Genomic DNA, 57671 nt, shown 5'->3' on the forward strand with positions numbered 1-57671 from the left:
AGTATTGTCTTCCAAACTATCTTGTTGCAAACGTTCTTGATCGTTTTGCAATTGATTCATTTCCGTCATTATTTTACCCTTGTCATTTATTTTTATCATAGCATATTAACTATAGATGATAATTATTATTAGTTATTGTCTCAATGTTATTTGAATTTATAATAAAATGCTTTAAGTTAAGCCGCTTCATCCAAGCGGTGTTTTGATTTTAGATAGTCTTCGGACTGCATTTCAAGCAATCGCGATCGGGTTCGTTCAATTTCAAATGCCAATTTTTCGCCTTGATACAATTCCAAAATAGACTGCTCAGCGCGAATTAATAGCTTAACCCTGCGATCATAAAACTCATCAATCATATAAATAAAACGCCGTGTGGGATCGCGCAAATCGTCATTAAGCGCAGGAACCGCATTGACCAAAACGGTGCTAAAGCGGTTGGCAATTTCAATGAAATCGGCAGCGGATCGCGGCTGCATGCACAAATGGCGAAAATCGCAAAATAAAATCGTCTCAGTTCGCGCGTTGATAATAATCTCGCGACCATTAATCACAATAGGATCACGGCTGATTCTGATATTATTGGACAAGCTGGCAAAACGGTTGGCAAGCCAGTTATGATTGGCGCGGGTCATTGGGGATTTATAAAGTTCAGCTTGCTGGAGCACGCGCAGGCGATAATCAATCCCAGAATCAATATTCATCACGGTGGTGTGGCGCTCAACTTCAGCAATAGCAGGCAAAAAGCGGTCACGATGCAGCCCATCTTTATAAAGACCATTTGGCGCAATGTTTGAGGTGGCGACAAGGGTCACGCCGCGGTCAAACAGCATGGTAAACAAGTCGCCTAAAATCATGGCATCTGACACATTGGACACAAAAAACTCATCAAAGCAAATCACGATTGCTTCGCTATAGATGATATCAGCAACCTTTTCAAGTGGGTTGGTTTCGCCTTGGATTTTATTCAGCTCACAATGAACGCGCTGCATAAAGTGGTGAAAATGTTGGCGCATTTTACGGTCGATGGTTAATGAATCAAAAAACATATCCATCATCCACGTCTTACCGCGACCCACGCCGCCCCACATATAAAGTCCTTTTGGCGCGGCAGGTTTGGCTTTAAAAAAGCTAAACAAGCCCTTTTTTGGCGGTACAAAATCATTGAGCTCATGACAAAGCGCATCAAGATAGCTCATCGCTGCAAGCTGCTGATCATCTTGGGTATAGTCATCGGTTGCGATGGCTTTTTCGTAGCGCTGCAAAGGTGATAAGGTCATAAGACGACTCGTCATTTGGCAATCAATAAATAAAGTGAAAAGCACTTTGCTGCGTTAAAAAGTGATCTGATTAAAACGCATTGCAGGCAAAGTCCTTCCCATCTTGCACTATTTTTTAGGATAATCGCGCGGAAACTACGCCGAATTCCTAAATTATCTACTGTCCCATGATTTCATACTTTAAAAATATAATCACCCGATTTATAGTCAGTATTTCTATAAAAAATACTATCTAAAACATTGCTAAATGTTATTAAAATCAAAACTGTTTAAAATTTAGCAAATTAGCGATTGGCATAATACTGCTCAAGCAATTTTTTAAGCTCGCCCAATTTGCCATGAAAAAAGTGCCCTGCCCCATCAATAATGCTGACATCAAGCCCCATTTTTTCGGCAAAATCTTGCATCGAGGCAGGCGCAATCACCTCATCTTGATTGCCATAAATCTCAAAGGTTTTATCCGTTGGCAAGGTCAAATCACTGGTATCATTTTTTTCAACCGACGGCGCGATTAACGCCACTTGACGGATCGTAATGTCCTCAAGACCCCAAACTTGTGGCGCGGTTAATAATTGCTCAGCAACACGTGCCGTCACATAACCGCCAAAAGAAAAGCCCCCAAGCCAAATCTTACGAGCATTTGACTGCGCTGTTGCCCACTGAATCACCGTAAGCGCATCCTCAACTTCGCCGACCGCATAATCATGATCACCGGTCGATTGACCAACCCCGCGAAAATTAAAGCGCACCACATGCATGCCAGCATCGCGGGCAAAGCGGTACATGGTGGTCACCACTTTATTATTCATCGTGCCTTCAAATAGAGGATTGGGATGGCAAAGTACAGCCATGGTGTCGGTTGCCGCATCGTTCGGATTGTCATTTTGCCAAAGTGTTTCTACTTCAAGAACGCCAGCAGGAGCTTTAATTAAGGGCATAACAGTCATCAATGAGTTAAAAATGGGCTTTAATTATCCTAGAATGAGTTAATAATTCAAGTCATTTATGTCAAAATGTTTCAAATAATAACGATCTAGGTGAGATAAATCCAAAGCTATCAATTAAATAAATTATAATATAACAATATAATCAATTCTGCCAGTGTTATACCACTTGCAAAGGCTTTGCTTACTAAGCAACACAGCGGCAACATCACTCACAATTTTTGTCTAGACGTTTGTGGCAAAACTGAGTTAAATGAAGGCTTAATTTCGCCTCTGTTTTTATATATTTGTTTTATATATTTTGGTTGAATGCCCTAAATTTGAGGATTGATGTTTTAAGGATATTATGATGAAAAAATTTGCCCCAATCGCTGCAATCATCGCTAGCGCCTTAACGCTTGCCGCTTGTCAAAGTACCCCTGCAAGCCCTGTGATTCAGCGCGCCAACTCAACCTTTGAAACCACTGGTATTGGTAACACCAAAGTTAAAGCGCAAGAAAACGCGCTCGCCAGCGCGCAAAAAACCTGCCGTGGTCAGCAAGTGATCATCGTGGACGACAATGTCAAATACAACGGACTTTTAGATGAGCGCACCGGTCGCGTGGTCGGTCAAGTTGGAACGGTTCTTGGCACAGTGCTTGGAACCGGATCGCCAAACTTATCGCGCCAAGACGATTACGAATATCAAATCAGCTTTCGCTGTCAGTAATTAGGGTTTAGCGCTTATCTAATTGGGTCATCACTTTTTGAGTCATCACTTTGATTTTAAGCGCTACCAAAAGCCAATAGTCGCCGGATTATTGGCTTTTTTTTATGCTATGCTTAATCTTATAAACAAAACGGCAACCTCGATTTTAAGCCTTATTAAAACAATAAATAAAAGTTGTGATTATGAAAAAACCCAATTTATCCCGTGAGCATTTAGAGCGCTTGCTTGAAGACCCAAGCAAATCGGCAGCATTTTCCGAAAATGACTTGCCAAAGCTTGAGGCGGAGCTTGCTGAACATGACGACCCACTATCCGATACGGTATTGCGCTTAAGTGATTATTTAGCCGCGGTTGAGATGGTGATTAATGAGACGTTTAACCATCACGTTTGGGTGAAAGCAGAGATTCGCAATTTATCGACTAAGGGTGGTCATTATTATTTTGAATTGGCTGAAAAAGACGACAGTGGTAAAGTGGTTGCCAGTTGCCGTGGCAATCTTTGGCGCTTTAAAGCGGCGCGCGTTTTGGGTAAATTTGAGCGCGAAACGGGAATGAGCCTTGATCGTGATGTGACGGTGCTTTTAAAGGTATCGGCGACGTTTCATCCGCAATATGGCTTTTCGCTGGCTATTGAGGACATTGACCCAAGCTATACCTTAGGCGATTTGGCGCGGCAATATGCGTTGATGGTCGAGCGCTTAAGCAGTGAAGGTTTATTGCATTTAAACCAAAGCTTGCCTACGCCGTTTGATATTGAACACGTTATTGTGATCGCCCCTGAAAACGCGGCAGGGCTTGGCGATTTTCAAGCAGACGCCGATAAGCTTTCACAAACGGGCGCTTGCCAGTTTCACTATCATCACGCCACCTTTCAGGGCAATCATGCGCCAAGCGAGATCCGAGCGGCAATCAGCAAGGCGCAAAAGCAATTTACCGCCGATTATGATCGATTGCCGGATTTGTTGGTCATCATTCGTGGTGGTGGCGCGGTGGGCGACTTGGCGTATCTTAACGATTATGAGCTTGCTGCCCTCGTCGCTGAGCAGCCCATTCCGGTTTGGGTGGGTATCGGTCACGAGCGCGACCATGTGATTTTAGATGAGGTGGCGCAATCAAGCTTTGATACGCCGTCTAAGGTGATTGCGGGGATCAGCGCACATTTAGCAAGGCTTGTGATCCAAACTCGCCATTACGAGCAGCAAATTCAGCAATCAGCAACCCGAACGATTAATCTTGCCCGCAGCCAATCCGAGCGGCAATTTAGCATCATTCAAGCTCAAGCAAAGCAGTCGTTAATCGTGCTGCAAAAAGATTGCAATTATGCTTGGCAAAGCATTGGTCAATCAGCAAAGCAGCAGCTTAGACAAAGCCGTTATTTAGCACGAACAGCCAATCAAAATATCCAAAGCCAAGCTTTTAAAAATATCCAAACGGCAAAACGTAACAGCCGATTTTTACGCGACAGCATTTTGCTTTATCAGCCAAGCCGCGTATTAAATCAAGGCTTTGCCCGAATCACAAATGAGGATGGCGCGATAACAATTAGCCAAATCAGCGCATTAACGTCCGGTCAAACCGTTCAAATTCAGCTCAAAGATGGCATAGCAACTGCGACAATTGATAAAATAAATGCCAATTATCAATAACAACATAAGGAAAAAACAATGACAACAGCCACAACGAAACGCAAAAAAGCGGCACCAAAAACCTTTCAAGATGCTTTTAATATTTTAAAAACCAATGCCGAAACGCTACAATCGCAAGATGAGCCGGACATTGACAATTTAATGAGCACCGTTGAGGAATCTATTGCCGCCTACCGCGTTTGCGAAGCGCGACTTGATGCCATCGAGCAGGCACTAAACAGCGCCTTTGCGATGGACGACAAGGTCAATGAGGAAGAATAACGGTTAACGCCCTACTCTTTGAGCAAGTCATTTTGAGCGTCAGAAGGGGCGATTCCCTCACTTTCTGGCGCTTCAATCTCAAACACTTGGCGCAAATATGCCAAATACGTGTCGTTATTAATCATCGTTTTACCGGGGCTGTCAGAAAGCTTGGCAACCGGTTGACCGTTACATTCGACCAGTTTGAGTACGATATTTAATTGCGTCAGTCCCATATCATTGGTTAAATTGGTGCCAATGCCGAAGCTGGTTTTGATGCGACCTTTAAAATATTGGTGCAATTCCCAAGCTTTTTGCAAATTAAGCCCATCGCTAAAGGTCAGCGCTTTGGTTTTTGGGTCAATTTTTAATTTTTTATAATGATTAATGGCTTTTTCGCCCCAAGCATACGGGTCACCGCTGTCATGACGCAAACCATCAAACAATTTGGCAAAGTACAAATCAAAATCACGCAAAAACGCATCCATGCCGACCACATCAGTCAAGGCAATGCCTAAGTCACCGCGATATTCATGAACCCAAGCTTCAAGCGCCGCTTTTTGTGAGTCACGAAGGCGAACATCAAGCGCTTGAAAGGCTTGTAAAAATTCATGCGCCATCGTGCCAATTGGGGTCATTTTTAGCTTCTTAGCCAGCAAAACGTTTGACGTTCCGCTGACGATATTCGGCTCAGCATCACGAAGCGTAGCAACCACGTGCTCTTGCCACTCTTTGCTAAAGCGGCGGCGCGTTCCAAAGTCGGCAACAATAAACGGCGGCATAAAGTCGGATTTGGGCTGATTGTCCGCTTTTTTCGCCAATTCATGAAGCAGCTCAACTTTAGCATCCAAGCGTTTTTGACCCTCTAAAATGACCTCAGGCGTTGACAGCGCTGAAAAATACAGCTGATTGACGATAGCCAGCACAAACACTTCAAAAAACATGGCTTGAATCATCGGACCTTCAATGTCGATACAAAGCCGACCTTTACTGTCCGCGCTCACCTTGATAAAGCGGCGCTTTAATTGAAACAGCTCTAAATAATCCACAAAGTCAGAGCGAATAAAGCGCAAACTGCGTAGGTATTCCAGCTCATCGGGCAAAAATCTCAGCTCACAAAGCCTGTCAAGCTGATACTCAAGCGCCTCTTGAACGTCGGCAAGCGGATAAGCTGTTTCGTCATTATTTCGGCAGCGAAAGCGATAAACGCCGTGAGTTTGCGGAAATTGGTGCAACATGGCTTGCAGCATGGTGAATTTGTACAAGTCATTGTCTAGCAAGGAAGTAATAATCGGGGCAGAATGGGGGATAGAAACGGCTGTCATGAAAGCGCCTTTATAAGATAAGTGCAGAATCAAAATTGTGCCATCTTAGCACAGTTTTTACAGCGGCAATCCAAAAGGCGGCTTTGGTTTACCTAATTACGTCATTTCTATTTTTACACCCCGCCATTAAAAACGCCTAACCGTCAATTTGACCATTAGGCGATAAGCATGATAAGTGATGATAAGTAGCAATCTTATAAAGCTAGCACTATTTTACCAAGTTGACCAGTGGCGCGTAGCCTGATTGTGGCATCAAATCCACCGGAATAAATTGCAGCGCCCCGCCGTTGATGCAATAGCGCAGTCCGCCTTTGTCTTTTGGACCATCGGGGAATACGTGACCTAAATGCGAGTCGGCAACGCGCGATCGCACCTCCGTTCTGACCATGTTAAAGCTCATGTCGCTTTTTTTGGTGATCACTTGCGGGTCAATCGGCTTGGTAAAGCTTGGCCAGCCGCAGCCAGAATCATATTTATCGGTTGATAAAAACAGCGGCTCACCACTTACCACATCAACATATAAGCCTTTAGCAAATAAATGATCGTACTCATGGCTAAAGGCGCGCTCCGTTCCCGCATTTTGAGTGATGTCATATTGCGCTTTGGTTAAGGTATTTTTGAGCGCATTTTTATCAAAGTTGGCGTAGCGTTTTGGGTTGAGCGTTTCGGCAACCGTATTGGCAGAGGCAAGCTTACTGCCACCGCGAACGCTTGGTTTGCCTTCGATTTTGTCGTCGGCAAGGCTTAAATCAATATGGCAATAGCCGTTAGGATTTTTCGCAAGATAATCTTGATGGTACATCTCGGCAACGTAGAAGTTATCGAGCGGCTTTTCTTCAACCACGACTTTTTGCTTATATTTGCCTTGAAGCTGCTTGAGCGCGGCATCAATCAGTGCTTTGTCATTGTTATTGGTGTAATAAATGCCCGTTCGATACTGAGCGCCACGGTCATTGCCTTGTTTGTTGAGGCTCGTTGGGTCAATCACGCGAAAGTAGTATTGCAAGAGCGTTGGCAAGTCGATTTTGTCGGCATCATAAACGACTTTGACCGTTTCGGCATGACCTGAACCGCGAATCACCTGCTCATAGCTTGGGTCTTTTATCGCAGGGTTGCCATTGGCATAGCCTGAAACCGCATCAACCACGCCGTTGATGCGCTCCATATACGCCTCAACGCCCCAAAAGCAGCCGCCCGCCAAATAAATGGTTTTGGTGTTAATGGCTTTGCCTTTATCGTTGTAATAAACGCCATCTTTTTGCTTGATGGTTTCAATTTTACTATTGCTATCAAGCGCGGTGGTCGCGGCAGGTTTAGCCGTTCCGGATTTAAGCTCGGCAAAGTCGTTTGAGGCATTTTCTGCCAAAGCAAACGCTTGCTGCTCGGTCAAATTACCTTTGACCAAATGCACCAAATTGCCCTTTTTATCCAAAATTGCCCAGCTTGGGTACACCTGAATGCCAAGTTTGCTAATCAGGCTTCCTGATTTATCCACCAGTACTGGAAGCTTTGGATAATCGCCTTGAACGCCTGCGTACCACGATTCAAAATCGCCTGCCGCCTTTTCATTTAAATGACCAGGACTTGCCACCGTCACCACATTTAAGCCCGCAAATTTAGGATTTTTGCGCCAGTTTTCGGTTTCCTCAAGCGATCCTAAGCACAGCGGACACCAGCTTGCCCAAAATTTAACGAGCGTAGGTTTGCTTGGGTCAATCACATTTTTACCGGTATTGCCAAGACCTTTGGTAATTTGCGGTAACCCTTGCAATTGATTGAGCATGTCCGAGGGCAACATATCGCGCGAGGATTTGACCCCCGTATTTTGCGATTGTGAGCTTTTTGCGCTTGAATTGTTTTCAGCATTGCTCATCTGACCGCAAGCTAAAAGCAGTCCGGCGCTTAAAGCGGCAGTGATGCCAAACGCGCTGATATTTTTGAGCGTTCGGGACGGTGGCTTGAGATTAGAACCGTGGTTTTGAGATTGGTTTGGCATGGAAATTCCTTGAGAAAATATTTTTTTGGTCTTTGAAAAATAATGGTGATAATCTGCCATTTTTTAAAGCAAAAAATGATAATAACTATCGATAATTCAGTAGCTTAAAAATAAATTTAAAAACGTTATAAAGGAAGATAAACTGGAATAAGATAAATATTAGGCGCAATATTTGTGTAAATCAATTAGATTTTATTAAAATTATTGATTTATTATTTAGATTATTTTAACTATAACTCTATAAAAAAAGATAATTTTTAACCATTAGGTAAGTTTATTGTAAGATAAAAAAATAACGCTTTATTAAAAAGCGTTAGTTGAAAAAAAACGGTAAATATAGGTTAAATGTTCACTTTAAAAAAATATTTACTTTAAAAAAAGCGCCATGCCTTTTTTAAACAGCTCACCATAGGGTGGCAATAGCAAGTTTAGACCGTTTAATTTGGACTGAACAAAAACCGGCTTCATATGACTTAAGCGCTCAAACCCCGCCTTGCCATGATACGCGCCGATTCCTGATTGCCCAATTCCGCCAAAGGGCAGCTCGTGCTGAGCCACGTGGACGATGACTTCATTGACGCAAACGCCGCCAGATACGGTCATCTCACGGATGCGCTCAATGTCGCCCTCATCACTGCTAAAAATGTACAGCGCCAAAGGTCGTGGTCGCGCGTTCACAAAATCAATAGCATCAAACACTTGGTCATAATGAATCAGCGGTAAGATCGGCGCAAAAATCTCATTTTGCATCACAAGGTTGTCAAGCGGCGGCTCACAAACGATGACCGGCGGCATAAATCGTGAGTTACGGTCGCTATGAGCTTCGGTTAGCGGATGAATATGGCGCTCATCAAGCTCATCAAGATAGCTTTGCGCGCGCTCAAACTGGCGCTCATTGATGAGGTGTGAGTAATCTTTATTGCTAGCAATGTTCGGATAATGTTTTGCCAGCCACTCGCGGGCAAGCTCGATAAAGCGCTTATGATAGGGTCTTGGAATTAACACGTAATCGGGCGCAATACAGGTCTGACCTGCGTTGAGCGTTTTTCCCATCATGATCCGGTTGACCGCATTTTCAAGGGCGGCGTCATCGGTGACAATCACCGGCGATTTACCACCAAGCTCAAGCGTGACTGGCGTTAGATTGGGCGCTGCCGCCGCCATGACCTTTTTGCCGACCGCCGTTGATCCGGTATAAAGCAGATGATCAAACGGTAATTTGCTAAAGGCTTCGGCAATGTCCGTCTCGCCAATCACAACGCTGACCATATCGGGTGAAAAATAATGAGCGCAAGCTTTAGCAAAAGCTTCGGCAAATTTGGGCGCCGATTCGCTCATTTTTATCATGACCCGATTGCCAGCCGTCAGCGCGTCAATTAAAGGTCCTACGGTCAAATACAGCGGATAATTCCAAGGTACCATAATCCCAACAACGCCTAACGGCTGCGGCTGAATCTCATTATGAGCGGGTAAATAAAGTGCTGAGATGCCAACTCGGCGGCACTTCATCCACGATTTGCCGTGTTTTTTGGCATGGCTGATGCCCGTAAAGCTTGGAAACAGTTCGGCAAATTGCGTTTCAGACTCGCTTCTGTGACCAAAATCGGCGCTGATCGCTTCTGCCAATTGGTGCTGATTATCGCTTAGTAGCGCCTCTAAATTATCAAGCTGAGTGGCGCGTGTTGACCAATCCAAAATCGGCTGACGGCGGCTTAATTTTTGCAAATGAGTAAATTGCTGATGGAGCTGATCTTGATTGGTGATGATGCTGATTGCTTCTTTGGTGTGGCTATTTGTTTTATTTTTACTTAGGCTATTTTTAGAATTTGACGTGCTGTCTTGATCTAAAGTCATAAGAAATCCTTTTTCATATGTTTTAATACGGAAATTTAACCTCTTTATTACGACTTAATGTAGCTGATTGCTTAAGGATTGAAAAGCGGCAATCGTTGGTGAAGTGTTCTGCCTTATTTTTGATAACGCTTGTGATCCACCAAGCTGCGGCTAAAGATTGAGTTCGACTTATAAAAGCTGTTACACTCAAAGCTTGGCGTCCTGCTACTTTCCCATTTTGCCACCAAAAGATGGTTTCCCATGTCAAATTTTGCCCCAATCGATGATTATCTGATTCAAAAAACACTGAGCGCCGCCGATTACAACCCAACCCATGACGCGATGTTGGCGCGAACGCTTGAGCGAATTGCCCTAAAAAAAGAACAAAACATCCGAACGCCTGATGAGCTTTGGGTCGTCGATCACAACGACGTTTACACCTTGGGTCAAGCAGGAAAAGAAGAGCATATTTTGCAAAAAACTGCGACGCCCATCATCAAAACCGATCGCGGCGGTCAAGTGACTTGGCATGGTCATGGTCAGTTGGTGGTGTATTGGCTGTTTGATTTGCATAGCCTTGGTTGGAGCGTTCGCAATTTGGTCTCGCACGCTGAGCAAGCCATCGAAGATGTGGTAAATGACTGCATTTGCCAAAATCCGGTTCATAGTGGTCAAACGATCATTGCCAAATCGCGCCGAGATGCCCCTGGCGTCTATCTTTATAGCCAACTTGATGGCGATGACAAAACAGAAATCATGATTGGTAAAATTGCCTCGCTTGGCTTTAAAATTAAGCAAGGCTTTAGCTATCATGGCATTGCATTAAATCTTGATTGCGATTTGAGCGCCTTTAACGCGATTAATCCTTGCGGTTACGCCGGAATGCAAATGCTTCGCTTAGCCGACTTTGCCAAGATGGATGACAAGCTAAGCTTTGATATCGTCACTCAAAAGCTGATTGATAATATTGCTCGCCGCCATCGCGGTGAAATTAGCTTGCGATCAATTGCCAATGCGTAGCTAAAAAAATGATTGAGTCGATTTTTGCATAATATCTTGCCCGCTTGGACTTAAGCGAAACGAGAAAACGGCGCGTTAATTTGCTATACTCGCAGCCGAAATTATTAAGGCGCTTTTTAAGCCTTAACATAAAGCCCATTTCAATATCATAAAAGGAGCCATTATGGCAGATTTTAATAAAATTTTGGACGCAGGCGACGTTGACGGCGGCATTATCAATGTGGTTGTCGAAATCCCAACCGGAAGCAGCCACAAAATCGAGTGGAACCGCGACTTAGCCGTATTTGAGCTTGACCGCATTGACCCACAAATCTTTGCTAAACCTTGCAACTATGGCTTTATTCCACAAACGTTGGACGAAGACGGCGACGAGCTTGACGCGCTGATCATCACCGATGCGCCATTAAGTACCGGCATTTTCTTAAAAGCCAAAGTGATCGGCGTGATGAAATTTGTTGATGATGGCGAAGTTGACGACAAAATCGTGGTCGTTCCTGCCGATGACCGCAATACCGGCAACGCTTATAACACTTTAGAGGACTTGCCTGAACAGCTTATCAAACAGCTTCACTTCCACTTTAGCCACTATAAAGACTTGAAAAAAGCCGGAACGACCGTGGTTGAATCTTGGGGCGACATTGATGAAGCCAAAGAAGTCATCAAAAGCTCAATTCAGCGCTGGAAAGACAAATAAGCGTTTGTCATATTAAGCGTTTTGTAAATTGCTGCTTGCTTTATTTACCGCAATCCTAAGGTTGCGGTATTTTTTTGCCGTTATAATGCTCAAAACCTTTCTTAACAATAGGGCTTGATTGAGGACGCCATGCCAGAATTTGACCAAAAAAAGAATGCCAAAGCCAATAAAAAACTGCCCAAAGCCGTCATCATGATGATTGAAAAAAACAATTTGGTAATGGCAATTAAAACCTTGGCGCAAGAAGAAAATATCAGTCTTGAGGACGCCAAAGCCCGCGTTGACGCTTATGAAGACGCCCTGCAAGAAAAGCAAGAGCTAAATTTGGCTAAAATTGCCAACCGTCAAGGCATCCCCGATGAGCTGATCGACCAATCAAACGACCCTGACGCTCAAGAAGAAAACGGCGTTTTGATAAAAAACTACGTCAAATCCGACCAGCCTACCGGATTTGCCGCATTACAATCGGGACTAAACCGTCAGCTTCATGACATGGAGTATAAAAAGCCCTTGCTGCCCTATTGGGCAAAGCGCGTTGCTATACTTGTTATTATTATGGTGGGGCTGTTTTGGATATTGTGGCGGGTGTTTGGGAAATAAAATATAAGCTTATCAAGGCTATAGCTCAAGAATTTAGGGCGTGTCATCAATTAGAACAGTTATTTCAGAATAAGCTATACTTAGATCGTATTTAGAAATTTGAGATCAGAGACCATGGCAAGACGACATGCGCTAAGAGATGACCAATGGGAGAGAATTAAAGACCTTCTGCCGGGGCAACCAAATGACGTTGGTGTTACCGCAAAAGATAACCGCTTATTCGTAGAAGCCGTTCTCTACCGCTACAAGACCGGCATACCATGGCGTGACCTACCTGAACGCTTCGGCGACTTCAGAGTGGTTCATACCCGTTTTAGTCGCTGGTCAAAAAAAAGCGTATGGGAGAAAATTTTCAAACAGTTGTCTGAAGAGTCTGATGATGAATACGCCATGCTAGATGCTACTATTGTCAAAGCCCATCAGCATAGTGCTGGAAAAAAAGGGATCAAGCCATTGGACGCAGTAAAGGTGGACTAACCACTAAAATACACACCCGAACAGATGCGCTAGGCAATCCTACTGGCTTTTATCTAACAGGTGGCGCAGCTCATGACCTTCGTGGCTCAGATGAACTGCTTGATGTCAGCATTAGCCAAACTTGGCTTGCCGATAGAGCTTATGATGCTGACGACCGCGTTATTGAACCGATTAAATCAGTACAAGGCAATGCCGTCATACCGCCTAAGTGTCATAGGCTGCAACCAAGAGATTTCGATAAAGAGCTTTATAAAGAACGGCATCTGATCGAGAACTTCTTCGCTAAGATCAAGCAATACCGTGCGATTGCCACTCGTTATGATAAGTTAGCCAATCATTTCCTCAGTGCAATTTACCTGGTTTCTTGTATCATTTGGCTTAATTGATGACACGCTCTAGAGGATAAAGATGAGAAAACTTTTTTTAATGTTACTAAGCTTATTAGTAGTCGGTTGTACGACAAACCCTGTAGCTGCTCCAGCTGAACATACGGAAGTTATAAATCCTATTCAAAAAGTCATTGAACCTGCGCAAAAGACTAGCATTTTTCGCTATTATACTGATCCCGTAACGCAAGCACAGTCTATGGCATCTGTGGAAGGAGTTTTCAAATGGCAGAAAGGTTGTCTCTACCTAATACAAAAAGATGGTAGTTACATAACAGCTATGTTTCCTAAATATCCTGAAAATGCTGTTAAATGGAATGAATATAATAAAACTTTAAGTTTGAATGGGTATATTTTTAAAATGGGTGACTACATTAGAACTAATGGACAGTATTCAAAATATTATCCCGATAATGATATAGAAGAATACGCAAAACAAGGAGATAGAAGTTGTCTAACTCCTATGCTGGCAGAGATTGGAACTTTAGATTTAAAAAAATAATTTTGAGTTTCAAGCCAATGAACTGTTTGCAGCATAGCTAATTAAAATGCTGACGCGCCAAACACGCGCGCCATTAACAGTGGCTAAGCAAATTCATGCTCGGTTAAAAACTCCTCAACCACGCGAAACTGTCCGGCGGTACTCTCTTCGCTATACATGGCTTGGCGAAAGGCGTTAGAGTTTGAAATCCCGCTGGTATACCAGGCAATATGCTTTCGAGCAATTCGGCAGCCAGAATATTCGCCGTAAAAGCCATATAACTCTTGCAAGTGATCAAGAACAATGGCTTTGATTTCGCTAATGGTTGGCGGCACTGGGGTAACGCCCGACTGCAAAAATTCCTGAATATCACGAAATAACCAAGGCTGACCTTGGGCGGCGCGACCAATCATGATGGCATCCGCGCCTGTTTTTAATGCTACCTCAAGCGCCTTTTGCGGGCTGTCAATATCGCCGTTGGCAATGATTGGAATGTTCAGCGCTTGCTTCACCTCGCGAATCAGCTCGTAGCGCGCAGCTCCCGTGTACATATCCTCACGCGTCCGACCGTGAATGGCAAGGGCGGCAATCCCCAAACTTTCAGCGCGTTTTGCCACGCGAACGATATTTTCGCGACCATTGGCAAATCCTAAGCGCGTTTTTAAGGTCACGGGAACATCGACAGCGCTGACTACGGCATCAATTAAGCGCGCCACCAACTCTTCATCTTGCAATAACGCTGATCCTGCCAGCTTTTTACAGACCTTTTTAACAGGGCAGCCCATATTAATATCAATGATTTGCGCGCCGTTATCAATTTGATAGCGAGCGGCTTCCGCTAGTTTTTGCGGTTCTGCGCCTGCAATTTGTGCAGAAATGGGCGCGATCTCCCCTTCAAAATTGGCACGATAGAGGGATTTTTTGCTGGCATAAAGGGCAGTATCAGCAATAATCATCTCGCTAATGGCATGACCTGCCCCAAAGGATTTGCACAATTTGCGAAAAGGATTGTCCGTCACTCCTGCCATTGGCGCGACGATCAGCCGATTTTGAATGGTCAAATTCCCAATGGTCATTGGGGTTAATAACGGATGCAGCGCTTTGGTATCGGTCATAAAAAAACGGCTTGTTCTTTAAAATCAAGCCGTTATTCTAAGCCATCAGCCATCAATTGCAAGTTCAAAATAAAGCAAAAGATTAATTATCAAGCAAGCTATTTATCAAGCAGGTTATTTATCAACAAGGCGGTCTTGGTCTTGTTCCAAAGTAATGTCGTCATCATGCTCCTGCATCCGCCAAGGCAAGCTGTCAGGCGATACATTTAAAAAGTGCAAGTATTTCTCAAACTGATCGATAATGTCATTGATGACCGATTCAGAATGATAACCATACAAATCATAAGTCTGACTGCCGCGGCGCAAATAAACCTGCGCCCGATGTTCGTGATCTTGTAACAATGATTTGGGCTGATCTTGGTAATATTCGGGCGTCTCATTTTCAGACAAGCGAACTTCATACCAAAACTCGACGTTATCGGCGCGTTCAATTTCTAAAATGGCGCGGTCGTTCATATCATCAAAGCTCACTTTGGTATCCCAGCCGTTTTCGGCAAATTTTTCAGCGACTTGTTCCATAGAAGGCACAATGACAGCTTTAATATAGTCCAAAACCTGAGCTTTGCTTGGTTGCTCAGTGATATAGTCAATTCGCGCCCGCCATGCTGAGGGCTTGAGCAAATGCGGCGGCAAATGGTTGTCATTGACCAAGCTTTCGTTGCGGTGACCTTCAATTTTAAGCGCTCGCCACATGCCAAATATGGCGATCAAAATGATAATTGCAAAAGGCAATGCGCTAACGATGGCTGCCGTCTGCAGCGCCGTCAACCCGCCTGCAACCAATAAAACCGCTGCCACAACCCCTTCGGTGACCACCCAAAACGTTCGTTGCCACCACGGCGTATCGCTGCGACCGCCAGCTGCCAGCGAGTCAATCACCAGCGATCCTGAATCCGACGACGTCACAAAAAAGGTGATGATTAACAGCACCGCAATCGAGGACATCAATTGGGTCAATGGCAAGTGCTCAAGCAGCTTAAATAGCGCAATCGCTTGGTTGTCCTCAACAGCGCTAATGAGCGAGGTATAACCGTCCACCATAATCATGTGCAGCGCCGTATCGCCAAACACCGCAAACCAAAAGAAGGTGAAAAACGTGGGCACCAGCATCACGCCAAACACAAACTCGCGAATGGTGCGACCACGGCTAATTTTGGCGATAAACAACCCAACAAACGGCGCCCAAGCAATCGTCCATGCAAAAATAAACAGCGTCCAATTGCTAATCCAGTCGCTCAGCTGATACGCCTGCAAACTAAAGGTGCGCTCAACGATATTGCCAAGATAGCTGCCGGTGTTTTCCATAAACGCATTTAAAATAAAGACCGTAGGTCCCACCATAAACACAAACAGCATAAGTAGTGTGGCAAGCGCCATATTTAAAATCGACAGCCGCTTGACGCCTTTATCCATCCCTGCCAGCACGGAAATTAGCGCAAGCGCGGTAACAATAGCAATGGCGATCACCTGAACGGTGGTATTAATCGGGATAATATCAGGCAATAAATAATTCAGCCCTGTATTAATTTGCGCAACTGACAGCCCAAGACTGGTTGCCAAACCAAAAAGCGTCCCTAAAACGGCGAACACATCGACCGTATGACCAATAGGACCATAAATTTTATCCCCAATCAGCGGATAAAGCGTTGAGCGCATAGATAAAGGCAAACCATGACGAAAGGAAAAATACGCCAGCGACAATCCCACCACCGCAAAAATCGCCCAAATATGAAAGCCCCAATGAAAATACGCAATTTGCATGGCTTCTTTGGCAGCAGCAATCGTTTGCGGCTCAGACACAGGCGGGCTTGCAAAATGCAGCACGGGTTCTGCCACCCCAAAAAACAGCAGTGCAATACCGTAACCTGCAGAAAACAGCATCGCAAACCAATCGATAAATTTATATTGCGCCTCGCCGTGATCAGGTCCCAATTTGATACTGCCATAAGGCGAAAAGGCAAGGACGATAATAAACAATAAAAATATCGCCACCGCCAGCATATAAAACCAGCCAAAGGTATCGGTAATAAAATTTAAAACGTCGCCAAACAGATCCCCAGCAGCTTCAGGATTGACCGCCGTGCCAATCACGAGCAATAGCATCACGACCGCCGCCGGAATAAATACTGGAATTAAAATGGTCGATTTCGCTGATTGAGATTTTGTCCAAGTGTCTTGTGCCAAAACAATACTGTCCTAATTATTGCGGGATGGTAGGTTTATCACAATATTCCCCAAAACCCCAGAAAAATAAGAATTTAGCAACAAGACCTTAAATCACTGTTACAAAACCCCTGCTGAAACTAATCAGTCTCAAAAAAAGGCTAAGTAGTTTCAGCCTTTTTTTGAAATGTTATTTAATCGATAGAGCTTTCAAATTATCAAACTTGCAATCGCAATCATTAGAATTGAGCATCAATCGCTGCCGCAAAGTCTTTAGCCAAAGCGGCAAGATCATCACTATCCGCCATCGTATTGGCATGACGACCTAAATCATGAATATTTGCCGGAACCAAATGGATATGATAATGAAATACTGACTGCCCCGCCTGAGCGCCATTTAATTGCATCTGGATAATGCCTTCACGGTTTAAAACTTGCTGCTGAGCTTTCATCACTTTTTTGGCGGTCATGAGTACTGCCGCGGCAAATTCTGGCTCAAGATCACTGAGATCAGTGGCGTTTTGTTTCGGGATGATCAGAACGTGACCGCGAGCTTGCGGCATGATGTCCATAAAGGCAAGGGTTTTATCATCTTCAAAAACTTTATGACACGGAATCTCACCTGCCAGCATTTTGGCAAAAATATTGTCTTGTTGGTAGCGGCGACTATATGATGGATTATGTTGTTGGTTTTGTTGGCTCATAACTTGTCCTTATTGAGTGATAAAGCGTTCTTGTGATTAAAATAAAGCCGTTGAATTTAATGTTGAACGGCGTACTAAAAGTATAATAACAAGTAATTAACCGCCATAATAATAGTGATGATGAAAGCGGCTAATTTGTTGGCGATAAGGTTGCGATAAATGGTATATTAAAGCTTTCATCGTTTAGTGGACGCGATAACTTTGCAAGCTCAATCTTCCAGTGATGCCAAAGCTACGATCACAACAGCTCATATTTCGCCATCAGCCCTCAATGTCAGCCAAGCGCTCATTGAGCCAAGCTATCAGTGGCGGATTCACAACTGCAAACTCAGTGAAAAAATGGTGACGCAAGAGGCGACTTTGCCGTTTTTATATCATTATGACCGATTAGGCGATGATATCAAACAAAAGCATCCTTTAACGCCGCAATTGTTAGCAAAATTTAATACCCCAATGAGTTCAGAAGCCGCCGCCCAATTGATTGGGATTGATACGGCGCTCATCGCCAAGCCTTGGCATGTTAAAGTGATTGGCTCATTAGTGGTGTTTAGCGAAGCGCTGCAATTGGCAGTTCGCTTGCATTGGAGCAATACTGGTCAACAGGCTGAGCCTATTTATACCAAAACAAAAGACGATGCGCTATTGGCGGCTTTTAAAGATTGGCAATTTTTTGGTCGCGTTGATGTGCTTTATAAAAATGCCAATCAAGCTTTAATTAGCCTTGATGACAGCCAAAGTCAGGACGCTGTTTTGACCATTTTGCCTGCAAACGAGTACCAAAAGCTGCCCCCAATGCACGCGCTGGCTGTTCTCAATACGCTTGAGGACAATAAAACCAAGCTGCCTTGGTTTGAGACGGCAATTTTAGCGCGAATTGAGTAAATTGCGATGCCTAAATTCAGAAACTATAAGGCAGTCAAAAAGGCAGTCAAAAAGGCAGTCAAATTTAAGCGATAAGATGCGCCCGCAACGTTGCTTGCTTTGTCATCTTAACCCTTTACTTCCCACCTCATTGACTTAGATTGAAAGGACACACTATGGACTATCGCTCAAAAACTTCAACCGGCGGTCGCAATATGGCTGGCGCTCGAGCGCTTTGGCGCGCAACAGGAATGACTGACGGCGATTTTGACAAGCCTATTATTGCCATTGCCAACTCCTTTACCCAATTTGTTCCCGGTCACGTTCATTTAAAAGACTTGGGGCAACTGGTTGCTCGCGAAATCGAAAAAGCCGGCGGCGTTGCTAAAGAATTTAACACCATTGCCGTTGATGATGGCATTGCCATGGGTCATAGCGGCATGCTGTATTCCCTACCAAGCCGAGATTTGATTGCTGACTCAGTTGAATACATGGTGAATGCCCACTGCGCCGATGCCCTCGTTTGTATTTCCAACTGCGATAAAATCACCCCCGGAATGCTCATGGCAGCCATGCGCTTGAACATCCCTGTTGTGTTTGTATCCGGCGGTCCTATGGAAGCCGGCAAAGTCGTTGCCAGCACCGTTGCCCACAGCCACAACAACGACGGTCAAAGCGATGCTCAAGGCGTTGACAACCAAGGTCAAGCCATTCGCAAATTGGATTTGGTCGATGCCATGATGGATGCAGCAGACGACAGCATCAGCGACGAAGATGTAGCAACCATTGAAAATTCCGCTTGCCCAACTTGCGGCTCATGCTCAGGGATGTTCACAGCAAACTCGATGAACTGCTTGACTGAAGCGTTAGGACTATCCTTACCCGGCAACGGCTCCTTGCTTGCCACCCATGCGCTGCGCCGTGAGTTGTTTTTAGAAGCCGGTCGCACTATCGTCAAGCTTGCTAAGCGCCGCTATGAGCAAGAGGACGACTCTGTACTTCCGCGATCAATCGCCACCAAAGCGGCGTTTGAAAATGCCATGAGCCTTGATATTGCGATGGGCGGCTCAACCAATACCATTTTGCATTTGCTTGCTGCTGCCAATGAAGCAGAGGTTGATTTTAAAATGGCAGACATTGACCGCTTAAGCCGCCATGTGCCTTGCTTATCAAAAGTCGCTCCGGCAACCCAAAAATACCATATGGAAGACGTTCATCGTGCAGGCGGCGTGATGGCGCTATTGGCTGAGCTTGACCGCGCAGGGCTTTTAGACACCAGCGTTCCGACTGTTCATAGCCCAACCATGAAAGATGCCATTGAAAACTGGGACATCATGAACCCTGACAATACTGAGGCGCGAGCGCTTTATATTGCGGCTCCCGGCGGCGTTCGAACCACGCAAGCATTTTCACAAAATAAAGCGTGGTCAAACTTGGACGTCAACCGTGAGTCAGGCTGTATCCGCAGTAAAGATCATGCCTACTCACAAGACGGCGGTCTTGCCGTACTTTACGGCAACATTGCTGAGCGCGGCTGCGTGGTAAAAACCGCAGGCGTTGATGAAAGCATCTTGGTATTCACGGGACGTGCGCGCATTTTTGAATCGCAAGATGACGCCGTAGCAGCGGTATTAGCCGATAAAATCGTGGCAGGAGATGTGGTCATCATCCGCTATGAAGGTCCTAAAGGTGGTCCTGGAATGCAAGAAATGCTGTATCCGACCACCTATTTAAAATCAAAAGGTCTTGGCAAAGCTTGCGCCTTATTAACCGATGGTCGCTTTTCAGGGGGTACTTCTGGATTGTCCATAGGTCACGCCAGCCCCGAGGCAGCTGAAGGCGGCGCCATTGGTTTAGTAAAAGAAGGTGACACCATCCATATCGACATCCCTAACCGAACCATCAATATGGACGTTAGCGACAGCGAACTTGCGGCTCGCCGCGAGGAGATGGAAAGCCGAGGCAGCCTTGCTTGGAAGCCTGTCAACCGTGACCGCCACGTCTCACAAGCCCTTCGCGCTTACGCCGCAATGACCACCAGCGCGGATACAGGCGCTGTTCGTGATGTCAGCCAAGTTGAGCGTTGATTAATCATTCAATCTTGGTCATTAACTCTAAATAGCTCAAATAAAAAGCCTGCGCAGTGCAGGCTTTTTTTTCACTAAAAACCAACGTAAAGGCGGTGCTGATAACGATTTTTTGCGAAAAAAGTCACCGTTTTTCGTCATGATAACCCTTTAAAATCTTAATTTTTACGGTCATGGCGATTATCACCGGCTTTTAACTTGGCAACTTTCTCATGCTTGATAACTACAATTTATTCTTACTGATTTGCGGCGCGGCATTTTTGTTTGGGGCACTATTTCCCATTATTAAAAAATTTGCGCCCATCTCATTACCTATGATTCAGGTCACCTTTGGGCTGATCATGGGCTATTGGTGGACAAGCTTATCGTTTTTAAACCCGCTTGAAAGTGGCATTATCATTGAAAAGCTGACCGAAATTGTCGTTTTGGTGTCACTAGTCGGCGCTGGTATTAAAATTGACACGCCACTGACTTGGAAAGCTTGGCAACCAACGTTACGATTGCTATTGATTACCATGCCTATCGGGATTTTTGCGATGGCGGTATTAGGCTATTATGCCTTTGGACTGAGTCTTGCAGCAGCGATCCTACTGGGAGCTGCACTTGCGCCAACCGATCCTGTTCTTGCCTCCAGTATCCAAGTTGGACCTCCTAACACTGGAAACGAAGATACCCCAAGATTTACCCTCACCTCAGAAGCCGGATTGAACGATGGCTTGGCATTCCCCTTTGTTTATTTGGCAATAAAAATGGCAGAAGCCCACCAAAAAGGCATCCGCTTTGATGGCGAGCAGCTTTGGTCATGGTTTACTCAAGACGTGCTTTGGCAAATTGGCATGGGGCTACTCATTGGCGTCACGGTCGGGAAAGTGTTAGCCAAGATTATTTTTTCCAAGCGCATTAAAGGCACAGCGATTTCCCAAAGTTACGTGGTGATTGCCTTAACCTTGCTTGCTTATGGTTTTGCTGAATTTGCCCACAGCTATGGCTTTATTGCGGTATTTGTTGCCGCCTTTGCCTTTCGCCGATCAGAAACGGAGCACCATTATCATAAAAAGCTGCACGACTTTGCTGAGCAATCAGAAGGTCTTCTCATGTCGCTGGTGCTAGTAACTTTTGGTATTTTTATTGGTCAAGGGCTACAGCTTGATATTGAGCTGACTTGGCGCGTTTATATTATTAGCTTTGCCTTTTTATTGTTAATTCGACCGATTGGCGGCTTTATTGCGCTAAGCGGATTAAAACTGCCTTTTGCCGAAAAAAATGCCATTGCCGCCCTTGGTATTCGCGGCATCGGAACGTTGTATTATTTATCCTATGCTTTAAACCAAAACTTTTTTGCCGAAAGCGATGCGGTCAAACTTTGGATTGTTTGCTCCATCGTGATTTTGATTTCCATCTTTATTCACGGGTTGACCGCTCAAAAACTGCTTCAGCTTACCCCCAATAAGCCCCGAAATTAGCTTTTGGGGCTTATTAGGGCAATGGGTTGATCATTAACAACTATGAAATAACAACTAAGAACTAACGACCAAGAACGGCTCGTGGATCAATTGGGTTGCCATTGAGACGGACTTGAAACTCAAGCGCCACTTGACCTGATTGACCAGATTGTCCCATCGTGGCAATGCGCTGACCACGCTGAACGGATTGACCTTCTGCCACCAAGATTTGGCTGTTATGAGCATAAGCGGTAATATAGTTATTGCTGTGGCGGATCATTACCAAATTGCCATATTCTTCTAAACCGTCACCTGCATAAAGTACCACGCCTGCTTGGCTTGCAAGCACCGGATCGCCCAATTGCCCTGAAAACCACATCCCTTTGACGTCTTTTGCTTCATCAAAATTGCGGATGACGGGATTTTTAGTTGGCAGCTCGTAACCAATGGCGGTATTGGCAACCACGTCATAATCTGTCGCTGTATTATTGCTTGGCGGCGTATAAACGGGATTGTTATTGCTTGAATTATTGTTGTAGCTTGGTGAATTGTTGCTTGCCGACGTATTTTGGTCACTTTGCCAAAGCTTGAGCATTTGACCAGTATAAATGGTGTATTGGCTGTCTAAGCGGTTTAGCGCCCCCACTTGGCGATAGTTTAGGTTATATCGCGCGGCAATTTGGCTGACCGTATCGCCCTGCTTCACTTGATAAAAATTAGGAACCCCTTGGGCATTGGTAATAATCGTAGGCGACTGCGATGGCAGCTGATAGGTAGGTTTGGTGGCGCAGCCTGTCATAATCAGCGCGCTTAGGCTCAATAGCGCCGTCAGCGTCAACCGCACAGAGAGTGGCAGTGATGTCATAAAAAGTTCCTGTATTTCAAAAGCTTAAAAATAGCAAGCTTAGTTTACAAATGGGGCGTTACAAGTTGGTCGGTCGTTGTAACTTGAAGTGGTTATCTTTAATCGTAATTATTCAGCAAAGCATCTAATTCATAAAGACTTTGGCTTGGGACATAAGGCAATCTAACAGGCGATAAACTTACCCAACCTGCCGCAACAGCTTCAGCATCCGTCATCGCCAAATAAGGTGTCGCTTGTATCCGCTCATCTGATACATTTGGGTCTTTTTTTAAGCTTAGCCAATACGCCTCTCGACCTCGCGGATCGATCAATTTATGAACGGGATTGAGTAGCGAGCGATGACCAAGCGCGGTGATCTTTTGACCTTTGATATCACAAGCTGACCTATCTGGAATATTAACGTTTAAAACGTGATAGGGCAAATTTTTGAAGCCCGCCATTAACTCATGATGCCCCAAAAGCGTCACAATTTCATCAGCTGCAGACTCATAATATTTTGCCAAGTCTTGACCACAACCTACGGTTGCAACCATCGCAAGTGACACCGCCATTGCCGGAACACCGAACATCTGAGCCGTCGCCGCCGCGCCAAACGTCCCTGAAAACAGAACATCTTGCCCAAAATTAGCGCCTGAATTGATCCCTGAAATCACCCAATCAAACTTAACATCGGCAAACAGCTCATGAAGCGCCAAATAAATACAATCCGCAGGCGAGCCATTAACAGCAACAAATCCTGACGCCAGCTTTTGCGGGTATAATGGCTTTACAACACTCAAGGCGCTTGCGCTACCACTTTGCTCACTATCGGGGGCAACCACGACCACCTCGCCAATCTTGGATAGCGCCTCATATAATGCCAAAAGCCCAGGCGCAAAAACGCCATCATCATTACTGATTAAAAATCTCATGAAATCTCAAAGGAATAAAAACGTGGTTAAAAACTAATAATTTTAAATAGCAAAATTAAAGCGAGGATTATAACTGATAGGTCAAGCTTGAATCATTAAGTCATTAAATAAAATAGGCTTTAGAAAGCTTTGGGATACCTTAATTAACACTAAAAAATTTTGTAAAAATAATGCAGCAACTTGATAAAAGATTGATCCTTAATGTTGCTATAAGATGAGTCAGGATCACAATATTTCTACACATAAATCAATATACTATGTGACTTTTTAGTGCCGAAAGCTTAATATAAGACCATTGAATCATCTTGAGCGAGCGTGATAAAGAATGAACAACCCATTGATATTATCCAAATTATTCCAAACTGCTAAAACCTCTTCTAAGTCCTCATTTCATATTGCTAATAAAGTTGCTATTGCGGGGATCATCACGACTTCTGCCATGATGTCACAAGCAACTAATGCTGCAAACAACAATGCCGTCTCAACCATTCCGATCGATATGTCGGGAATGACGGTCACTAAACATGAAATCGCGGTCATGCAAGTGCTGTCTGAAATCTGCCCATCAATGCTGAACAACAATCAAAAGCAGCGTTTTTATAAATCTTATAACGTTCAGCTTCGGGAATTGATGCCAACCCTTGAGGATCCAAAAGCCGCCATTCAATATTTATCGACTCAGCAAGATTACCGCCAAATTTTGCAAAGCATGCGCAGCTGGACTATGAGCTTTTCAAAACAAGAAAACAAAGCCATTTGTGAAGACTTGGCAAATGCCAGTTTTTAAATTGAGCCATTTTTAGTAGTGATTATATTTTGACATTAAGTATATTTTAGTAGTGATGATAACTTAGCCCGATTATAAGGTTTTTATATCAACTTTATAATTCGGGCTATTTTTTTATTATAAACAATTGATGAAAGCAATAAATTAATCCTGCCAGCGTTTGATTAACGCCGCTAATTTTTTAGGATCACGAACCGATTCATGACAAAAATCAACGCCCAAAGCTTGCAGCTTGCTTGCTATCGATTGCATGGCAAAACCTCTATGCGCTGAAAACCAATAAACGATCAATACGCGGTGATGAAACTCAGCTTTTCGGATAGCTTCAGCCAATTGACCTGCTTTTTCAATGCTGATCTCTTCGCCAATCATAACAAAATCTACCACAATCGTTTGCAGCTGCTCTAAAATGGCTTCTGAATGCTGATAACATTGAACTTGTGCTCCAAGCATTTTCAGCTCATCGATCATCACTCCTGAATCATCGCGGTGATAATACAAGATGGATTTTCCTGCTAAAACTTTTTGCTGAGATTTTGACAAGCTGTCTTTTAAGGGAATTAAAACGGTAAAAGTGCTCCCCTCTCCAATCGTGCTATCAACTTCAATGCTACCGCCCATCAACTGAATAATTTGTTTGATGACGGCAAGTCCCACGCCTGCGCCCTCATATTCCCGAGTGACACTAGGATCAACTTGAAAAAATGGGGTAAAAATATCCTCTAAGTATTTTTGTTCAATGCCAATACCGCGATCAATGATTTTAATTTGCCAACGAATACTTTCATTAAAATGGGTCAGTTGGGACTCAAGGATGATATTTCCTGCTTGGCTAAACTTGATCGCATTGTCAATGAGGCTTGAGAGCACTTGAGTGATTTTATTGACATCACCTTCAAGGCTATAATCGATATGATAAACTCGGCTGCTCAATATCAAGTTTTTTTGGCGGGCTTTGGGCTCAAAGTCATTAAGTAAATCCGCTAATAGTTGTAGCGGGTTAAATTCCGTTAAAGTTAACCCAATTTGACCTTTTTCAATTTTATTTAATTGAATGATTTGCTCTAAGGTATTGTGAAGGTGCTGACTGCCCTTTCGGATCACCTCTAAAATGTCTTTTTGCTCATCATTTAGCGCTTGCGGATTGAGCAGTTGCAGCCCGCCTGAGATGGCATTAAGGGAGGTTTTAAGCTCATGGGTGATCATACTTTGAAAATTGTGGCGTTGAACCTCAAGTGATAAGTCTTTACTTTGCAGCTGAACTTCAAAAGCTGCAAGCGATGCAATGTGATCTTGAGCAAATTTTAGGCGCTGAAAAAGTTTGACCAAAGCTTGCTGAAGCTGCATAAGCTCCGTAAATTCAAAGCGCTGCTGCAATGCAGGAAGCTGATCAAGCTCATAATCGTCATTTTGCCAAGCTTGCGACAAGATGTTTAAGTCTTGGCTTGGCCAGCGAAGCTTACGCGCGCAAAACAACGCCAATATCAGTCCAGAACCTGTGATCATTAACCATGACCACCAATTAGCCAATAACCACTGCAATCGCAGCTCTTGAATATCTAAGGTAATATTAATATAACCCAGTAAAGTGCTGTGCTTGTTATTGCTATTGGTTGCGTTTGATCCTGTGTTTGGCAGCGCTTGGCTCGTTACCGCTCGGCTAAAATTGACGGATCTTGCAAATAAAGCATTGCTCCAATCTTGGTTTGAATGCTCAATTTGTGACTGATCGCTGTTGGCGATGGGTTGCTCTGTGGCATAAAAAACGATGCTATGAATGGCAGGGTCATTGTCAAGAAGCAGCCGCACTTGGCTTGCTACCAAAGCGCCGCCATTGACCACAGAAGCACTATTTGCTAACAGCTCTGCCACTTGCTGCAAATGCTGACGCTTTTGTTGATAATGCTCAACAAAGCCTATGACAAAGGTCAAAAGCAAAGCCATGACCAGCCCAATGGTCAGTAATTGTAAAACGGTTTTTTTAACTAGGCTGGAAATAGGACGTGATTGACGGTTTGGCATCTCATTTCACCTACTTTTGACGCCAAAACGCCAAAAGCAATGATCATCATAACGCGCGCTTAATCTTAACAGCAAGCTATCATCAATTAGCGTTTTTTGGTACCGCGCTTATTGCTGGTTTTTGCCTCTTTTGCAGAGGGGTGTTTTGATTGAGCAGCAAATTTAGTACCGCGTTTTTGGTGGCGCTGTTTTTGTGCTTTAACGGGCGTTGACGTTTTGTTCGCAAAGGGGTTTTCGTTGAGCTTAAACACCACATTTAATGGCGTGCCTTCAAGCTTAAACACTTGGCGAAACTGATTTTCAAGATAGCGCTGGTAGCTTTTGGGAAGCGATCCAGTTTGGTTACCATGAATCACGATCACAGGCGGATTGTGACCGCCAATATGCGCGTAACGCAGCTTAATCCTGCGACCTGAAACAGCAGGCGGCGGATTGGCGGCAACCGCATCTTGTAAAATTTGCGTCAAGCGGCTTGTTGACACTTGAAACATGGAAGAATGATATGCTTTTAAAATGGAAGGGTATAAGTTGCCAACGCCTGTACCATGAAGCGCTGAAATCAGATGCACTTTAACAAAGGGAATAAAGCTAAAGCGGCGATCCATCTCAATTTTAATAAAGTCTTTTTGCTCAACGCTTAAGCCATCCCATTTGTTAATGGCAACGACCAAAGCGCGACCGGCATCAAGCGCATAACCAATCATGTGCAAATCTTGGTCAACAATGCCTTCTTGAGCGTCAATAACAATAACAGTAACGTTGGAGTCTTTAATGGCTTGAAGCGTTTTAATCACCGAGAACTTTTCAACTTTTTCATCGATTCGACCTCGGCGGCGAACGCCTGCGGTATCAATCAAAACGTAGCTTTTGCCCTCGCGCTCATAAGGGATGTAAATGCTGTCGCGAGTCGTTCCTGGCATGTCAAACACCACCACACGCTCCTCACCAAGCAAGCGATTAACAAGCGTTGACTTACCAACGTTTGGGCGACCAATAATGGCAAGCTTAAGACCTTCAGGCTCAGGCTCAGCATCTTGTTCGGGCATATCTTTGGTGATGACTTCAAGAAGGTTGCTGATACCTCGGCTGTGGCTTGCGGCAACGGGATGCGGCTCACCAAGCCCTAACGCAAAAAACTCGCTCGGGGCAGATTCATGAACGCCATCGATTTTGTTAGCCACCAAAAAAACTGGCTTGCCAAGGGTGTGCAAAAATTTGCCGATCTCTGCATCTGCACCAATCATTCCGGCACGAGCATCCACCACAAAAACAATGATGTCAGCTTCGTGAATTGCAGTGTAGGACTGCTCGGACATATAATCGTCAATATTGCCGCTGCCATCATCTGCCTCACCAATACCGCCGGTATCAACGACGATAAATGACTTACCCTCAAAGCTTGCATCGCCATATTGTCGGTCGCGGGTCAACCCCGCCATATCTGCCACCAAAGCTTGACGGCTTTTGGTAAACTGGTTAAATAAGGTCGATTTACCAACATTTGGGCGACCAATCAGCGCCACCACAGGCTTGATACTCATGCGATACTCTTTTTAGTTGTGAAAGCGGCTTTTAAAAATTGAGCGAAAATACTATCAATCTCTTACCGGGCGCATAGATTACGCCAATTGACCCTGAAGCACAAGTCATCTTGAGCAAATGAAGTAAGGCGATCTTAGCATTCAACTTAACTTAGCGCTGCTGCCAAATAGCCACTTGACCGCTTTGACTTTGAGTCAATAAGCGATTGTTCACCACTTGAAGGCTGGTCAGCGCCCCTTTGGTTTGCGATCGGCTAACAATGTTGCCAGAATTTGGGTCAAATAAATGCACCACGCCATCCAAATCACCAACCGCGATATAATTGCCAATCATCGCAGGATTGGTCAGCTTTCGATACGCTAGTGCGTCACTTGACCAAAGCTCTTTTCCAGAGCTGCGATCATAAGCCACCACTTTGCCATCAAGGCTTGTGGCAATTAGCTGGCGACTATTTACCGCAAGCGATTTTAAGCTTGCAAGCTCATTGACAAACATCACTTGTTTTGATGCCAGATCAATGCCAATCAATTGACCGCTATAGCTGATGGCAAATAACTGATTATTATCAACGATTGGTGCGCCATCAACGTCGCTCATGCGCTCAATCTCGCTGCTACCAACGCCTACGCCCACGCGGCGCGACCAAATAGGCAAGCCATTATCGGTTGTGATGGCATGAAGCCTGCCGTCTGCGGTTGCAAGCAATACCGTTTTGCTGTCTAACAAGGTGGGCTTTGCCGTTCCGCGAATGCTAATGTCCGGAACTTGGGTAGCAAACTGCCAAACTGGCTGACCAGATTGCAGTGATAGCCCTTGCAAAAAGCCATCATTAGCTGAAACAATCACCCGATTATTACTAATCAGGGCAGGTGATAATACTGTCCCTGACAATTGCTGCTGCCAACGCTTTGCTCCCGTTAAACTGTCAAATGCCATCACTTGACCGCTTCGAGTACTGACCACTGCCGTTTGACTTAGGGCATCAAGTGCCACGCCGCCGGTGATTTGATCGCCAACATTGAGCGACCAAAGGCGAGCGCCATTATTATCAAAACCGCTTAAATCGCCAGCGCGTGAGGCGATAACAATTTGACCATTATCATAGCCCACTTGCAAATCAAGCGGGTCTTTTTGGCTTGCCTTTTTATTATCAACGCTTGCCCCAAAAACAGGCTGAAGAATATTGACCGGATTGGCAATTTGAACCAATTTGGTCGGCTCATGAACCACAGGCTTAATGCCGCGATTACAGCCTACCGTAGCCACTGCCATCACCGCAATGATAGCCACGTTTGTTACCGAGCGCTTTAGGGTGCAATTTGATAAAGTCATTAGGGTCTCACTACCATCATGTTGCAGCTGATCAATTTTCATTTTGCTGCTTGTTAACATCACAAAAACCAAAAATATCAGCCGCCATCTTATAAGATTTGCGCGTAAGCTTTGGTATATTTATGGTGACTTACGCCGGATCACTCAAAGAAGGCGCATCTACTGCCAAATCCTGAGCTTGTGAATTAGGCTCAGGCTCTTGAATTAGGCTATTTTTTTCGCGAATGGGGTCAACGCTGATCCCAAGGCTTTCCATTTTAAGCGCCAATACGGCTCGCGATTCCTCACGTTTACTCAGCTGTGACCACGCGTTTTTATAAGCTTTAATTGCCGCCTCTTTATCGTTTTTTACCAAATAAATATCGCCAAGCAAAATTTGCTGACTGGCTAAAAACGCATCCGGCATTTCTGATTGTGCCTCAGTCATTGCCGCATCCTGATTGCCTGCTGCTAAAAGCGACTCAGCATAACGAAGCCTTGTGATCGCTTTTAGCCCCTCATCGCCCAAATCAATGGCTAACGCTTGTTTTAATGTGGCGCTTGCGGCTTTAAAGTCATCATTATCTACCTCTTGACGCGCTTTAATCATCAATGCTTGCCACGCATAAACGGAGCTGCCATGCGATTTGACCAAGGTGTCAATCTGCTTATTTAAAGTATCTTGATCTTTGCTTAATGCCGACTTCGCTTCAGTTTCTAAATCAGGATTTTGGGCAGCTAAATTGACTTTTTCGTTCAATTGCTGAATATCAGCATATTGGTCAGCGGCAACCGTATCGACGCGAGCATGATTGTTTTGCCAATACGTCCAGCCAAAGTAGCCAGCCAGCGCCAGTAAAATGACAGTAATAATATAACTGCCGTACTGCTTAAGCGCTTGCATGGAATTGTCCGCTTCAGGCGAAATTGGGGATTGAGCCATGGTGTTTTACCTAAAAAATAGTCGCTAAAAACTGATGATCAAATGATTACCAGACCGCTTTTGAACAAAAACCTTCGTTAACTTAACCTGAAAAGTTTTTTTCATCAAATAGCCAGTCCCAAGCTTGGCTTGATTGCTCACCCGACTGCATATTTTTAATGCTCAGCGTTTTATGCGTAATTTCATCTTGCGCCAAAATTACTGTAAGCTTCGCGCCCGATTTGTCCGCTTTTTTCATTTGGGTTTTAAGGCTGGTAGCACTTGCCATTTTTACGCGTAAATCAGGACGCTTGATCCGCAAAGTCTGCGCATAATTTATCGCATCGCTAAACACCTCAGGATGAGCTGCCACAAACACCTCACAGCTTGAGCGCGCCTCAAACGGCGCAACCGCTTCAATAAGCAATAATAACCGCTCAAGCCCCATCGCAAAACCAACGGCAGGCTCAGATTTGGCGGCTTTGCCAGAATCAGTACCCGTTCCCATGGATTTTAGCTGACCGATCAAACCATCATATCGACCGCCCGCGCAAACGGTGGCTTGACTGCCAAGCTTATCGGTCACCCATTCAAACACGGTTTTATTATAATAATCCAAACCGCGAACCAAATGCGGGTTGATGACATACTCAATGCCTAAGGCGTCCAAATAACGCTTCACTTGCTCAAAATGCTCGCGGCTGTCCTCACCTAAAAAGTCGGCAAGCTTTGGTGCACCTTGAAGCAGCGCTTGGGTTTTGGCATCTTTACTATCAAGAATTCGCAGCGGATTGGTCGTTAACCGGCGGCGGCTGTCCTCATCAAGATCATCTTGCTTGTCAGTTAAATAAGCCACCAATGCATCACGGTAAGCTTTGCGCTCATCAATCTCACCAAGCGAATTTAATTGCAAATGAACGTGGTCTGCAATGCCAAATTCTTGCCAAAACAGTGTGGTCATGGCAATGACTTCGGCATCGGCATCAGGCAGAGGACTGCCAAAACTTTCCACGCCCAATTGGTGAAATTGACGGTAGCGACCTTTTTGCGGTCGCTCATAGCGAAACATGGGTCCCATGTACCAAAGCTTTGGGGTATCACCGCGAAGCAAGTTGTGCTCAATAACCGCGCGAACGGCTCCTGCGGTGCCTTCAGGTCGCAAGGTGAGTGGCGTTGGCGGCTCAGACTTGTCGGTAAAACTGTACATTTCTTTTTCGACAATATCCGTTGCCCCGCCAATAGCTCGAGCAAACAAATCGGTTTGCTCAACAATCGGCAAGCGCATGTGCTCAAAGCCAAAGCGCCCTAAAACGTCTGCCAATACCGACTCTAAATACAGCCAATCTGCCGATTGCGGCGGCAAAATATCATTAAACCCTTTAATCGCTTTAATCATCAGCGCTATTATCCTCAAGTTTTTATGACCGCCCTTAGCGGTAATTTAAAAATGTATCAAATTATAAATTTTATAAAAAAGCTATTTTACCCGAATAATTTCATTTTCGCGCGCTTTTGCTTGGATTTCGACCTGCTCGCGAACCATTTTTTCAATTTCATCCACCAAGTTATTGGTATCTATCAAATGACTTTTTTCGCCCATTCGGTAAACAAGAGACTTTGGCGCGGCGCCCACAATTCCGATGTCAGCTTCTTTGGCCTCCCCTGGACCGTTAACTTTACAGCCAATCACCGACAAATCAAGAGGTTCGCGGATATCTTCAAGCCTAGCCTCAAGGGCAGTCATGACTTTAATCACATCAAACTCTTGCCGCGAGCAGCTCGGACAAGCAATAAAGTTGACGCCATTTGAGCGAATATTCAGCGATTTTAAAATATCAAAGCCGATTTTGATTTCTTCTTCTGGCTCAGCAGCTAAAGAGATGCGCATGGTGTCGCCAATACCATCAAGCAATAAGCTACCAAGGGCAATGGCAGACTTAACCGTTCCGGTTCGATAAACGCCGGCTTCGGTGACCCCTAAATGCAGTGGATTGTCGATTTGTGCGGAGATTAAGCGATACGCATCAAGGGTCAAAAACACGTTACTGGCTTTCACGGAGATTTTAAATTGGTCAAAATTCAGCTTATCTAAAATGTCAATATGGCGCATGGCGGATTCGAGCATCGCCTCACCAGTAGGCTCGGTGTATTTACGCTGAATGTCTTTTTCAAGTGATCCTGCATTCACGCCAATTCGGATAGGAATATTATGATGGCGCGCACAAGCTACCACTTCGCGGACTTTGGCATCGTTACCAATGTTACCGGGGTTAATTCGTAAGCAATCCGCTCCGGCTTCGGCAACTGCTAGCGCAATTTTATGGTCAAAATGAACGTCGGCAACGAGAGGCACGCTGACCAATTTGCGGATTTTACCAAACGCTTCAACCGATTCCATCGTTGGGGTCGAGACGCGCATAAAGTCTGCCCCTGCCGCAACGCAGCGCTCAATTTGCGCAACGGTTGCTGCCACATCGCAAGTATCGGTATTGGTCATACTTTGAACGCTGATGGGCGCATCGCCACCGATTGCGACATCACCCACAAAGATTTTTTTGGTGGGGCGGCGTTTGATGGGGGATGGCGTGCTCATACAAAAATCCTTTGGTAAAACGGCAATTAAAACGCAGTATTATGAAAATTTGATTAAAATGATGACCAATTTAGCGCCAAGTTGCGCTCGCAGGATTACTTAGCCAACCTTTGAGCGTTTTAGCTTCATCGCTTAAAGGATATGCTGATAACAATTGCTGCGATAGCTTTTGGCGGGTCACCATATCTTTTTGCGCGGCGGCAAGTTTTATACCTTGAAGCAGCAGTCTTGGGCTGTTTTTATCTTGAACCAATTGCAGCGTTTCATCATAAAGCTGCTGAGCTTGCGGAATGCGGTTTTGCTCAAGCAGCAAATCAACCAGTTCAATATGCGCAATCAGGCTGTTACGATTGCCTTCAATGGCGCGAATAAAGGCTTTGGTCGCTGCCGCTTTATTATTTAATTTTAAATAGGTTCGACCCAAATTTTCAAGCGCGCCAATGCGACCGTCATAACCAAGCGCAGACCCTGCAATTTCAAACTGCGCTGCCGCCTCACTATAACGCTTCATTTGCGACAAATATACGCCGTAATTGTTACGCACCTGATCAAAGTCTTTGTCAATAGCAATGGCTTTTTTAAAATACTCGTCGGCTTTTGCCAAATTAATCGCGCTGCCTTCTTGCTGCAATAGCACGCCCATCATATCATAGGCAGGCGCGTATCGGCTATCGGCGGCAAAGGCTTTTTCAAGCTGCTGCTGGGCGGCATCTAGCTTATTTTCACGGATATATTGCGCGGCTAACGCGGTGCGAACGCGAGCGATTTCTTTTTTATCCAAATTGCGCTTGTTGCTTGGCTGAGTGCTCGTTTGGTAGCGCGTGTTGCCAAGCGCGTCAGTATTAGGAACGCTTTGACAGCCGATTAAGGCGCTAAAAATTAGCACCCCTGCCCCAAACTTCATCACCTTGTGTTGCGCCACACCAAAAACCGCTTGCATGATTTCACCTCGAAGTAATTTTTTTACAACCCATCCATGATAACTGTTGTTATTTAAAAGCCGTTGATCTTTAAAACTATTATTTCTAAAAAATCTTGATAAGAAAAGCTGATAATAATTTTGGCTAAGCGCTAACGCTATTTTGCTGCTGATTGGCTTTTTGTTGAACAGACTTTTGCCAGTTTGCTGAGCGGCGCGTTTTGTCCGCGACTTGACCGACCAATTGACCACAAGCCGCGTCAATGTCATCACCGCGCGTTTGCCGAACCGTACAAACAAAGCCGGCTTGGTTTAAAATGTTGCTAAACGCATGAATCCGGTTGTTGCTTGAGCGTTGATACGGCGCGTGCGGAAACGGGTTAAACGGGATTAAATTGATTTTGCTGGGCAAATCTTTTAACAGCGCGACCAATTGGCGGGCATGATCATCGCTGTCATTAACTCCGCCAAGCATCACGTATTCAATGGTGACATGTTTTTTATGGCGCGGATTGACATCGCAAACGTAATTTTTCGCCGCAGCCATCAACTCTTTTAGCGGGTATTTTTTATTAATGGGTACCAATTCATTACGAAGTTCATCGTTTGGCGCATGCAAGGAGATGGCAAGCGCCACATCAATGTCTTTTGCCAACTCATACATTTTTGGCACAACGCCTGAGGTCGACAAGGTTACGCGGCGTTTTGATAGCCCATAAGCGTGATCGCTCAGCATAATCGTCATGGCACTTACGACCGGTTGATAATTGAGCAGCGGCTCGCCCATCCCCATCATCACCACGTTGGTTACCTGATTTTCCCAAGCGCTGTGGTCGATACCTGTCAAATCACCACTATCATCACTCATATAGGATGCGTTAGCAACCCAAAGCTGACCGATAATTTCAGCGGCGCTCAAATCACGCTCAAAGCCTTGCTTGCCGGTACTGCAAAAGCTGCAATCAAGCGCGCAGCCGACTTGCGAGGAAATGCAAAGCGTTTTGCGACCGTTGGCTTTGTTGTCCTCCGCCGGAATCAACACCGTTTCAACCAGTGATCCGCCTGCCACTTCAAACACCCATTTTCGTGTGCCATCTTCGCTATATTTGCGGTGAACGACTTTTGGCGGCGTGACGCAAGCATGACTGGCAAGCTTTGTCCGAAGCGCTCTGCTTAAATTGGTCATTTGCTCAAAGTCAGTGACGCCAAACTGATAAATCCACTTCATCACCTGCGTCGCCCGAAACGGTTTTTCGCCAATGGTTTTAAAAAACTCACCCAACTGTAGCTCAGTCATCCCAAGTAAATTGGTCTTAGCAACCGCTTCATCAACCATCGCAATGGCAGTTGGGGTAAACATTTCAGGCGAGCAGCTTGCTGACATAAGAGTGACCTTTTTAAATAATAATAAATTGCGGCTTGCTATTATAAACGATTGATAACACTAATGAAATTGTAAATATGACCGTAACTTTATTTTTCAATTGATAGTTAACGTTTGCTTTAAAAAAATAATAAAACGGCTTATACCCAAAGATATAAGCCGTTTTGCGTAATCAGGCGTTGATAACCCCTTTTTACGCGTCAATGATGATGCTTGGATTAACGCTTACGTGGGCAAACTTCGTCATCATTAAAGAAGTAGCTGATTTCACGCTTGGCAGATTCGGCAGAGTCTGAACCATGAACGGCATTTTCATCGATGCTGCTTGCAAAATCGGCGCGGATGGTACCTTTATCGGCATCGGCTGGGTTGGTTGCACCCATGATTTCGCGGTGCTTAGCAATGGCGTTGTCACCTTCTAGTACCGATACAAGTACGGGACCTGAGGTCATAAACGATTTCAAATCATTATAAAATGGGCGCTCAGCGTGCTCAGCGTAAAAACCGCCAGCTTTTTCATCGTCAAGCTGGATCATTTTAGCCGCGACAATGTTAAGACCTGCTTTTTCAAAACGGTCGTAAATTTCGCCGATGTGGTTGCCGCCAACGGCGTCAGGTTTGATGATTGATAACGTACGTTCAATAGCCATGAAAAGCTCCTGCTTCATTATAGTTAATTTTGTCTTACAGTTGACCTTGAAGTCAGATTGATTCCAAGGTGGGATTACAGCGGTAAAGTTAACGATTAAGCATCGTAAGGGTCGCGCAAAATGATGGTTTCATCGCGATCAGGACCCGTTGAGATAATGTCCACGGGGCAGTCGATAAGCGCCTCAATGCGCTTGATATAGATTTTGGCATTTTCTGGCAAATCATCATAATTGGTGATGCCAACGGTCGACTCGCTCCAACCTTTTAAGGTTTCATACTTTGGCGTAACTGACTCATAGAATTCTGCATCATGAGCGCCGGCGCATTCGTTTTCTGGAAGCTCGTAGCCCACGCCAATGAGCAATTCATCCAAACCATCTAACACGTCAAGTTTGGTTAAGCAAATCCCTGACATTGAGTTGAGCACCACAGCGCGGCGAAGCCCTTCGGCATCAAACCAACCACAGCGGCGAGCGCGACCGGTTGTTGCACCAAACTCGTGACCCACTTTCGCCAAATGCGCGCCAACGTCATCAAAAAGTTCAGTGGGGAATGGTCCACTACCTACGCGTGTGGTATAAGCTTTGGTGATTCCGAGCACATAATCCAAATATAAAGGACCAATGCCAGTTCCGGTAGACACGCCGCCTGCGGTTACGCTTGAGCTGGTCACAAACGGATAAGTCCCGTGGTCAATGTCTAAAAGCGTGCCTTGAGCACCTTCAAACATAAGGTTTTTGCCTTCGCGGCGCAGTTTGTCTAAGTCGTCCGTCACATCGGTCACCAAGTCTTTTAATTCTTCGCGCCATTCATGACAAAGCTTTAAGGTTTCATCAAAATCAATACCATCAACTTGATAATACTGAGTCAATTGAAAGTTATGATAGTCAATCAAATTGCGCAATTTTTCAGGTAAATCCTCACGGAACAAATCCGCAAGCTTGATCGCTCGGCGGGCTACTTTGTCCTCGTAAGCAGGACCGATACCGCGACCGGTCGTGCCGATTTTGCCGCCAGCAAGCTTCGCTTCACGAGCTTGGTCAAGGGCAACGTGATACGGCATAATCAGCGGACAATTTGGCGACACACGCAGACGCTCACGAACCGGAACGTTGTTGTCTTCAAGATTTTTCATCTCTTTTAATAGCGCGTCTGGCGCGAGCACCACACCATTACCGATAAAGCAGGTCACGCCTTCGCGCAAAATACCTGAGGGAATCAAGTGCAACACCGTTTTTTTGCCATCGACAACAAGCGTATGACCGGCGTTATGACCGCCTTGAAATCGTGCTACTGCAGCGGCTTTTTCGGTGAGCAAATCGACGATTTTACCTTTACCCTCATCGCCCCATTGGCTCCCTAAAACTACGACGTTCTTACCCATGATTCATCCTCTTAGTGATGTAATAACTGTGCTAAAAAACACGGTCAAGCAAACTTTAAAACGGTTTAAAATTAAGCAGAAATACTCATCAATTGCCAAGCGCCATCAACCAACGCCAAGCGGTGCGTTAATTTATTTGGAATATCCTCTTGACTTAATGGCAGGGTCACACAAGCGCCCAAATCGCGAAGCTCATGGATCGTTTTTTGTAGCGCTGCTGATTGCTTAGTATCAGCCGATTGCAAATCTGCAAAATCAACCACGACAATTTTGGGGGCAGTAAGTGCAATGTGATTGACCAATCGGCTCACATCTAAACTAAATCCCGTTGCCGCGCGCCGCGACTGACTTTTTTTGCCATCAAAGCGACCACCACGAACTAAAGGCTGCGACTCATTATTGATATAGCCGTTAAATACGATACCGGTATGGTAGTGATAGCCGGACAGTTCAGTGACATCAATGCTCACTTGGCACTGCCATTGCTTCTCTAAATGCGCTTTTAAGGTCATCAAATCAGCCGCCGCTTCCATCAATACCGCATCAGCTTTGGCAGCTTGCGATAGCGTTTGCAAAAGTGTTGGAATATCATGACCAAACCGCGCCAGCGCATAAAAGTCATCGCCCATGGCAAACGATTGACAAAAGCGTTTGAGCTCAGGTAAGTTTTTATTGGCATAAAATTGCATCAACTGTTGGCTGTCATCCTCGGTCAGTTCAGCAAGCAATGATAAGCGCTCAAAAATCGCCACATGACCCAAATCAATATGCAGCTGAGCGTTTAAGTTTAACTCACTGAGCATGGCAAACAGCATGTCAATCAGCTCAATGTCAGCGGCAAGGGCTGTACAACCAAAGATTTCAGCGCCCAGTTGCAACGGCGTTCTTGAACCGAAAAGCCCATTTGGCAGGGTATGAATGACTTGACCGGCGTAGCAATAGCGCGCGATTCCCATCCCACCATGATGGCGATCGATTCGCAAAATTTGCGGCGTGATATCCGCGCGAAGCCCCATCAAGCGACCCGTCAATTGATCGATGATTTTAAAGGTTTGGCGTTTTAAATCCTCTGAGGCATCACTTAATAAGGATTCAGTGAACTCAATCATCGGCGGGCTGACTAACTGATAACCGTGAGAAATCAGCTTTTGGATCAAGCTATGGCGAAGCACTTCTTGCTTTTGGGCATCGTCAAATAAGACATCGCTGACCCCATCAGGAAGCAGCCAATTGCTTGCCACTTCATGGTCAAAATTGCGATAAGGAAGGTGCGGGATCTTAGGGAAATCATCCCCTTGATCGGCGGCAGGTTGAGCTAAATGAGAACAAACAGACACAATAAATCCTTGTTTGGCATAGCGCTTGCCAATAGGCGCGGCATAACTCGAACTAACATTTTTTAATTAAAGGCTTATCATTATTAAAAATTGTAGCGGTTTTATGCAATAAATTTTCAAGGCACTTTATCATCAAGTTTAGCATAATCGCTAAGGCTCGCCTAGTCACAATTGGGTTAATTGTGCCGCTTATTTTATTCAAGCCGTAGTTTTTGTATGGCTATTTGCTTGTCAATTAGAATAAGCCCTTCCCTTCAAGCTTGAGCTAAGTAGAAAATGTGATCAACTCCTTATAGCAGTCATGTTACACTAACCCATCACTTATTTTGGAGGAGTTATGTCGCAAGATTATCATCCCAATCCGGCAATCAATCAAACCAACGTGCTAGGAACAGCGCTTGCCAGCTGCTGCTTTGATCCGATCACCGGCTATTATCGCAACGGCTTTTGTCACACGGGTAACTTTGATACCGGTCAGCATACCGTTTGCGCCAAAATGACCAGCGAATTTTTAAACTTTTCGGCAAGTCGCGGCAATGATTTAATCACCCCGCTTCCTGAATTTAATTTTCCAGGGCTAAAACCGGGAGATTTTTGGTGCATTTGTGCCCTCAGATGGGTGGAAGCGCTTGATTTTGACGTTGCCCCGCCGCTTAAATTGACCGCTTGCCATGAAAGTTTACTCACCCTTGTGGACATTGAAACGCTCAAACGCTTTGCGATTTAAGTCAGCATTTATCCGATCACTTAATTTTTGAAACTTAAATTTTGAAAAAAGGAGGGGGCATGAGCCGCGATGATCCTAAGCTTAACCCCATCACCACACGAATCACTTCTGACCCCGATGCCAGCCGCTTATTTGCAACTCATGAACACTCAGAACTTGCCGATTTAGACTCTGACAGCTATATCTATGGCGACTCAGAAGCCACGCTTGAGGACACCATTGAGACCATGACGGTCTATGATCCGGACTCTGAGCGCTATGAGGATATTGAATTTACCAGTATTGATGAGGTGGTTAACTGCTATTCGTACTCGCGAAAAACGGGCGAGAAGCTCGATAGTCTTGAAATTAAAGACGTGAGCCGCGCTTTAACCAATAACGGTCAATTTATTTGGCTTGGGCTTTATGACCCAAGTTTGCAAACTATTGAGGACGTTAAAAGCGCCTTTGATTTGCATGAGCTGGCGATCGAGGACGCCTTTGCCGACCATCAGCGCGCCAAAGTCGAAAATTATGATAACGATACGATATTTTTGGTCATTCGAACGGCAAAGCTTGAAAATAACGTCATCCGCTATGGCACAACCGCCATTTTTATGGGCAAAAATTATTTAATTACCATTCGAAATGGTCCCTCAAACTCTTACGCGCCGGTTCGCGAGCACTGCCACCGCCGACCTGAAAAGCTGCGGATGGGACCTATTTTTGTCTTACACGCCATTCTTGACTTTATCGTTGATAACTATATGCCGGTCACCGATCGCCTTGGCAGTTATTTGCGTGAGCAAGAACGCAATATTTTTACCTATACTTTTAGTAAAGAAACGCTGCAAAATCTGTATGAATTAAAAGCACAATTGGTGCATATGCGCGCGGTTATTTTACCGGTTCAGGACATTTGTAGCTTTTTTATCAATCATAAAAAAAGCGATTTGGTTTCCCCTTTCTCGCAAGCCGCAAAGCCTTATTTTCGCGACGTGAACGACCATTTATTACACTCGCTTGATGCCATTAACGGTTTAAATGAGATGCTCAGCGTGGTGATGAACACCTATCTTGCGATGGTAAATATGGGTCAAAACGAAGTCGTTCGTAAGCTTGCGGCTTGGGCAGGGATTTTAGCCGTTCCAACAGCGATTGCAGGAATTTATGGGATGAACTTTGATTTTATGCCTGAGCTGCATTGGAAGTTTTCTTATTTGGTAATTATGCTCATCATTGGCGGGCTTTGTAGCTATTTGTACTATAACTTTAAACGTTTAGGATGGCTTTAAGTATTTGATATTTAATATAAAAAATTTTATTATTAATTTTTAAAGCATTTATTTGGTAAATAAATAATTGATAATCATTATACATTGTAATATTATTTGAGCCAATTCTTACTACGATGATGCTCGTTATCACAGATTTATTGCGCTTAATATCCCATTAAGCCTGTGCTCAAATGAGGTTATGATGCAATTATCCAAGTTATCTCAAGCCGTGGCGCTCAGTGCTGCTGCCCTTGTCCTTAGTGCTTGCAATAATGATTCTGACAATGAATCAAACGTCGTTCGCGATGTCACGCCGCCGTTATTAACCACGGATGACAATTTTACCAGTGGTCACACTAGCGTTGCTGGCGTATTTTTAGTCGGCGATGCTAAAGATGATGGCGGGGTCAAATCCGTCACTTATCAGATCAATGATGGCGCGCCAACGGCTCTTAACATTGATAATAATGGTCATTTTGCGCAAACTATCGCGTTAAATCGCGGTGAAAATGCCATTAAATTAACGGCAACGGACAAGGTTGGCAATCAATTAAGCCTAAATAAAGCCATTTATTTAGGTGACACCATTGCCGCTGGAAATTCGCATTCGGGGGCGATTAAAGACGGCAAACTTTTTGGTTGGGGTCGCAATAACTTTGGGCAAACCGGCATTGGCATCACTTCAAAGTTTGGGGAAGCTACCCATCCTGATACGCCAAAATTGGTTAATAATGCGCCAACGGATTTGGTCAGCTTAAGTTTTAACCAAAACCACTCGCTGACTATCGATAAAAACGGTCAAGTTTACAGTTGGGGTGAGGACAAATTGGGGCAATTAGGTCGCGGTAATAATGGTCGCGACAACTGCACGACCGCAAAAAATGACTGCCGATTGACCATTGCCGCCATTCCCAATATGACAAATGCCGTGACAATAGCAGCAGGCTATCGCCATAATTTAGTGCTTGATGGCGATGGTAACGTTTGGGCGTTTGGCGCAGGAAGCAATGGTCAGCTTGGCAATGGTCAAGCGACAGACAGCAGCTCACCAGTTCAAGTTGATTTTTCCAAAGCTGAAAATGTTGGTCGCATCATTCAAGTGGCAGCAACTGCCAACTCTTCGTTTGCGCTCGATGATAAAGGTCAAGTTTGGGGTTGGGGCAGCGATGCTTACGCCAACTTTGGTCGCGGAACCCCGTGTAATAAAGCTGCTAGTTGCGTTGATGTTCAAGCAACCCCGATATTGCTTCCGGTCAGCAACATCAGCGCTCAAGATGAAAAAATTATCCAATTAGCAACTGGTCGCGACCATGTCTTGGCACTCACCAATAAAAACACCGTTTACGGTTGGGGGCTGAATGCCACAAGCCAAATCGGCTATAACGGTTCAGGATTTAAAGATAACGACAAATCTTGGGGCAGTATCGTAACCACGGCTAAAATCTTGCCTTGGTTTCAAGATAAATCCGTTCGCAGGCTATTTGCTAATGGCAACTTAAGCTACGCGCTACTCAATGACGGCAAAGCTTATCCTTGGGGCATGTACGGCGAAACTAAAAATATTGATGGTAAAGATAAAACTGTTTATGACAACCTCAACGAGCCTGAAGACCGACTTCAAAATATGAAAGCGATTGACAATATGGCAATGGGATCGCTGCACCAAATTGCTAAAGAAAAAGACGGCAGCATTTTTAGTTGGGGCTGGAGCTTTGAGGGTTCACTAGGTAAGAAAGATACCCTTGATACGTGGATGTTTAATACGCCCATCGTTGTTGATTTTCCTGCCAATTAAACGGTTACTTATCCGCAATAGCACAAACAAAGGGGGCTTAAGTTGAGCCGCCTTTTTTATTTGCCAACATCGTTTTTTATTAGGGTTGTTCATGACCATTCATTTTTTTAACGCTCGCGTTTCAAGCAAAAAACCGGTTCTAACCTTGACTGCTCTGAGCTTTGCGCTATTGCTTAGCGGTTGCGGCGGCGCTGATGACAGCGAAAATGTTACGCCAAGCCAGCTAAATCCGCCGATCACTCCGGACAACTCAAACCCTACCGATATCAATTGGCAACCAGTCGGCGGCGCGGCAACCATTGCAGGCGACAGCTACCGCCCGTTTTTGCAAATTATCCCAAACTTGCCAAGCCATGAATTTAGCAACGTCTCAACCGGTCGAGAATTATTTGTGGCTCAGTGGCAACCGGCAAATCAAGGTCAGCCGCTGCTTGATGGTTTAGGCCCGCTATTTAACGCCAACGCTTGTACCCAGTGCCATAGTGACTCAGGTCGCAAAGCAGTTTATCTCGCCAATGGTGAGCTGAGCGATGCGATTTTATTTCGTTTGGGTGATAAAAATGGTTTGGCGCATGCCGATTTTGGCGAACAGCTTCAGCATCAAAGTATTGATGCCAGCATTTTACCCGAAGGTCGCGTCCGCTTTGCACCAATCGCCGCGACAAGTACAAACCCTGCCGGAATCCAATTTAATTTTACGCCAAGCGATAGCAATCAATCGTTAGGCGCAACTGCAATGAGCGGTCGCATCTCCCCACAGCTGCTTGGAATGGGACTGCTTGATTTAATCCCTGAAGCCGATATTATTGCAGCTAGCAACAATGCCAAAAAAGACGGCGTCAAAGGTCGCGTTCATTTTGTTGAGGATCATGGTCAAAAAAAGGTGGGTAGGTTTGGTTGGAAAGCCATCAATCCAAGCCTTCGCGTTCAAAATGCCAATGCCATGTCACAAGATATGGGGCTAACTTCCTCGGTATTTTTAGCGCCCAATTGCACGGTCAATCAGCCAAGCTGCTGGACGCTACCAAATGGCGGTAGCCCTGAAGTTAGCGACAGCGTTCTTGATGCGGTGACCGACTTTATGACCGCCCTTGCCGTTCCCGACCGCCGGATTGACAATTTAGCCACCTTTAATGAAGGCGCTCAGCTTTTTGATGATGTGGGCTGCGCAAGCTGTCACATCCCTAAGCAAAAAACTGGTAACAGCCCGCGCTTTGCCCTACTTGCCAATCAAGTGATTTACCCTTACACCGATTTATTTCTTCATGATATGGGCGCAGGACTTGATGATGGCGTGAAGGAAAAAGGCGCGGAAAGCTTTGAATGGCGAACGCCGCCGCTTTGGGGCATTGGCATTACTGCAAAAGACCAAAACGCGCGCTTTTTGCATGACGGCCGCGCAAGCTCAATCACCGACGCCGTTCTTTGGCATGGCGGTGAAGCAGCAACAGCAAAATCGCGATTTGAAAAACTGGACGATAGCAAAAAGCAAACGCTGCTTAACTTTATTAACCGGATTTAAATTTTTTAGCATTTAATAAAAACCCTAGAACACGTCAATTGCTCTAGGGTTTTTTATGGTGGTTTAAATTTGAAGCCGTTTAATTTAAATAGGCATTTAAACTTTCGGCGGATTGCTCTCTTGTTTCACCGGATGCTGGTAGTCGGCAAGCGTATCCTCTGGGCTACCAAAGGTTTTTGCCGTCCATGTCAAAATCACCACCGAACCACTTAACGCCAAAATCGCAATCGAAATCGTTGCAAGCAGCCACAAGTGAAAATAATCTGAAACGGCTTGAACATCAACCACCAAATGCCGCGACAGCGCAGTGATGGCAATAAAAATTAAAAACTGAACTGGCAGTCGGTGGGTTTTAAAATAAATGCCAATCATCGCGAGCAATTCAAGGTAAATAAACAGCAGCAAGATGTCTTTTAAATCTGCCGCGCCCTTTTGAAGAATGACAACAAACTCTTTTCCTGCCGTCCAAACCACCACCACGGTAATTAAAAATAAAATTGCATAGTGGCATAGATCAACAAAGGTACGACCTGCCGACTGTAGCGACGCGGGGCAATGGCGATTACTCATATCAGCTCATAATATCGACATCAAGCCCCGCCGCTTTTTCAGCAGCAGCAACTGTTTGGCGAATCAACGTGTTAATGGTCATAGGACCAACGCCACCTGGAACTGGCGTATAAGCGCTCGCTACCTTTTCTAATCCGGAAAGCTCAATATCGCCAACGCCGCCTGATTCGGTTGGATGGAATCCAGCATCAACCACGACCGCACCTTGTTTAATCCATTCAGCGCGAATCAATTCTGGAACGCCTACCGCCCCTACAATGATATCGGCGCGCTTCACAAAACTTGCCAAATCTTGGCTTTTTGAATGGCAAATCGTCACCGTACAATTGGCATTCAATAGCATCATCGCCATTGGTTTTCCTAAGATTGGGCTGCGACCCACCACAACGGCTTCTTTACCAGCAAGATCAATGCCATAATGATTCAGCAGATGCATGATACCTTGTGGCGTACACGAGCCAAACGCCGCCTCACCCATACTCATGCGCCCAAAACCAAGACAAGTTACGCCATCAACATCTTTATCAAGGTCGATTTGCTCAAAGCAGGCGCGCTCATCGATGTGGCTTGGCACTGGATGCTGAAGTAAAATGCCGTGAACGTCTGGATTATGATTTAACTCATCAATTTTGGCTTTGAGCTCCTCAGTCGTGGTCGCGCTTGGCATCTCAACTTTCATCGAATCCATGCCAACGCGCTTGCAAGCATTGCCTTTCATGCGAACATAGGTGGCAGAAGCGGGGTCATCACCAACCAAAATCGTCGCTAAAATCGGCGTTCGACCCGTTTTTTGCTTTAAATTTTCTACGCGAGCGCTTAAGTTTGCTTCAATTTTTTTTGCCAGTGCCTTACCATCAAGCACCAAAGCCGATGCAGTTTCGGTCGTTGGCGTAGTCGTTGACATCCGGTTTGAATCATCATTAGACGTTACAGTAATCTCAGCTTGTGACATAGCAGCTCCATAGATAAAGCGCGGCAAAGTAGCGCAAAATTGAGCCTTATTGTACCTATCTTAAGGTCAAAAACCCACCCGAAAGCCTGATTTTCGCGCAAATTCTCCCAAAAAAACTCATACGCTTAAGTCAGCAATAATTTCTTATTTTTTATCTTTAATAAAATAATTCAACAAAATCAATAGCAAGCTAACAATTGCGCAAATTTATAAAAAAATGACTTGTAATTTAAAAAATATTTGCTAATATGGGTCACCTTGATGGGCTGGATGGCAGAGTGGTCATGCAGCGGACTGCAACTCCGTTAACGCCGGTTCGATTCCGACTCCAGCCTCCAAATTTAAAAAAGTCGTTAAATTTTACTTGCAATTTTAAAAAAGTAACCTATAATAGCGACCACTGAGTTAAGCAGCCAATCGCTGATACGCTCAATCAAGTTTTGCCCGGGTGGTGAAATTGGTAGACACAAGGGATTTAAAATCCCTCGCTAGCAATAGCGTGCCGGTTCAAGTCCGGCTCCGGGTACCATTATACAAAAGCCTTACAGTAAATATGCTGTAAGGCTTTTTTATTATTTGAAATTCAAAATGACATCCTTGCGCTTTGAGCAGCAAACTCCGATTTTGATACTTTCTTGATACTTAGACTAGGTAATGCGCTTAAATCTTCAATTTTAGCTTTGGTTACTACCCTGACTGAATGCAGAATATTTTCTAAAAATCCTGGTGTTTTTGAACCGACCGTTGCTACATTGGCGTTATAAGTGGCGTTATCCTGGCTCACTACCATCGGTCTTTTTTTGGTAGTTACCACAATGGTTTCTAAAATCGAGCTCGCGGCTGTGTTCAAACGGCTTTGCTCGGCTTAGAGTTTTTTATCAATACTGATGGTAACACTGGCATTTTTTTAAACAAAAACGCCTACTGATGGCTACCAATAAGTTTTGGCATAACCGCTTCTTTAAAAATACTACAGGATGATCATCACAAGTTAAAAATTGGCTGATCATTGCAGCGTGAAGATAGCTTTTGCTAAGTTGCAACTTGGCTCACAATTATGAGCTCAGCAAAAGCCCTTCAGCGGAAATCAAATCGGGCGTGATGGTTGGATAATGAGTAAAGGTCAAACTAAACCCTAGCTTAGAATCAAGCGCTAACGGCTTGATTTGGCACTCAGCGCCAAGCGGAAAGCTTTGTTTATTGGCAATATGACCAAAGCCAAACCCGCTATAAATCGGCAGTTTGGTTAACTCAAAAAGCTGCTGAACGACCACCGCCATATCATAGCGCGGGTCATAAGCATCCTTACTAAAGCCGGACAACGCCCCAAACACAATCGCTTGCTGACCTTTAAACGCGCCTGCCAAATACAAATCATAAAGCATCCGCTCAACGCGGTAAGGCGTCTCGCCCACCTCTTCTAAAAAGACAATGCCGCCGTCGATTTTTGGTAAAAACTCACTGCCAGCCAGCGCCGATACCACACTTAAATTGCCGCCCCAAATCGTCCCTTGAATCACTTGCTCAGGATTTTTTGCTAAAATCATTGGCAGCGATTTTGCGGTTAAATCGGGTTTTTGAACGTTGACGGTAAGTTTAGGCGTCGTCAACGCGGTGACAAATTGCCGTATGGTATTGCTATCGGGCGTCACTTTACCAAATTCGCTATTAAGCATGGGCGCGGCAAGCGAGCTCATGCCCCCTTTTGCCAGTAACGCACACTGAATCGCGGTCACATCGCTAAATCCCGCTAAAATTGTTCCGTGATCCTTTAACACCCGACCCAAAGCTGCCCAATCAATCAGCGGTAATAATCGCATTGCGCCATAGCCGCCGCCGACGCCCATCAGCAATTTGGGCGCAGCAATACCGCTGGTTGCGATATTTTGCAAATCACTTGCCCGCTGACGATCTGTTCCTGCAAAGCGTAAATACTGCCGATTGACAATCTCAGGATTTTTAATATCAAATCCTGCGCAAGCCAGCCTCAATAGCGCGCGTTTATTGCGAACCACATCACTACTGACGTTCGAGCTGCCAAATAGCCGAGTTTCAACCGTAGGTAAAACGCATTGGCTGACTTTTACTACGGCATTAGAAAGCGGCGCCGTGGTTTCTTCTACTATGGTTTCATCTTTAGTTACCACTTGCAGATTTGCCAACTCAGCACCGCGAGCTGCCCCTGAACCTAGCAACCACCCTGCTGCTGAATAACCGCCCAACCGCGTTAAAAACTGCCGCCGATTGAGCTTAGAGGTATTTTCGGTGTGAGCGTCCGCAACTGCCTTATTCATTACTATGTCATTACTACTTTTTAATTGCTAAATTTCTCTGCGCCAATACCGCAAGTTTTAGGATTACTTAACCGTTACTTGACAGATAAGGTTACTTAATTTTTTATATTCACTATAACAAATCATTAACCAATCTCATTTGCTATTAGCGCAAAACTGTTGTTATAGTAGCAAAAATGCGTGACGAAAATCAGCTCAATTTACCTTTCTTAATGGTGATTTTTGCTTGACCGCTTTTAAAAATATAATTCTAAATTCCATAACGACAATAACTAGGAGCCAATTTCATGACTGATAATAATTCGACCAAAGATAAAGATACTGCAGCAAATGCTCAAACCGATCATCAAAAAGATAGCGCTGCCAATGACCAAGCAACTCATTCAGCACAAAGTTCGTCGTCAATCTCTGATAACAAAACAGACAACCAAACGGCAAAAAACGACAGTGATAAAAACCAAGATAGCAGCGCTGACAAAAACAAAGTAGCAGATAGCGCAAAAGATAAAGACGATGATCAAGACAGCAAAGCTCAAAGCAGCAAAGACAGCGACAACGCTTCAAAATCTGATAAAAAAGACGATGCTAAGAAATCCAGTGACCAAGCCATTGATCAAGACAGTGACGTTGACGATAAAGACAAAAAGCTGCTCGGCGCGGATATGGAATTTATCATTAAAGAAGAAGAAAAAATCAAAGAAAAGCTTAAAGACAGCATTCACCTTGAGCGCTTTACCACTGATATTTCCTTATTTATCAGCTTAATTAAAGACTACTATCAAGGCAACTATCGTAAAATCCCTTATAAATCCATCTCATCGATTGTTATTGGTTTGGTTTATATTTTAAATCCGATTGATATTATCCCTGATTTTATTCCAGTGATCGGTTATGTTGATGATGCGTTAGTGATTGCGTTTTGCTTAAAAATGGTTGAAAAGGACTTGCTTGAATACCAAGCTTGGAAAGAGCAGCAAGGCGACAGCGACTCCAAAGCTAAAAAACAAGACGCTTAATTTTTATTTTTTCGATAAAAAAACAATCATGGCTATTACGGCGATGATTGTTTTTTTTATAAAGATGTATTTATTAACCCCTAATTTGGAACGTCATAATTGGCATTTTCAGGATTGATGCCAAATGAAAAGACAAACGTTGCCGCCAAACTATTAATAATAATAAACATCACATCCAATGAGTTGTGACCTAAAATAAAGCGACCAATTAAAAACGAGATGATGAGCATCAACACAAAAAACCCGCCCAAATAGCTTAAAATCACCGGATGGGTTAAGCGATACGGTGTCTTTGGGGCGGGCTTGTTGCCAAGCACTTTGGTGCGAATGAACCATCCTGCCATATAAGCTAAACCGCCTAAAATCACATATCCCAAAAAGTTCATTGCTGCTGCCCTATTTTATTTTAATGATTTTGAACCGCTATTATTGCTGTCATTTACGTTATCAATCACGATATTGGCATGCGGATTTGCCAAAATATCAACATTAACGTCATCGCAATCGACTTTATAAATGGTATTAGCGCCTTTATAAATAAATGCCAAATATTCACTGTCTAAAAGTGGATCGATATTGGCATAAGCTGGCAAAACGTGCGCCATAACCAGCTGCTTATCAGGGCGCGCAATTACGGCGTCCACATTGTCCGGATCAATTGAAAAATAAGTTTTAAGATTGGCTTTATCAAGCGCTTCTAGCGGCTCAGGATTGTCCCAAACGCGATTGGCACTTTTTGGCTCTTTCATTTGCATGACCCAAGCGCCATTTTGCTCACTGATTTTTATTTGTGCCGGTTCATCATGGCTTACGGTGTAGCAGCCAGAAAATACCGCCAAATCATTGGCTTTGGTATTGACTGCGGTATTGGTAGCCGTGTTATCTTGAGCAGATTTATTATCGCTACAGCCAGACAATAAAGCGCTTGCCGCCATTGACGAAAGCAATATCGTTAAGCTAGCAAGACGGCGATGGTCAAGATTTAAACTAAAGCAAGATAACATCATTCAGCGACCTTAATGTTGAGGTTGGCGTTTGCTGCCACAATGACGGTGAATTTAAAAAGTTTGAGTTAGGGATATTTTAACAGAAATTGGCATCCGTGTTTGCTGCTTACCACGATTTATGCAAAAAAGCGCTTTTCCAAGTGAGCGTAAGATTTGCTATAATATCGGGAGTTGATAACCTTTGAGTCCTTATGTCGCCAATTGATCCGTTAGCTTCCAAACCCAATACAACGATTGCCTATACCGATGGCGCCTGCAAAGGCAATCCAGGTAAGGGCGGCTGGGGGGCGCATTTGATATTTAGTGATGGTCAATCGCAAGACTTTTACGGGGGCGAGCCGCAAACGACCAACAACCGAATGGAGCTGCTTGGCGCGATTGCGGCGCTTGAATACAGCCCCCACCACGATGCGCTTGAGGTTTGGACAGATTCAGGCTATGTTAAAAAAGGCATCACTGAATGGCTTGCCGGCTGGAAAGCTCGAGGTTGGAAAACGTCGAGCAAGCAGCCCGTTGCCAATCAAGACTTGTGGCAGCGCTTAGATCAGCTTTGCCAACATCGGCGCGTCAGTTGGCATTGGGTTAAAGGTCATGCAGGTCACGCAGGAAATGAGCTTGCCGATCAGCTTGCCAATCTTGGGGTCACCTCAAGTCATACGGACAATCCAGGTAAAAAAAAAGCAATGACTCAATCAACGGCGCCTTTAACCATGGATAATGCGGACGCTCATAATGAGGGCTGGATCGGCTCAGACCCACTTGGGTTTGATATGATGGATGATGAGGATAGGTTAGAAGATGACGCTGAAATGTCTTCTGAGCCGTTAACGGCTGAGTCAGCAACCTATCAAAACGAAGCTGAGATCATACCGGAGTTTGACGGCGATACCAGCCGCGCCAATCCGTATTTTACGCCGCTGCTACCGACCCCCATTCATCAAAACCATCCCAACCGCCAACTGATTATGGATACCGAAACGACGGGGCTTGATGCGATGAATGGCGACCGCATCATTGAAGTGGGGATTGTTGAGCTGGTCGGTCGCAAATTTACGGGTGAAAAGCTTCACGTTTATATCAATCCTAATCGCGGTATGGATGAAGAAGTTATCCGAATTCATGGGATTTCTGAGGCATTTTTGGCGGATAAGCCGACTTTTGAACAAATCGCCAAGGCGTTATTAGCATTTATGGAAGGCGCTGAGGTCATCGCTCACAATGCCAGCTTTGATATGACGTTTTTATCGATGGAATTTGGCAAACTTGGCATTTATGATTTTGAGCGCCGAGTGACGGTTACTGACTCGCTTCAGCTTGCCAAACAGCAATATCCGGGACAAAAAAACACGCTAGATGCGCTCGTTCGCAGGCTTGATGTTGGCAAACAAGACCGAACCTTTCACGGGGCATTGCTTGACTCAGAGATTTTAGCTGAAGTTTATTTAGCGATGACCGGCGGTCAAGTATCGCTTGCCATTGAAGATGACGTTGCCGCTGATGGCAGCCAAACAACGCACGCGCAGTTTGCTAATCTAGCGCAATTGCTTGTGGCATCAAGTTCTGATTTAGCCGCGCAGGAGCATTGGCTGACAAGCTTAGCTTCGGACTATCCGGCGCTCAATGCTCAGCTTTCCCAGCAATAATCGCCAGATCATGATTTAGACAACAAAAGCTCAAGCTTAGGCATTGCTTTTCTTAGCAAAACCTTTTTTAATAGTCACCACTATATCAATCATTTTTTTAATTGCTTTTAACCTTGAGGGCAGTCAAGCGCTGCTTTTTGAGTTAATTAGGGAACAATAACGATGAGCCAATCAGAAGCTTTAGCATTAGCAACTCCCAATTTAAGCGTGACCAATTTTGATTTGCCCTCACTGCATTTGTTACACGATGAAATTTTAACAATTTTAAAAGACACTGAAACGCATTTGAGCGAATTTAACGACGATTTGGAGCAAGCGCCCTTATTGCTTGACTCGATTGAAGTGTTAAAGCAGTTGGCTTGCATTTTTGAATTGATGGTTTTGACAGGTGCTCAGGTGTTGACCACGGCTATTGCTCACGGACTTCAGCATTTATACGATGGCGCGGACAACAGCGATACCGATTTGATTATGGATATTTCTGAGGCGATCATGACTTTGGATCGCTACATTGAATTTATCTTGTTAACGGAAACGGTTGAGCCAAGTTTGCTGCTTCCCATCATCAATAAGCTGAACAGTTATGGCGGCAATGATCATATTGACCCCGATTATTTTACCAAGTTTGGCAGCAGCAGCGTGGTGATTGCCAACCCTGAGGACAATTTTGAGCCGTTATCTCAGCTTGGTTTGGATCAAAACTTATTAACCAACGCCTATCGCAGCGGTCTAAATGTGGCGCTCAGTTTTCAAGAAGGCAGCCTTAATGATACGGATAAAAAACGGCTGACTATGATGAGCGCGGCTTGTGCGATGATTGCCGCCCATTCGCAAACGCTGTTTTGGCAAGCAGCAGCAGCGGCAGTGATGAATATCGAGGCGTTATTGCCGCTCAGTTTAAACCAAAAGCACACGCTCATTTATTTAGAGCAGCAATTTCATCACTACCTGCCTGTCATGGATGCACGATTTGCCGATTTGGTCGCGCTGGCTTGCCAACGTGACAATGCGCTTGCCCAAGATATTAAAAAGCAATATGCCCATAATCAATTGAGCGCTCAGCAAAAAAAGGAGCTGCGCCGGTTTTTATTTGGTCCTAATCGCCAAGTGACTGACACCTTGAACGATTTGATCCAAGGTCAAATTAGCAGTATTAAAGAAGAAGTTGATAGCTTTGCTCGCGGTGAGACCATGATTTCAGGGGAGCTGCAATCCGCGCAAATTACCGAAGCACTGCGTCAGCTTGCCTCAACCATGCGCCTTCTTGGCTTAACTGTGGCGTCCGATGCGCTCAATCAAGCAGCAAGCGCGGTGAGTCAGTGGCAAACGCCAACCCCAAGCGATTTTGACCATCTGCTTTTGGCACTGATGAGTGCGGAGAATGCAACTATTACAATGGCAAAATTGCGAACGCCAGGCGCCGTCAAATTGCCACTGCATAATCATAATATCTCTTTGCATCAATTGGATACCGCTTACGAAACCTTAATTCAAGAAAGCCGAACGGCGATTGCTTCAGCAGAGCAAGCGCTCAATGATTATTTGGCAGACAGTACTCGCGATATTTTAAACATTCAAAATACGCCGGAGATGATCCGTCAGGTGGCAGGGGCGGTGCGCTTTTTGCGCTTACCGATTTCAGCGACCATGCTTAGCCAATTGGCAACCTATATTGACGCGCAGTTGAGCGCTGATTTGCCGCTAAGTGATCAGGCGCTGACTTACATTGCCAATGTGATGATGTCGGTCGATTATCGCTTAGAAAGCTTTGAGCATAACCGTCCGGTCAATCAGCAATCATTGGACGTGGCTCAGCAAAGCTTAAGCCAATTGTTGGCGGCATAATTGATGACAACTGCACTTATTATTGATGGGGACAATGTCCTTTGCCAGCAGCTTGATGCTCATTGGCAACCAATTACCCTACCGTTTGCCACTGAGCAAATTGCCAGTCTTGACTATCAATTTGGCTTTGCGCCATTGTCCGATCAGCCGGATGATAAAGATTTTCAACATGTAATGTCAGCTGGGTTTGTTATGACTTCAACCTTTGCTCAAGCGCATCATATCGCGCTGCCCGAGATTTCAGGAAAAGTTGAGTTTGTTAATTATCGAACGTTGGTGCCGATTGTAGCGCCGGATTTGGGATCAAGGCTTAGCGAAGCGATTCAGCTGCTACGTTGGCAAGCGGATACCCGATTTTGTAGCCGCTGCGCTGGTACGGTTACCGCTGCGCCACTTGGTGAGCGCGCGATGATTTGCGCAACTTGCCAATTGCGGCAATATCCAAGGATTCAGCCTTGTGTGATCACGGCAATTACGCGACATAATCCAACAACAGGCGTCATGCAGATTTTACTTGCGTACCATCACCGTTATGGTCAAACGGTATTGCCGCTACAATATGGTTTAATTGCTGGCTTTGTCGAGGTCGGTGAAAGCTTAGAAAATGCCGTGTCGCGCGAGGTTTTAGAAGAAGTGGGTATTGAAGTCACCAATATTCGCTATATCAGCAGTCAGCCTTGGCCTTATCCGTCCAATTTAATGCTCGGCTTTCGCGCGGAGTACCAAAGCGGCGACATTATTATTCAAGAAGACGAGCTGTCACACGCGAATTTTTTTGATTTAACCGACCTTCCTAAAATTCCGTTTAAAGGCAGCATTGCGTTTGATTTGATTGCCAAAGTTGCCGCCGAGCATCAGATTGATCTCAATGCTTAAGTGATTAAATTATTTAAAAAAGCCAAGAAAAAACTGCCGCCTGCTAAGCCAATAAATTTGTCAAACTATGAGCCAAACCGTTCCAAACTTGCTGCCCTTTGTTGAGCTGCCGATATTATTTAAGCCCTTAACGCTTGATCAGCAGCCGCTTGATATTCAGCAAAAAATCGCGCAAATCAATGAGGTGCTACCGCAAACCCAATGCGGACTTTGTGATCATCCAGATGGCTGCCTGCCTTATGCTGCCGCCATTGTCATTAACGGTGAGCCGCATAATAAATGCGTTCCGGGCGGTCAGCCAGTTACGGATACGATTGGTCAGATTGTTCAAAAAAATAATCCGCCGCTTATCGCCGCCAAATCAAACTGGGAAACGGACGCGATAACCGGTCGCCCGCAAGAAATGCGCGCCATCATCCGCGAGGCAGACTGCATTGGTTGCACCAAATGTATCCCAGCCTGTCCCGTCGATGCCATTATTGGCACGGGCAAGCACATGCACACCATTTTTACTGAGCTTTGCACCGGCTGCGAGCTTTGCATTGCGCCCTGCCCTGTTGATTGCATTGATTTGGTGCCCATTTCACGGCAAATCAGCGCAGATATTCGGCAAATTGAGCAGCATGATTTGCAATCACGATATTACCATCATTTAAACCGCGTGGCAGACAGCTTAGCCGACAGCCGTCATACCAAGCCTGTGGTCAGCATGATGGAAGCTAAAATCAATAACGTTGCTGCCCAAAGTTTAGATATCAGCGAAGCCGATGCCAAATCGACCATTGCCGCCGCCAAGCTGCGAACCAAAATCAAAAAACTTGAAAAACAGCTGAGCGTTCGACCAAATGCGCAAAAACAAAGCGAGCTTATCGCGCTTCAAGCCGAACTTGCGGCGCTTGTTTGACCTTGTTTTATTTACAACCTTATTTAATAACATCTAAAAAGAAAAATTGCCATGACCGCCGCCAAGATTGACAAGCCTAAACGAGTCACCACTAAAACGAGCGAGACGCCGCCATCACGGCGAATGCCGAACGCAAGCGTTTACCCTTTTTTTGAAAAACTTGCCGCAACCATCGCCGAACCCGTCACAGAGCTGAATTATCAAAGCAATTTTGAGCTGTTAATCGCGGTGATTTTATCAGCGCAAGCAACCGATGTGAGCGTCAATATCGCTACCCGTCAGCTGTTTCCCGTTGCCAATACGCCAAAAGCTATCTTAGCCCTTGGCGTTGAGGGTTTAAAACCTTATATTAAAAACATCGGGCTTTATAACGCTAAAGCCAAAAATGTGATTAAAACTTGCCAAATGCTCCTTGATAATTTTGGCGGTAAGGTTCCAGACAACCGCAAAGATTTAGAATCACTTGCTGGCGTTGGTCGCAAAACGGCAAACGTGGTGCTCAATACGGCGTTTGGTCAACCAACGATGGCAGTCGATACACATATTTTTCGAGTAGGCAACCGAACCGGACTTGCTACCGGCAAAAACGTGCTCATCGTTGAGCAAAAACTGCTTGAGCGCACCCCTGATGAGTTTATTATGTTTGCTCATCATTATTTGCTGCTTCATGGTCGCTATACCTGTCAGGCAAGAGTGCCAAAATGCGGTGAATGCCCTGTGTTTAATGAGTGTATGTTTAAAGACAAGCATGCCTTTTTGGAGCTGTAAAACAGTTCGATAACGGCGCGGTGATATGCTAATTTTGAATTTAAAAAGTTTAAAATTTAGCAACTTGTTTTCATAACTGCTGATTATCAGACGATTTTTGCGGATTGATAACGTCAATTTTTAAGTCAAGTGATGCAGCAAGCGCTCCGCCGACTAGAGTTTTTGACCATTTCAAGGTAGAATAAGGCAATTTTTTAATCTAAAAAGCCTCAGCGACCTGATTTCCTATTATAAAAAGCGACACTTAGCTGACGGCTTTTTCCTCTTTTATTGTTTTTAAAAAGTGATTGTTTATGCGCGAATACAACTTATTTACCTCAGAGTCTGTCAGCGAAGGTCATCCTGACAAAATGGCGGATCAAATCTCAGATGCCATTCTTGATGCCATTTTGCGCGAAGATTTGCAAGCTCGCGTGGCTTGTGAAACCTTGGTTAAAACTGGCGCGGTTGTTTTGGCAGGGGAAATTACCACCACCGCAAACATCGATATTGAGCGCCTTGTCCGCGATACGGTCAATGGCATCGGCTATCATCACTCAGATTTAGGCTTTGATGGCGAGACCTGCGCAGTTATCAATATGATCGGCAAACAATCCCCTGAGATTGCCCAAGGCGTGGATAGAAGCTCCCCTGAAGAGCAAGGCGCAGGCGATCAAGGCTTGATGTTTGGCTATGCCAGCAACGAAACTGAAGTATTCATGCCTGCCCCAATTGAGTTTGCCCACCGCCTAATGGAGCGCCAGTCAGAACTTCGCCGCGCAGGTGAGTTGCCTTGGCTTCGTCCTGACGCCAAAGCTCAGGTAACGCTAAAATACGAGAACAATCAACCTTCAGCGATTGATGCGGTGGTGCTGTCAACCCAACACGACCCAAGCATTTCCCAAAAAGACTTGCAAGAAGCGGTGATGGAGATGATCATCAAGCAAGTCTTGCCAGCTGAGCTTTTGCATCAAGGAACGCGCTATCACATCAACCCGACCGGCAAATTTGTCATCGGGGGTCCTGTAGGGGATGCGGGGCTTACCGGTCGTAAAATCATCGTTGACACTTACGGCGGCATGGCGCGTCATGGCGGCGGCGCTTTTAGTGGCAAAGACCCTTCAAAAGTGGATCGTAGCGCCGCTTACGCCGTTCGCTATGTGGCAAAAAATATCGTTGCAGCAGGGCTTGCCGATCGCTGTGAAGTTCAGATCAGCTACGCGATTGGCGTTGCCGAGCCGACTTCCATTTCGGTCAATACCTTTGGCACCAACAAAGTCAGCTATGAAGAAATCATCCGCTTGATCCGAACCCATTTTGACTTGCGACCTTATGGCATCACCAAAATGCTTGATCTCTTGCAGCCGATGTATCAGCGAACCGCAACCTTTGGTCACTTTGGTCGCACCGGTTCTGATCGCGCCTTTACTTGGGAAAAAACGGATAAAGTTGACATTTTGCGCAATGATGCCCGCTGGTAATTTGCTTTAAAACATGATTTAAAATAAGGAACAAAACATGACGGATAACCATCCTGATATTGACGATGCAAAAATTACCAAAAACGCCGCGATTGATGACAATATTAATGACGCCGAAACCGTTGAAGTCACTCCTGAAATGCAAGCGTTTTATCAACGCGCCGACGCCATTATCAGCCTTGCCAACAGCCAGTTAGGAAATGAGGCGCATTCAGGTCAAGTGGGCGCATCGCTGCTTTACGCGGCGGCTCGATATAGCGCTTCTGTCGCCTCCATTGGCTTTGTGAAAGGCGATGATTTTGCGAAAGAAAAAGATGACATTGTTGAATTTTACGTTAAACAATATCGGCAAATGCTCAGCGATAATGTGACCGATTACGCGCAAAACTTTGATAAATATGTTCAATT

Annotated in this window: 51 protein-coding genes, 2 tRNA genes and 1 pseudogene (2 of these 54 only partly in view); 26 read left to right on the top strand and 28 right to left on the bottom strand. The window is 44.9% G+C overall.

Annotation, left to right across the window (positions count from 1 at the left end; translation table 11 throughout):
• The 3 genes from HF322_RS02440 to HF322_RS02450 all read right to left on the bottom strand — a co-directional run.
• Positions 1-69: the beginning of a nitroreductase family protein gene (locus HF322_RS02440; RefSeq protein WP_223193131.1), read on the bottom strand. The gene continues 603 nt to the left of window position 1, outside the view; 69 of the gene's 672 nt are visible here — the first part of the coding sequence; its start codon is at positions 67-69; its stop codon lies beyond the left edge, outside the window.
• A 107-nt stretch (positions 70-176) separates the two neighbouring features.
• A complete protein-coding gene (zapE, locus tag HF322_RS02445; protein WP_169391786.1) occupies positions 177-1277 on the bottom strand; it encodes a cell division protein ZapE in 1101 nt (366 codons plus the stop codon).
• Positions 1278-1561: 284 nt separating this feature from the next.
• A complete protein-coding gene (locus tag HF322_RS02450) occupies positions 1562-2215 on the bottom strand; it encodes an alpha/beta hydrolase (protein WP_169391787.1) in 654 nt (217 codons plus the stop codon).
• Between the two features lie 355 nt (positions 2216-2570).
• Between HF322_RS02450 and HF322_RS02455 the strand changes: the two genes are divergently transcribed.
• From HF322_RS02455 to xseB, 3 genes are all read left to right on the top strand, one after another.
• Complete coding sequence (locus HF322_RS02455) at positions 2571-2930, top strand: hypothetical protein (RefSeq protein ID WP_169391788.1); 360 nt, start codon at positions 2571-2573, stop codon at positions 2928-2930.
• A 182-nt stretch (positions 2931-3112) separates the two neighbouring features.
• Positions 3113-4576, top strand: coding sequence for an exodeoxyribonuclease VII large subunit (gene xseA, locus HF322_RS02460; RefSeq protein WP_169391789.1), 1464 nt, complete (start codon positions 3113-3115; stop codon positions 4574-4576).
• 18 nt (positions 4577-4594) lie between these two features.
• Positions 4595-4837 (top strand): exodeoxyribonuclease VII small subunit, encoded by a 243-nt coding sequence (gene xseB, locus HF322_RS02465; RefSeq protein ID WP_169391790.1) that lies wholly within the window; start codon positions 4595-4597, stop codon positions 4835-4837.
• Positions 4838-4848: 11 nt separating this feature from the next.
• Here the strand turns inward: xseB and pncB are convergent, their stop codons facing one another.
• The 3 genes from pncB to HF322_RS02480 form a co-directional block, all read right to left on the bottom strand.
• On the bottom strand, positions 4849-6141 hold the full coding sequence (gene pncB / locus HF322_RS02470) for a nicotinate phosphoribosyltransferase (protein WP_169391791.1): 1293 nt from the start codon (positions 6139-6141) through the stop codon (positions 4849-4851).
• A 208-nt stretch (positions 6142-6349) separates the two neighbouring features.
• Positions 6350-8137: a bifunctional peptide-methionine (S)-S-oxide reductase MsrA/peptide-methionine (R)-S-oxide reductase MsrB gene (gene msrAB, locus HF322_RS02475; protein WP_169391792.1), complete on the bottom strand. Its 1788-nt coding sequence runs from the start codon at positions 8135-8137 to the stop codon at positions 6350-6352.
• 366 nt (positions 8138-8503) lie between these two features.
• Positions 8504-9991 (bottom strand): coniferyl aldehyde dehydrogenase, encoded by a 1488-nt coding sequence (locus HF322_RS02480; protein ID WP_169391793.1) that lies wholly within the window; start codon positions 9989-9991, stop codon positions 8504-8506.
• 240 nt (positions 9992-10231) lie between these two features.
• Between HF322_RS02480 and lipB the strand changes: the two genes are divergently transcribed.
• From lipB to HF322_RS02505, 5 genes and pseudogenes are all read left to right on the top strand, one after another.
• A complete protein-coding gene (gene lipB, locus HF322_RS02485) occupies positions 10232-10990 on the top strand; it encodes a lipoyl(octanoyl) transferase LipB (protein ID WP_169391794.1) in 759 nt (252 codons plus the stop codon).
• A gap of 163 nt (positions 10991-11153) precedes the next feature.
• Positions 11154-11684 (top strand): inorganic diphosphatase, encoded by a 531-nt coding sequence (locus HF322_RS02490; protein WP_169391795.1) that lies wholly within the window; start codon positions 11154-11156, stop codon positions 11682-11684.
• A 129-nt stretch (positions 11685-11813) separates the two neighbouring features.
• On the top strand, positions 11814-12284 hold the full coding sequence (locus HF322_RS02495; RefSeq protein WP_169391796.1) for a hypothetical protein: 471 nt from the start codon (positions 11814-11816) through the stop codon (positions 12282-12284).
• 114 nt (positions 12285-12398) lie between these two features.
• Positions 12399-13147 (top strand): annotated as a pseudogene (locus HF322_RS02500) (IS5 family transposase).
• Between the two features lie 22 nt (positions 13148-13169).
• Positions 13170-13649: a hypothetical protein gene (locus HF322_RS02505; RefSeq protein ID WP_169391797.1), complete on the top strand. Its 480-nt coding sequence runs from the start codon at positions 13170-13172 to the stop codon at positions 13647-13649.
• 83 nt (positions 13650-13732) lie between these two features.
• Here the strand turns inward: HF322_RS02505 and dusB are convergent, their stop codons facing one another.
• The 3 genes from dusB to HF322_RS02520 all read right to left on the bottom strand — a co-directional run bounded on the left by dusB (position 13733) and on the right by HF322_RS02520 (position 17610).
• Positions 13733-14743 carry a tRNA dihydrouridine synthase DusB gene (dusB, locus tag HF322_RS02510; protein ID WP_169391798.1) on the bottom strand — a complete coding sequence of 337 codons (1011 nt, stop codon included), beginning with the start codon at positions 14741-14743 and terminating at the stop codon, positions 13733-13735.
• A gap of 114 nt (positions 14744-14857) precedes the next feature.
• The gene (locus tag HF322_RS02515; protein WP_169391799.1) at positions 14858-16927 is read right to left on the bottom strand and encodes a BCCT family transporter; all 2070 of its coding nucleotides are present in this window, start codon (positions 16925-16927) and stop codon (positions 14858-14860) included.
• 218 nt (positions 16928-17145) lie between these two features.
• Entirely contained in the window at positions 17146-17610 is a 465-nt protein-coding gene (locus HF322_RS02520) for an HIT family protein (protein ID WP_169391800.1), read from the bottom strand.
• A gap of 201 nt (positions 17611-17811) precedes the next feature.
• Here HF322_RS02520 and HF322_RS02525 point away from each other — a divergent pair, with 201 nt between their 5' ends.
• The 3 genes from HF322_RS02525 to HF322_RS02535 all read left to right on the top strand — a co-directional run bounded on the left by HF322_RS02525 (position 17812) and on the right by HF322_RS02535 (position 22021).
• Positions 17812-18492: a hypothetical protein gene (locus HF322_RS02525; protein ID WP_169391801.1), complete on the top strand. Its 681-nt coding sequence runs from the start codon at positions 17812-17814 to the stop codon at positions 18490-18492.
• Between the two features lie 155 nt (positions 18493-18647).
• Positions 18648-20558, top strand: a complete 1911-nt coding sequence (ilvD, locus tag HF322_RS02530) for a dihydroxy-acid dehydratase (RefSeq protein WP_169391802.1) — start codon at positions 18648-18650, stop codon at positions 20556-20558.
• Between the two features lie 212 nt (positions 20559-20770).
• Positions 20771-22021 carry a sodium:proton antiporter gene (locus tag HF322_RS02535; protein ID WP_169391803.1) on the top strand — a complete coding sequence of 417 codons (1251 nt, stop codon included), beginning with the start codon at positions 20771-20773 and terminating at the stop codon, positions 22019-22021.
• 61 nt (positions 22022-22082) lie between these two features.
• Here the strand turns inward: HF322_RS02535 and HF322_RS02540 are convergent, their stop codons facing one another.
• On the bottom strand, positions 22083-22865 hold the full coding sequence (locus tag HF322_RS02540) for a peptidoglycan DD-metalloendopeptidase family protein (RefSeq protein WP_169391804.1): 783 nt from the start codon (positions 22863-22865) through the stop codon (positions 22083-22085).
• Positions 22866-22963: 98 nt separating this feature from the next.
• A complete protein-coding gene (gene surE, locus HF322_RS02545) occupies positions 22964-23776 on the bottom strand; it encodes a 5'/3'-nucleotidase SurE (protein WP_169391805.1) in 813 nt (270 codons plus the stop codon).
• A 325-nt stretch (positions 23777-24101) separates the two neighbouring features.
• On the opposite strand from surE, the gene HF322_RS02550 reads away from it, so the two are divergent.
• Positions 24102-24563, top strand: coding sequence for an MCR_0457 family protein (locus tag HF322_RS02550; RefSeq protein ID WP_223193132.1), 462 nt, complete (start codon positions 24102-24104; stop codon positions 24561-24563).
• A gap of 144 nt (positions 24564-24707) precedes the next feature.
• Here the strand turns inward: HF322_RS02550 and HF322_RS02555 are convergent, their stop codons facing one another.
• The 11 genes from HF322_RS02555 to HF322_RS02605 form a co-directional block, all read right to left on the bottom strand.
• Positions 24708-26585: a HAMP domain-containing sensor histidine kinase gene (locus HF322_RS02555; RefSeq protein WP_169391806.1), complete on the bottom strand. Its 1878-nt coding sequence runs from the start codon at positions 26583-26585 to the stop codon at positions 24708-24710.
• Between the two features lie 86 nt (positions 26586-26671).
• Positions 26672-28126, bottom strand: coding sequence for a ribosome biogenesis GTPase Der (gene der / locus HF322_RS02560; RefSeq protein WP_169391807.1), 1455 nt, complete (start codon positions 28124-28126; stop codon positions 26672-26674).
• Positions 28127-28277: 151 nt separating this feature from the next.
• A complete protein-coding gene (gene bamB / locus HF322_RS02565) occupies positions 28278-29459 on the bottom strand; it encodes an outer membrane protein assembly factor BamB (protein WP_169391808.1) in 1182 nt (393 codons plus the stop codon).
• 130 nt (positions 29460-29589) lie between these two features.
• Positions 29590-30381 carry a tetratricopeptide repeat protein gene (locus HF322_RS02570; RefSeq protein ID WP_169391809.1) on the bottom strand — a complete coding sequence of 264 codons (792 nt, stop codon included), beginning with the start codon at positions 30379-30381 and terminating at the stop codon, positions 29590-29592.
• 82 nt (positions 30382-30463) lie between these two features.
• Positions 30464-31756 (bottom strand): histidine--tRNA ligase, encoded by a 1293-nt coding sequence (gene hisS, locus HF322_RS02575; protein WP_169391810.1) that lies wholly within the window; start codon positions 31754-31756, stop codon positions 30464-30466.
• A gap of 81 nt (positions 31757-31837) precedes the next feature.
• The gene (gene ispG, locus HF322_RS02580; protein WP_169391811.1) at positions 31838-32953 is read right to left on the bottom strand and encodes a flavodoxin-dependent (E)-4-hydroxy-3-methylbut-2-enyl-diphosphate synthase; all 1116 of its coding nucleotides are present in this window, start codon (positions 32951-32953) and stop codon (positions 31838-31840) included.
• A gap of 70 nt (positions 32954-33023) precedes the next feature.
• Positions 33024-33893 carry a type IV pilus biogenesis/stability protein PilW gene (gene pilW, locus HF322_RS02585; protein ID WP_169391812.1) on the bottom strand — a complete coding sequence of 290 codons (870 nt, stop codon included), beginning with the start codon at positions 33891-33893 and terminating at the stop codon, positions 33024-33026.
• A 124-nt stretch (positions 33894-34017) separates the two neighbouring features.
• A complete protein-coding gene (gene rlmN / locus HF322_RS02590) occupies positions 34018-35256 on the bottom strand; it encodes a 23S rRNA (adenine(2503)-C(2))-methyltransferase RlmN (protein WP_188211206.1) in 1239 nt (412 codons plus the stop codon).
• Between the two features lie 218 nt (positions 35257-35474).
• The gene (gene ndk / locus HF322_RS02595; protein ID WP_169391813.1) at positions 35475-35906 is read right to left on the bottom strand and encodes a nucleoside-diphosphate kinase; all 432 of its coding nucleotides are present in this window, start codon (positions 35904-35906) and stop codon (positions 35475-35477) included.
• A gap of 95 nt (positions 35907-36001) precedes the next feature.
• Positions 36002-37291: an adenylosuccinate synthase gene (locus tag HF322_RS02600; protein WP_169391814.1), complete on the bottom strand. Its 1290-nt coding sequence runs from the start codon at positions 37289-37291 to the stop codon at positions 36002-36004.
• A 71-nt stretch (positions 37292-37362) separates the two neighbouring features.
• Positions 37363-38628, bottom strand: coding sequence for an ATP phosphoribosyltransferase regulatory subunit (locus HF322_RS02605; RefSeq protein ID WP_308811471.1), 1266 nt, complete (start codon positions 38626-38628; stop codon positions 37363-37365).
• A gap of 337 nt (positions 38629-38965) precedes the next feature.
• Here HF322_RS02605 and HF322_RS02610 point away from each other — a divergent pair, with 337 nt between their 5' ends.
• The 4 genes from HF322_RS02610 (at position 38966) to HF322_RS02625 (ending at position 43928) form a co-directional block, all read left to right on the top strand.
• Positions 38966-39355, top strand: a complete 390-nt coding sequence (locus tag HF322_RS02610) for a DUF2237 family protein (RefSeq protein ID WP_169391815.1) — start codon at positions 38966-38968, stop codon at positions 39353-39355.
• Between the two features lie 59 nt (positions 39356-39414).
• Positions 39415-40629 (top strand): magnesium/cobalt transporter CorA, encoded by a 1215-nt coding sequence (corA, locus tag HF322_RS02615; RefSeq protein WP_169391816.1) that lies wholly within the window; start codon positions 39415-39417, stop codon positions 40627-40629.
• A gap of 184 nt (positions 40630-40813) precedes the next feature.
• On the top strand, positions 40814-42406 hold the full coding sequence (locus tag HF322_RS02620; protein WP_169391817.1) for a chromosome condensation regulator RCC1: 1593 nt from the start codon (positions 40814-40816) through the stop codon (positions 42404-42406).
• A 91-nt stretch (positions 42407-42497) separates the two neighbouring features.
• Positions 42498-43928, top strand: coding sequence for a di-heme oxidoredictase family protein (locus tag HF322_RS02625; RefSeq protein ID WP_169391818.1), 1431 nt, complete (start codon positions 42498-42500; stop codon positions 43926-43928).
• A 96-nt stretch (positions 43929-44024) separates the two neighbouring features.
• Here HF322_RS02625 and HF322_RS02630 read toward each other — a convergent pair whose 3' ends face one another.
• On the bottom strand, positions 44025-44498 hold the full coding sequence (locus tag HF322_RS02630; protein ID WP_169391819.1) for a phosphate-starvation-inducible protein PsiE: 474 nt from the start codon (positions 44496-44498) through the stop codon (positions 44025-44027).
• A 1-nt stretch (position 44499) separates the two neighbouring features.
• Entirely contained in the window at positions 44500-45402 is a 903-nt protein-coding gene (gene folD / locus HF322_RS02635; protein ID WP_169391973.1) for a bifunctional methylenetetrahydrofolate dehydrogenase/methenyltetrahydrofolate cyclohydrolase FolD, read from the bottom strand.
• 312 nt (positions 45403-45714) lie between these two features.
• Between folD and HF322_RS02640 the strand changes: the two genes are divergently transcribed.
• A tRNA-Cys gene (locus HF322_RS02640) sits at positions 45715-45788 on the top strand.
• A gap of 104 nt (positions 45789-45892) precedes the next feature.
• Positions 45893-45979, top strand: a tRNA-Leu gene (locus HF322_RS02645).
• Between the two features lie 54 nt (positions 45980-46033).
• Here HF322_RS02645 and HF322_RS02650 read toward each other — a convergent pair.
• Complete coding sequence (locus tag HF322_RS02650; RefSeq protein ID WP_169391820.1) at positions 46034-46300, bottom strand: hypothetical protein; 267 nt, start codon at positions 46298-46300, stop codon at positions 46034-46036.
• Between the two features lie 205 nt (positions 46301-46505).
• Positions 46506-47744: an LD-carboxypeptidase gene (locus HF322_RS02655; protein WP_169391821.1), complete on the bottom strand. Its 1239-nt coding sequence runs from the start codon at positions 47742-47744 to the stop codon at positions 46506-46508.
• Positions 47745-48031: 287 nt separating this feature from the next.
• Here HF322_RS02655 and HF322_RS11625 point away from each other — a divergent pair, with 287 nt between their 5' ends.
• Positions 48032-48760, top strand: a complete 729-nt coding sequence (locus HF322_RS11625) for a YkvA family protein (RefSeq protein WP_223193133.1) — start codon at positions 48032-48034, stop codon at positions 48758-48760.
• Between the two features lie 80 nt (positions 48761-48840).
• On the opposite strand, the gene HF322_RS02665 is transcribed toward HF322_RS11625, so the two are convergent.
• Positions 48841-49146 (bottom strand): hypothetical protein, encoded by a 306-nt coding sequence (locus HF322_RS02665; protein ID WP_169391822.1) that lies wholly within the window; start codon positions 49144-49146, stop codon positions 48841-48843.
• 15 nt (positions 49147-49161) lie between these two features.
• A complete protein-coding gene (locus HF322_RS02670; RefSeq protein WP_308811472.1) occupies positions 49162-49767 on the bottom strand; it encodes a hypothetical protein in 606 nt (201 codons plus the stop codon).
• Positions 49768-49958: 191 nt separating this feature from the next.
• Here HF322_RS02670 and dnaQ point away from each other — a divergent pair, with 191 nt between their 5' ends.
• The 7 genes from dnaQ to HF322_RS02705 form a co-directional block, all read left to right on the top strand.
• Positions 49959-51410, top strand: coding sequence for a DNA polymerase III subunit epsilon (gene dnaQ, locus HF322_RS02675; protein ID WP_169391823.1), 1452 nt, complete (start codon positions 49959-49961; stop codon positions 51408-51410).
• Between the two features lie 162 nt (positions 51411-51572).
• Positions 51573-53255 carry a hypothetical protein gene (locus tag HF322_RS02680; protein ID WP_169391824.1) on the top strand — a complete coding sequence of 561 codons (1683 nt, stop codon included), beginning with the start codon at positions 51573-51575 and terminating at the stop codon, positions 53253-53255.
• A gap of 3 nt (positions 53256-53258) precedes the next feature.
• Entirely contained in the window at positions 53259-54131 is an 873-nt protein-coding gene (gene nudC, locus HF322_RS02685) for an NAD(+) diphosphatase (protein ID WP_223193134.1), read from the top strand.
• A 67-nt stretch (positions 54132-54198) separates the two neighbouring features.
• Entirely contained in the window at positions 54199-55035 is an 837-nt protein-coding gene (locus HF322_RS02690; RefSeq protein ID WP_169391825.1) for an RnfABCDGE type electron transport complex subunit B, read from the top strand.
• Between the two features lie 123 nt (positions 55036-55158).
• Positions 55159-55803, top strand: a complete 645-nt coding sequence (gene nth / locus HF322_RS02695) for an endonuclease III (RefSeq protein ID WP_188211213.1) — start codon at positions 55159-55161, stop codon at positions 55801-55803.
• Positions 55804-56096: 293 nt separating this feature from the next.
• Positions 56097-57263, top strand: a complete 1167-nt coding sequence (metK, locus tag HF322_RS02700; RefSeq protein ID WP_169391827.1) for a methionine adenosyltransferase — start codon at positions 56097-56099, stop codon at positions 57261-57263.
• Positions 57264-57354: 91 nt separating this feature from the next.
• A protein-coding gene (locus tag HF322_RS02705) for a DUF3144 domain-containing protein (protein ID WP_375138518.1) crosses the window boundary here: on the top strand, positions 57355-57671 show its 5' portion. Its footprint extends 25 nt past the window's final position; 317 of the gene's 342 nt are visible here — the first part of the coding sequence; it begins with the start codon at positions 57355-57357; the stop codon falls past the right edge of the window.

This window comes from Psychrobacter sp. MF31 (assembly GCF_012847335.1).
Taxonomy (GTDB): domain Bacteria; phylum Pseudomonadota; class Gammaproteobacteria; order Pseudomonadales; family Moraxellaceae; genus Psychrobacter.

Bases quoted from the DNA above. Each gene is read 5' to 3' on its own strand.
- msrAB (WP_169391792.1), bottom strand. From the start codon at position 8,137: ATGCCAAACCAATCTCAAAACCACGGTTCTAATCTCAAGCCACCGTCC.
- HF322_RS02570 (WP_169391809.1), bottom strand. From the start codon at position 30,381: ATGGCTCAATCCCCAATTTCGCCTGAAGCGGACAATTCCATGCAAGCG.
- HF322_RS02550 (WP_223193132.1), top strand. From the start codon at position 24,102: ATGAACAACCCATTGATATTATCCAAATTATTCCAAACTGCTAAAACC.
- HF322_RS02610 (WP_169391815.1), top strand. From the start codon at position 38,966: ATGTCGCAAGATTATCATCCCAATCCGGCAATCAATCAAACCAACGTG.
- HF322_RS02495 (WP_169391796.1), top strand. From the start codon at position 11,814: ATGCCAGAATTTGACCAAAAAAAGAATGCCAAAGCCAATAAAAAACTG.
- HF322_RS02600 (WP_169391814.1), bottom strand. From the start codon at position 37,291: ATGGGTAAGAACGTCGTAGTTTTAGGGAGCCAATGGGGCGATGAGGGT.
- ilvD (WP_169391802.1), top strand. From the start codon at position 18,648: ATGGACTATCGCTCAAAAACTTCAACCGGCGGTCGCAATATGGCTGGC.
- HF322_RS02620 (WP_169391817.1), top strand. From the start codon at position 40,814: ATGCAATTATCCAAGTTATCTCAAGCCGTGGCGCTCAGTGCTGCTGCC.
- bamB (WP_169391808.1), bottom strand. From the start codon at position 29,459: ATGACTTTATCAAATTGCACCCTAAAGCGCTCGGTAACAAACGTGGCT.
- HF322_RS02455 (WP_169391788.1), top strand. From the start codon at position 2,571: ATGAAAAAATTTGCCCCAATCGCTGCAATCATCGCTAGCGCCTTAACG.
- HF322_RS02480 (WP_169391793.1), bottom strand. From the start codon at position 9,991: ATGACTTTAGATCAAGACAGCACGTCAAATTCTAAAAATAGCCTAAGT.
- ispG (WP_169391811.1), bottom strand. From the start codon at position 32,953: ATGAGCACGCCATCCCCCATCAAACGCCGCCCCACCAAAAAAATCTTT.
- pncB (WP_169391791.1), bottom strand. From the start codon at position 6,141: ATGACAGCCGTTTCTATCCCCCATTCTGCCCCGATTATTACTTCCTTG.
- xseA (WP_169391789.1), top strand. From the start codon at position 3,113: ATGAAAAAACCCAATTTATCCCGTGAGCATTTAGAGCGCTTGCTTGAA.
- HF322_RS02535 (WP_169391803.1), top strand. From the start codon at position 20,771: ATGCTTGATAACTACAATTTATTCTTACTGATTTGCGGCGCGGCATTT.
- dusB (WP_169391798.1), bottom strand. From the start codon at position 14,743: ATGACCGATACCAAAGCGCTGCATCCGTTATTAACCCCAATGACCATT.
- zapE (WP_169391786.1), bottom strand. From the start codon at position 1,277: ATGACCTTATCACCTTTGCAGCGCTACGAAAAAGCCATCGCAACCGAT.
- der (WP_169391807.1), bottom strand. From the start codon at position 28,126: ATGAGTATCAAGCCTGTGGTGGCGCTGATTGGTCGCCCAAATGTTGGT.
- nth (WP_188211213.1), top strand. From the start codon at position 55,159: ATGCCGAACGCAAGCGTTTACCCTTTTTTTGAAAAACTTGCCGCAACC.
- HF322_RS02665 (WP_169391822.1), bottom strand. From the start codon at position 49,146: ATGAACTTTTTGGGATATGTGATTTTAGGCGGTTTAGCTTATATGGCA.
- HF322_RS02680 (WP_169391824.1), top strand. From the start codon at position 51,573: ATGAGCCAATCAGAAGCTTTAGCATTAGCAACTCCCAATTTAAGCGTG.
- pilW (WP_169391812.1), bottom strand. From the start codon at position 33,893: ATGCAAGCGGTTTTTGGTGTGGCGCAACACAAGGTGATGAAGTTTGGG.
- rlmN (WP_188211206.1), bottom strand. From the start codon at position 35,256: ATGTCAGCAAGCTGCTCGCCTGAAATGTTTACCCCAACTGCCATTGCG.
- metK (WP_169391827.1), top strand. From the start codon at position 56,097: ATGCGCGAATACAACTTATTTACCTCAGAGTCTGTCAGCGAAGGTCAT.
- dnaQ (WP_169391823.1), top strand. From the start codon at position 49,959: ATGTCGCCAATTGATCCGTTAGCTTCCAAACCCAATACAACGATTGCC.
- HF322_RS02520 (WP_169391800.1), bottom strand. From the start codon at position 17,610: ATGAGCCAACAAAACCAACAACATAATCCATCATATAGTCGCCGCTAC.
- HF322_RS11625 (WP_223193133.1), top strand. From the start codon at position 48,032: ATGACTGATAATAATTCGACCAAAGATAAAGATACTGCAGCAAATGCT.
- HF322_RS02630 (WP_169391819.1), bottom strand. From the start codon at position 44,498: ATGAGTAATCGCCATTGCCCCGCGTCGCTACAGTCGGCAGGTCGTACC.
- HF322_RS02540 (WP_169391804.1), bottom strand. From the start codon at position 22,865: ATGACATCACTGCCACTCTCTGTGCGGTTGACGCTGACGGCGCTATTG.
- corA (WP_169391816.1), top strand. From the start codon at position 39,415: ATGAGCCGCGATGATCCTAAGCTTAACCCCATCACCACACGAATCACT.
- HF322_RS02655 (WP_169391821.1), bottom strand. From the start codon at position 47,744: ATGAATAAGGCAGTTGCGGACGCTCACACCGAAAATACCTCTAAGCTC.
- ndk (WP_169391813.1), bottom strand. From the start codon at position 35,906: ATGGCTATTGAACGTACGTTATCAATCATCAAACCTGACGCCGTTGGC.
- hisS (WP_169391810.1), bottom strand. From the start codon at position 31,756: ATGATTAAAGCGATTAAAGGGTTTAATGATATTTTGCCGCCGCAATCG.
- xseB (WP_169391790.1), top strand. From the start codon at position 4,595: ATGACAACAGCCACAACGAAACGCAAAAAAGCGGCACCAAAAACCTTT.
- lipB (WP_169391794.1), top strand. From the start codon at position 10,232: ATGTCAAATTTTGCCCCAATCGATGATTATCTGATTCAAAAAACACTG.
- nudC (WP_223193134.1), top strand. From the start codon at position 53,259: ATGACAACTGCACTTATTATTGATGGGGACAATGTCCTTTGCCAGCAG.
- HF322_RS02505 (WP_169391797.1), top strand. From the start codon at position 13,170: ATGAGAAAACTTTTTTTAATGTTACTAAGCTTATTAGTAGTCGGTTGT.
- HF322_RS02450 (WP_169391787.1), bottom strand. From the start codon at position 2,215: ATGCCCTTAATTAAAGCTCCTGCTGGCGTTCTTGAAGTAGAAACACTT.
- HF322_RS02625 (WP_169391818.1), top strand. From the start codon at position 42,498: ATGACCATTCATTTTTTTAACGCTCGCGTTTCAAGCAAAAAACCGGTT.
- folD (WP_169391973.1), bottom strand. From the start codon at position 45,402: ATGTCAACGACTACGCCAACGACCGAAACTGCATCGGCTTTGGTGCTT.
- HF322_RS02555 (WP_169391806.1), bottom strand. From the start codon at position 26,585: ATGCCAAACCGTCAATCACGTCCTATTTCCAGCCTAGTTAAAAAAACC.
- HF322_RS02490 (WP_169391795.1), top strand. From the start codon at position 11,154: ATGGCAGATTTTAATAAAATTTTGGACGCAGGCGACGTTGACGGCGGC.
- HF322_RS02670 (WP_308811472.1), bottom strand. From the start codon at position 49,767: ATGATGTTATCTTGCTTTAGTTTAAATCTTGACCATCGCCGTCTTGCT.
- HF322_RS02690 (WP_169391825.1), top strand. From the start codon at position 54,199: ATGAGCCAAACCGTTCCAAACTTGCTGCCCTTTGTTGAGCTGCCGATA.
- surE (WP_169391805.1), bottom strand. From the start codon at position 23,776: ATGAGATTTTTAATCAGTAATGATGATGGCGTTTTTGCGCCTGGGCTT.